This is a genomic window from Nonomuraea sp. LPB2021202275-12-8 (assembly GCF_037044575.1).
Taxonomy (GTDB): domain Bacteria; phylum Actinomycetota; class Actinomycetes; order Streptosporangiales; family Streptosporangiaceae; genus Nonomuraea.
On sequence record NZ_JBAHWD010000004.1, the window covers coordinates 391,654 to 449,324 of the forward strand.

General features: G+C 70.9%; 49 protein-coding genes, 1 tRNA gene, 1 pseudogene and 1 riboswitch (2 of these 52 only partly in view). Of the genes and pseudogenes, 34 read left to right on the plus strand and 17 right to left on the minus strand.

The window, feature by feature from the left end; genetic code table 11:
- A protein-coding gene (locus V5E28_RS10445) for an aromatic ring-hydroxylating oxygenase subunit alpha (protein WP_336206273.1) crosses the window boundary here: on the plus strand, positions 1-753 show its 3' portion. It extends 360 nt beyond the left edge of the window; 753 of the gene's 1,113 nt are visible here — the last part of the coding sequence; the start codon falls outside the window, past its left edge; it ends in the stop codon at positions 751-753.
- Here the strand turns inward: V5E28_RS10445 and V5E28_RS10450 are convergent.
- Entirely contained in the window at positions 720-1,271 is a 552-nt protein-coding gene (locus tag V5E28_RS10450; RefSeq protein WP_336206274.1) for a DUF1707 SHOCT-like domain-containing protein, read from the minus strand. The genes V5E28_RS10445 and V5E28_RS10450 overlap by 34 nt on opposite strands.
- 180 nt (positions 1,272-1,451) lie before the next feature.
- Between V5E28_RS10450 and V5E28_RS10455 the strand changes: the two genes are divergently transcribed.
- Positions 1,452-2,378 carry a sensor histidine kinase gene (locus tag V5E28_RS10455; RefSeq protein WP_336206277.1) on the plus strand — a complete coding sequence of 309 codons (927 nt, stop codon included), beginning with the start codon at positions 1,452-1,454 and terminating at the stop codon, positions 2,376-2,378.
- A gap of 11 nt (positions 2,379-2,389) precedes the next feature.
- On the opposite strand, the gene V5E28_RS10460 is transcribed toward V5E28_RS10455, so the two are convergent.
- Positions 2,390-3,364, minus strand: coding sequence for an aldo/keto reductase (locus V5E28_RS10460; protein ID WP_336206278.1), 975 nt, complete (start codon positions 3,362-3,364; stop codon positions 2,390-2,392).
- Between the two features lie 238 nt (positions 3,365-3,602).
- On the opposite strand from V5E28_RS10460, the gene V5E28_RS10465 reads away from it, so the two are divergent.
- The 8 genes from V5E28_RS10465 to V5E28_RS10500 all read left to right on the plus strand — a co-directional run bounded on the left by V5E28_RS10465 (position 3,603) and on the right by V5E28_RS10500 (position 9,902).
- A complete protein-coding gene (locus V5E28_RS10465; RefSeq protein ID WP_336206280.1) occupies positions 3,603-4,226 on the plus strand; it encodes a DUF998 domain-containing protein in 624 nt (207 codons plus the stop codon).
- Positions 4,227-4,292: 66 nt separating this feature from the next.
- Positions 4,293-4,751 carry a universal stress protein gene (locus V5E28_RS10470; protein ID WP_336206282.1) on the plus strand — a complete coding sequence of 153 codons (459 nt, stop codon included), beginning with the start codon at positions 4,293-4,295 and terminating at the stop codon, positions 4,749-4,751.
- A 205-nt stretch (positions 4,752-4,956) separates the two neighbouring features.
- Positions 4,957-5,385 (plus strand): TrmH family RNA methyltransferase, encoded by a 429-nt coding sequence (locus V5E28_RS10475; RefSeq protein WP_336206284.1) that lies wholly within the window; start codon positions 4,957-4,959, stop codon positions 5,383-5,385.
- A 137-nt stretch (positions 5,386-5,522) separates the two neighbouring features.
- Positions 5,523-6,938 (plus strand): methionine--tRNA ligase, encoded by a 1,416-nt coding sequence (locus tag V5E28_RS10480; RefSeq protein WP_336206285.1) that lies wholly within the window; start codon positions 5,523-5,525, stop codon positions 6,936-6,938.
- A gap of 58 nt (positions 6,939-6,996) precedes the next feature.
- Positions 6,997-7,971, plus strand: coding sequence for a phosphotriesterase family protein (locus tag V5E28_RS10485; RefSeq protein WP_336206287.1), 975 nt, complete (start codon positions 6,997-6,999; stop codon positions 7,969-7,971).
- A 60-nt stretch (positions 7,972-8,031) separates the two neighbouring features.
- Positions 8,032-8,400 carry an STAS domain-containing protein gene (locus tag V5E28_RS10490; RefSeq protein ID WP_336206289.1) on the plus strand — a complete coding sequence of 123 codons (369 nt, stop codon included), beginning with the start codon at positions 8,032-8,034 and terminating at the stop codon, positions 8,398-8,400.
- A gap of 9 nt (positions 8,401-8,409) precedes the next feature.
- A complete protein-coding gene (locus V5E28_RS10495) occupies positions 8,410-9,303 on the plus strand; it encodes a sigma-70 family RNA polymerase sigma factor (protein WP_336206290.1) in 894 nt (297 codons plus the stop codon).
- Positions 9,304-9,428: 125 nt separating this feature from the next.
- On the plus strand, positions 9,429-9,902 hold the full coding sequence (locus V5E28_RS10500; protein ID WP_336206292.1) for a hypothetical protein: 474 nt from the start codon (positions 9,429-9,431) through the stop codon (positions 9,900-9,902).
- 283 nt (positions 9,903-10,185) lie between these two features.
- On the opposite strand, the gene V5E28_RS10505 is transcribed toward V5E28_RS10500, so the two are convergent.
- The 7 genes from V5E28_RS10505 to V5E28_RS10535 all read right to left on the minus strand — a co-directional run bounded on the left by V5E28_RS10505 (position 10,186) and on the right by V5E28_RS10535 (position 16,387).
- A complete protein-coding gene (locus V5E28_RS10505) occupies positions 10,186-10,344 on the minus strand; it encodes a hypothetical protein (protein WP_336206293.1) in 159 nt (52 codons plus the stop codon).
- Positions 10,345-10,594: 250 nt separating this feature from the next.
- A complete protein-coding gene (locus V5E28_RS10510) occupies positions 10,595-11,641 on the minus strand; it encodes a hypothetical protein (protein ID WP_336206295.1) in 1,047 nt (348 codons plus the stop codon).
- 254 nt (positions 11,642-11,895) lie between these two features.
- Positions 11,896-14,358: a Tex family protein gene (locus tag V5E28_RS10515; RefSeq protein ID WP_336206298.1), complete on the minus strand. Its 2,463-nt coding sequence runs from the start codon at positions 14,356-14,358 to the stop codon at positions 11,896-11,898.
- 27 nt (positions 14,359-14,385) lie between these two features.
- Entirely contained in the window at positions 14,386-15,540 is a 1,155-nt protein-coding gene (locus V5E28_RS10520; protein WP_336206299.1) for an amidohydrolase, read from the minus strand.
- A 46-nt stretch (positions 15,541-15,586) separates the two neighbouring features.
- On the minus strand, positions 15,587-15,811 hold the full coding sequence (locus tag V5E28_RS10525) for a hypothetical protein (RefSeq protein WP_336206301.1): 225 nt from the start codon (positions 15,809-15,811) through the stop codon (positions 15,587-15,589).
- A 22-nt stretch (positions 15,812-15,833) separates the two neighbouring features.
- The gene (locus tag V5E28_RS10530; protein WP_336206303.1) at positions 15,834-16,268 is read right to left on the minus strand and encodes an RpiB/LacA/LacB family sugar-phosphate isomerase; all 435 of its coding nucleotides are present in this window, start codon (positions 16,266-16,268) and stop codon (positions 15,834-15,836) included.
- A gap of 46 nt (positions 16,269-16,314) precedes the next feature.
- Positions 16,315-16,387, minus strand: a tRNA-Met gene (locus tag V5E28_RS10535).
- Positions 16,388-16,595: 208 nt separating this feature from the next.
- On the opposite strand from V5E28_RS10535, the gene V5E28_RS10540 reads away from it, so the two are divergent.
- The 7 genes from V5E28_RS10540 to V5E28_RS10570 are packed head-to-tail and all read left to right on the plus strand — an operon-like array spanning position 16,596 to position 24,431.
- Positions 16,596-17,678 carry a DUF917 domain-containing protein gene (locus tag V5E28_RS10540; protein ID WP_336206305.1) on the plus strand — a complete coding sequence of 361 codons (1,083 nt, stop codon included), beginning with the start codon at positions 16,596-16,598 and terminating at the stop codon, positions 17,676-17,678.
- Entirely contained in the window at positions 17,671-19,287 is a 1,617-nt protein-coding gene (locus V5E28_RS10545) for a hydantoinase/oxoprolinase family protein (RefSeq protein WP_336206306.1), read from the plus strand. Before V5E28_RS10540 ends, V5E28_RS10545 begins: the two co-directional genes overlap by 8 nt.
- Before the next feature lie 23 nt (positions 19,288-19,310).
- Complete coding sequence (locus V5E28_RS10550) at positions 19,311-20,927, plus strand: ABC transporter substrate-binding protein (protein WP_336206308.1); 1,617 nt, start codon at positions 19,311-19,313, stop codon at positions 20,925-20,927.
- Positions 20,928-20,933: 6 nt separating this feature from the next.
- Positions 20,934-21,950 (plus strand): ABC transporter permease, encoded by a 1,017-nt coding sequence (locus tag V5E28_RS10555; RefSeq protein ID WP_336206310.1) that lies wholly within the window; start codon positions 20,934-20,936, stop codon positions 21,948-21,950.
- The gene (locus tag V5E28_RS10560; RefSeq protein WP_336206312.1) at positions 21,947-22,801 is read left to right on the plus strand and encodes an ABC transporter permease; all 855 of its coding nucleotides are present in this window, start codon (positions 21,947-21,949) and stop codon (positions 22,799-22,801) included. Before V5E28_RS10555 ends, V5E28_RS10560 begins: the two co-directional genes overlap by 4 nt.
- Complete coding sequence (locus tag V5E28_RS10565) at positions 22,798-23,562, plus strand: ABC transporter ATP-binding protein (protein WP_336206314.1); 765 nt, start codon at positions 22,798-22,800, stop codon at positions 23,560-23,562. Before V5E28_RS10560 ends, V5E28_RS10565 begins: the two co-directional genes overlap by 4 nt.
- Positions 23,559-24,431, plus strand: coding sequence for an ABC transporter ATP-binding protein (locus V5E28_RS10570; RefSeq protein WP_336206315.1), 873 nt, complete (start codon positions 23,559-23,561; stop codon positions 24,429-24,431). The genes V5E28_RS10565 and V5E28_RS10570 overlap by 4 nt, the downstream gene beginning before the upstream one ends.
- 7 nt (positions 24,432-24,438) lie before the next feature.
- Here V5E28_RS10570 and V5E28_RS10575 read toward each other — a convergent pair whose 3' ends face one another.
- Together V5E28_RS10575 and V5E28_RS10580 are read right to left on the minus strand one after the other, a co-directional pair.
- Complete coding sequence (locus V5E28_RS10575; RefSeq protein WP_336206316.1) at positions 24,439-24,795, minus strand: DUF742 domain-containing protein; 357 nt, start codon at positions 24,793-24,795, stop codon at positions 24,439-24,441.
- A complete protein-coding gene (locus V5E28_RS10580) occupies positions 24,788-26,686 on the minus strand; it encodes a sensor histidine kinase (protein ID WP_336206318.1) in 1,899 nt (632 codons plus the stop codon). Before V5E28_RS10580 ends, V5E28_RS10575 begins: the two co-directional genes overlap by 8 nt.
- A 162-nt stretch (positions 26,687-26,848) precedes the next feature.
- Between V5E28_RS10580 and V5E28_RS10585 the strand changes: the two genes are divergently transcribed.
- Complete coding sequence (locus tag V5E28_RS10585; RefSeq protein ID WP_336206319.1) at positions 26,849-28,411, plus strand: ABC transporter substrate-binding protein; 1,563 nt, start codon at positions 26,849-26,851, stop codon at positions 28,409-28,411.
- On the opposite strand, the gene V5E28_RS10590 is transcribed toward V5E28_RS10585, so the two are convergent.
- Positions 28,387-28,551 carry a hypothetical protein gene (locus V5E28_RS10590; protein ID WP_336206320.1) on the minus strand — a complete coding sequence of 55 codons (165 nt, stop codon included), beginning with the start codon at positions 28,549-28,551 and terminating at the stop codon, positions 28,387-28,389. The two genes, V5E28_RS10585 and V5E28_RS10590, sit on opposite strands and share 25 nt — an antisense overlap.
- Before the next feature lie 20 nt (positions 28,552-28,571).
- Between V5E28_RS10590 and V5E28_RS10595 the strand changes: the two genes are divergently transcribed.
- Positions 28,572-29,198, plus strand: a complete 627-nt coding sequence (locus V5E28_RS10595; RefSeq protein WP_336206414.1) for a hypothetical protein — start codon at positions 28,572-28,574, stop codon at positions 29,196-29,198.
- Here V5E28_RS10595 and V5E28_RS10600 read toward each other — a convergent pair.
- Positions 29,170-30,519 (minus strand): NAD(P)/FAD-dependent oxidoreductase, encoded by a 1,350-nt coding sequence (locus tag V5E28_RS10600; protein WP_336206321.1) that lies wholly within the window; start codon positions 30,517-30,519, stop codon positions 29,170-29,172. The genes V5E28_RS10595 and V5E28_RS10600 overlap by 29 nt on opposite strands.
- 379 nt (positions 30,520-30,898) lie before the next feature.
- Here V5E28_RS10600 and V5E28_RS10605 point away from each other — a divergent pair, with 379 nt between their 5' ends.
- The 5 genes and pseudogenes from V5E28_RS10605 to V5E28_RS49485 all read left to right on the plus strand — a co-directional run.
- Positions 30,899-32,344, plus strand: a complete 1,446-nt coding sequence (locus V5E28_RS10605; protein ID WP_336206323.1) for an MFS transporter — start codon at positions 30,899-30,901, stop codon at positions 32,342-32,344.
- 154 nt (positions 32,345-32,498) lie between these two features.
- Positions 32,499-34,010 (plus strand): alpha/beta hydrolase, encoded by a 1,512-nt coding sequence (locus V5E28_RS10610; RefSeq protein WP_336206324.1) that lies wholly within the window; start codon positions 32,499-32,501, stop codon positions 34,008-34,010.
- A 282-nt stretch (positions 34,011-34,292) separates the two neighbouring features.
- Positions 34,293-35,378 (plus strand): DUF6745 domain-containing protein, encoded by a 1,086-nt coding sequence (locus tag V5E28_RS10615; RefSeq protein WP_336206326.1) that lies wholly within the window; start codon positions 34,293-34,295, stop codon positions 35,376-35,378.
- Positions 35,379-35,388: 10 nt separating this feature from the next.
- Positions 35,389-35,826: a hypothetical protein gene (locus tag V5E28_RS10620; protein WP_336206328.1), complete on the plus strand. Its 438-nt coding sequence runs from the start codon at positions 35,389-35,391 to the stop codon at positions 35,824-35,826.
- A gap of 322 nt (positions 35,827-36,148) precedes the next feature.
- Positions 36,149-36,241 (plus strand): annotated as a pseudogene (locus V5E28_RS49485) (hypothetical protein); the annotation flags it as partial.
- A 358-nt stretch (positions 36,242-36,599) separates the two neighbouring features.
- A riboswitch (SAM riboswitch) is annotated at positions 36,600-36,688 on the minus strand.
- A gap of 49 nt (positions 36,689-36,737) precedes the next feature.
- Here V5E28_RS49485 and V5E28_RS10630 read toward each other — a convergent pair.
- Positions 36,738-39,065 (minus strand): SpoIIE family protein phosphatase, encoded by a 2,328-nt coding sequence (locus V5E28_RS10630; protein ID WP_336206331.1) that lies wholly within the window; start codon positions 39,063-39,065, stop codon positions 36,738-36,740.
- Between the two features lie 38 nt (positions 39,066-39,103).
- Positions 39,104-43,369: a HAMP domain-containing protein gene (locus V5E28_RS10635; protein WP_336206332.1), complete on the minus strand. Its 4,266-nt coding sequence runs from the start codon at positions 43,367-43,369 to the stop codon at positions 39,104-39,106.
- Between the two features lie 131 nt (positions 43,370-43,500).
- Between V5E28_RS10635 and V5E28_RS10640 the strand changes: the two genes are divergently transcribed.
- From V5E28_RS10640 to V5E28_RS10685, 10 genes are all read left to right on the plus strand, one after another.
- On the plus strand, positions 43,501-44,679 hold the full coding sequence (locus V5E28_RS10640; protein WP_336206333.1) for a PP2C family protein-serine/threonine phosphatase: 1,179 nt from the start codon (positions 43,501-43,503) through the stop codon (positions 44,677-44,679).
- Positions 44,680-44,710: 31 nt separating this feature from the next.
- Positions 44,711-45,214, plus strand: a complete 504-nt coding sequence (locus V5E28_RS10645) for a MarR family winged helix-turn-helix transcriptional regulator (RefSeq protein ID WP_336206335.1) — start codon at positions 44,711-44,713, stop codon at positions 45,212-45,214.
- Between the two features lie 153 nt (positions 45,215-45,367).
- On the plus strand, positions 45,368-46,417 hold the full coding sequence (locus V5E28_RS10650; protein WP_336206337.1) for a glucose 1-dehydrogenase: 1,050 nt from the start codon (positions 45,368-45,370) through the stop codon (positions 46,415-46,417).
- Positions 46,418-46,839: 422 nt separating this feature from the next.
- A complete protein-coding gene (locus V5E28_RS10655; RefSeq protein WP_336206339.1) occupies positions 46,840-47,760 on the plus strand; it encodes an ABC transporter ATP-binding protein in 921 nt (306 codons plus the stop codon).
- 28 nt (positions 47,761-47,788) lie between these two features.
- Entirely contained in the window at positions 47,789-48,574 is a 786-nt protein-coding gene (locus V5E28_RS10660) for an ABC transporter permease (protein ID WP_336206341.1), read from the plus strand.
- Between the two features lie 39 nt (positions 48,575-48,613).
- Positions 48,614-49,891: a sensor histidine kinase gene (locus V5E28_RS10665; protein ID WP_336206343.1), complete on the plus strand. Its 1,278-nt coding sequence runs from the start codon at positions 48,614-48,616 to the stop codon at positions 49,889-49,891.
- A complete protein-coding gene (locus V5E28_RS10670; protein ID WP_336206346.1) occupies positions 49,888-50,553 on the plus strand; it encodes a response regulator transcription factor in 666 nt (221 codons plus the stop codon). The genes V5E28_RS10665 and V5E28_RS10670 overlap by 4 nt, the downstream gene beginning before the upstream one ends.
- A gap of 174 nt (positions 50,554-50,727) precedes the next feature.
- Positions 50,728-53,616 (plus strand): ATP-binding protein, encoded by a 2,889-nt coding sequence (locus V5E28_RS10675; protein WP_336206347.1) that lies wholly within the window; start codon positions 50,728-50,730, stop codon positions 53,614-53,616.
- Positions 53,617-53,921: 305 nt separating this feature from the next.
- The gene (locus V5E28_RS10680; protein ID WP_336206349.1) at positions 53,922-54,377 is read left to right on the plus strand and encodes a MarR family winged helix-turn-helix transcriptional regulator; all 456 of its coding nucleotides are present in this window, start codon (positions 53,922-53,924) and stop codon (positions 54,375-54,377) included.
- A gap of 116 nt (positions 54,378-54,493) precedes the next feature.
- A complete protein-coding gene (locus V5E28_RS10685) occupies positions 54,494-56,248 on the plus strand; it encodes an MFS transporter (protein ID WP_336206351.1) in 1,755 nt (584 codons plus the stop codon).
- A gap of 120 nt (positions 56,249-56,368) precedes the next feature.
- On the opposite strand, the gene V5E28_RS10690 is transcribed toward V5E28_RS10685, so the two are convergent.
- Both V5E28_RS10690 and V5E28_RS10695 read right to left on the minus strand, forming a co-directional pair.
- Entirely contained in the window at positions 56,369-57,262 is an 894-nt protein-coding gene (locus V5E28_RS10690; protein ID WP_336206352.1) for a discoidin domain-containing protein, read from the minus strand.
- Positions 57,263-57,274: 12 nt separating this feature from the next.
- Positions 57,275-57,671, minus strand: partial view of an alkaline phosphatase D family protein gene (locus tag V5E28_RS10695; RefSeq protein ID WP_336206354.1) — the end only. The gene runs 1,172 nt beyond the window's last position; the window shows 397 of its 1,569 coding nt (coding positions 1,173-1,569); its start codon lies beyond the right edge, outside the window; its stop codon occupies positions 57,275-57,277.

Below are 57,671 nucleotides of genomic sequence, written 5' to 3' on the forward strand. Positions count from 1 at the left end.
GACGTCGACCGCGTCGAGTACGGCCTGATCCCGGTGCGCCTGCGCGAGTGGCTCGGCTACGCATGGGTTTGCCTGGCCGACGACCCGCCCTCGTTCGAGGAGACGGTGACCTACGCGGCCGTCGAACGGCTGGGCGATCCGGCCGCGATCGAGCACTACCACGTGGACCGCCTCGCCCTGGGCCGGCGCATCCGCTACGACGTGCGGGCCAACTGGAAGCTCATCGTCGAGAACTTCATGGAGTGCTATCACTGCGCCACCATCCACCCCGAGCTGACCGCGGTGCTGCCCGAGTTCGCCGGAGGCTACGCGGCGCAGTACTACGTCGGCCACGGGGCGGAGTTCGCCCCGCGGGCAAAGGGGTTCACCGTGGACGGCAGCCCCGGCTTCGGCAGGCTGCCCGACCTCTCGGACGAGCAGGACCGGCGCTACTACGCGATCACCGTCAAGCCGCAGGTGTTCGTCAACCTGGTGCCCGACCACGTGATCATGCACCGGATGTACCCGCTGGCCGCCGACCGCACGGTCGTGGAGTGTGACTGGCTCTACCACCCCGACGTGGTGGCCTCGGGGGCCGACCTGTCGCTTTCCGTCGAGCTGTTCCACCGGGTCAACGAGCAGGACTTCGACGCCTGCGAGCGGACCCAGCCCGGCATGTCGTCACGCGCCTACAGGGCGGGCGGTGTGCTGGTGCCCAGCGAGCACCACATCTCCGCCTTTCACGACTGGGTGAACCAGCGCTTGCGCGGATAGCGGATCGCGAGCTGGCCGTACTTGGTCTCGCCGAGCACCACCACGTGCAGGACGCCGGGGCGGGGCCGCCCCGGCACGTCGGCGGTCGAAGCGGTGCCGTACGTGGCCCGGAAGGCGTCGATGTTCGCGGTGGCGCCCGGCGGCAGCACGATCTTGGCGGAGCCGTACTTGAGAGCGAGCTCGATCTCGACGACCGGGTGGAGGATGATCGCCTCCGAGAGGTCGAGGTGGGCGCCGCCGTGCTTGGTGGCGATGCGCAGGCGGCGCGGGACCGCCCAGTCACCCGTGCGCTTGATGTGGTCGTGCACGGTCTCCAGGGCGACGGCCTCGGCCGGCGCCTCGGCGGGGAGGTCCTCGACCAGCTTGGTCAAGTCCGCGTAAATCTTGGCTGTCAGGGCCAGGCCCAGCCGATCCTCCAGTTCGAGGTGGTCGAGCCGGCCTTCGGTGAAGGCCTGTTGTAGCTGCTGAGCGATGCGCTCCCGATCCGCGTCGGAGGCGCGGATCTGCATGTCCGACATGCTTCGAGCATAGGTACACCCGGCTCAAAACGGGAGCAACTTGCCCGAGGGAGTGCGCAGATCGAGGGGGAGCGGCCGGCGGGGAGGCCGGGGGCGCTGGACGATCTGTTGTCTCTTCACAATGAATAGCTACCCAACGCAGTGCCTTGAACTCCTCAACGACGGGTAGCGTGGTGAGCGATGTTGGCAGAACCGTTCGCGCACCCGGCCCTCCTCTATAGAGGCGATCGGGAATACGTCGCTGGCACGACTGACTTCATCCGAGAGGGCCTCGACGCCGGGGAGCCGGTGGCCGTCGCGGTTCCCGGGCGCAATCTCGAGCTGATCGAGCTGGCGCTGGGCACGGAGGCGAAGCGGGTCCTGCTGCTCGACATGACCGAGGCGGGCCGCAATCCGGGCCGGATCATCCCGGCCGTGCTGAGGGAGTTCGCCGACCGCCACCCGGACGAGCACGTGCGGATCATCGGGGAGCCGATCTGGCCGGGCCGCTCCGAGACCGAATATCCCGCGTGCGCCCAGCACGAAGCACTGATCAACTTCGCGTTCAGCGGCCGCCACGTCAGCATCCTGTGCCCGTACGACCTGGAGGGGCTCGACCCCCGGGTCATCCACGAGGCCGAGATCACGCATCCCGTGCTGCGCGACGGATCGGGCGAGTGGGTCAGTGTCCACTACGCGCCGCAACTGGTCGTCGACGGGCACAACCAGCCGCTCGGCGAGCCCGTCGACTTCGTGGCGCTCCGCTTCGACAGCACCAACCTGGCCGCGGCCCGCACGCTGGCCGCGAGCAGCGCCGCCGAGCTGGGGTTCGAGCCCGCCAAGGTCGACGACGTCCGCCTGGTGGTCGCCGAGCTGGGCGCCAACAGCCTCGACCACGGCGGCGGCAGCGGCGTGATCAGGGTCTGGCGCGAGGGCGACCGGCTGGTCTGCGAGGTGCGCGACTCGGGTCACATCACCGACCCGCTGGCCGGGCGCAAGCCGGTCGACCCGCGGGTGGCGGGCTCGCGCGGGCTGCTCATCGTCAACCTGCTCAGCGATCTGGTCCGGGTGCACACCCGGGCCGGCGCCACGGTCATCCGCGCCTACTTCGACCTGCCCGCGAGCTGAGCCGGGCGAGGTCAGGTCTCGATGCTCGCCATGTCCGGGTAGCGCGAGCCGCGTACCGCGTCCGCCGGCACGGCCTTCTCAAGAGCGGCGAGCTGCTCGGCGGTCAGCGTGATCGACGCCGCCGCGACGTTCTCCTCCAGATACTTCAGCCGCTTGGTGCCCGGGATCGGCACGATGTCGTCGCCCTGTGCCAGCACCCAGGCCAGGGCGAGCTGCGCCGCGGTGATCCCGGCCCGCTCCGCGATCTCGCGCACCCCCGCCACCAGGGCGGCGTTGTGCGCGGCGTTCTCGCCCGTGATCCGCGGCAGGTGCTTGCGGAAGTCGTCGTCGGGCAGTTCCTCGACGGGCGGCACGGCGCCGGTGAGGATGCCGCGGCTGATCGGCGAGTAGGCCACCAGCGCGACGCCCAGCTCCCGGGCCGCGGGCAGGATCTCCGCCTCGAGACCTCTGGTGAACAGCGAATACTCGCTCTGCAGGGCGGCGATCGGATGCACCGAGGTGGCCCTGCGCAGGGTCTCCGCGCTCACCTCCGACAGGCCGAGGTGCCTGACCTTGCCCTGGCTCACCAGCTCGCCCATCGCACCGACCGACTCCTCGATCGGCACCTCGGGGTCGCGGCGGTGCATGTAGTAGAGGTCGATGTGGTCGACGCCGAGGCGCTGGAGCGAGGCGTCGCAGGCGGCCCTGATGTATTCGGGGCTGTTCTCGACCGTCCGGGTGTCGCCGTCGCGCTTGATGCCGAACTTGGTGGCCAGCACCACCTCGTCGCGGCGGCCCTTGACGGCGCGGCCGACGAGCCGCTCGTTCTCCCCGCTGCCGTACATGTCGGCGGTGTCGAGGAAGTCGACGCCCAGGTCGAGAGCGCGGTGGATGACCGCTGTCGACTCCTTGTCGTCACCGGGGCCGTAGAACTCGGACATGCCCATGCAGCCCAGCCCGAGAGCCGACACCTGCGGGCCTCCGGGGCCCAGAGTGCGCTTGTTCATTCCTGCTCCCCTATGCGTGCCGGTCCTGGATCGCGCCGTCCTAAGCCTCGCCCGTGGCGGGCGCTCCAGGTCGAATCCCTACCGTCCCTGAGGGGGCGTGCCCTACCGGCGAGCGTATCCGCCCAGGTCATCGTGAGGCCCTCAGGGGTAGTACGACCGAAGTATTAGGGGATTGACCAGGGCCCGCTGGGGCCCATCTCCGATACTCGAAAAGGCCGTGTTCCACGAGCTTTGAGGCATGAAGGGTTTGCTTGTCAGTGGATTCACGGCCATCGGCACCGGGACCGGCGCCATGCTCACCTTGCACGCGGCAACGGGGCTCGACCCGCTGCACTCAGTGATCAGCGAGTACGCCTTCCAGGCGGCCGGCTGGATGCTCCCCCTTTCGCTGACGCTGTTCGCCTCCGGCTCGGCGCTGATCGCCGAGGCGCTGCGCAGGACCGGGGCCGATCGCTGGGTCGTGTCGCTGCTGCTGGCCTGGGGGGCGAGCATGTTCCTGATCGGCGCCTTCCCCACCGACCCTCCCGGGCTGCCGCTGTCGCTGTCGGGCGGCATCCACCGCTACGCCGCGTTCCTAGCCTTCCTGGTGATGCCGCTGGCGGGGCTGCTGCTGGCCAGGGCGGGCATCCGCCACGCCAGGATCGTGCGGATCCTCAGCACGGTCGCCCTGGGCGCGCTGGTGCTGGTCGTGATCCCGTACGTGGTGCGCATGTTCGGCATCCCGCTGGGCAACGACGACATCCCGGCCGGCCTCATCCAGCGGACCGTGGTCGTCACCGAGCTCGGCGTGCTGGCCCTGGCAGGCGTGTCGATGCTCGCCCCCTCCGCCCAGCGCTCCCGGGTCTCGCCCGCCCTGGCCTGATCCGAGGCGTGAACGGGCCGATATCGGTAAGAGGGAAGGCCTGATCACTTCTTGGAGGTAGCCGGTATGACCCTTCTCATCGCTTATGACGGTTCGGATGACGCCAAGACCGCGATCGCGTTCGCCGGCAGCCTTTTCCAGGGGCGGCCCGCCGTGGTGCTGACCGTGTGGGAGCGGCTGGCGATGACCACGGCCAGGGCGTCGGCCGGGCTGGTGATGACGATCGACAACTCGGCCGTCGAGGACGAGGCGATCGGCAAGGCCATGACCGAGCTGGCCGAGCAGGGAGCCGAGCTCGCCAGGCAGGCCGGGCTGGACGCCACACCGCGTTGCGAGGCCGACTCGGTCGCCGTGTGGTCGACGATCGTGGACGTGGCCGACGAGATCGACGCCACCGTGATCGTGACCGGCACCCGGGGCATGGGCGGGGTCCGGTCGCTGCTTCTCGGCAGCACCTCCGACCGCGTGCTCCACCACGCTCACCGGCCGGTGCTCGTGGTGCCCGGCCCGCAGCCCAGCTCCTAGGATCTCCCTCGCCCGGCGGATGGTGCATCGGCTATCCTGAAGGCTCCCGTCGATGGCTCGGGCGTGCCGCTGAAAGCGCCCACCACATGACAACCTTCGCGGAGGAGATCCGCCCGCACGCATGAGCGGGGTCAGGGTCCGTACGAGAAAAGACCTCAGGTCCGTCCGGCGGCGTCGCCCGCCGCGATGTCTGGGCCATCTGACCGTGGCACCGCTGTGGCCCATGCACGGCGTCAATCTGGGCACGCTGCTGCGCACCTGCGACGCGGTCGGGGCCTGCATGGCCGTGCCCCGCCTGCCTTGGGTGCCCGAAGCGCTGGCCAGGGGCAACACGCTGCGGTCCGGGGCGTGCGTGCACTGGGTGCGGCCCCTGCGATGGCTGCGGGAGCGGCGCGAGTCGGGCGACCGGGTGATCGGGGTGGAGCTGGCCGAAGAGGCGATCAGGCTGGCCGACCTGCCCATGGCCAGGCGACCGACGGTCGTGGTGCTGGGCCACGAGGCGTCCGGGATCCCCGGCGAGGCACTCGACCTGCTGGACGCCGTGGTCGAGATCCCGATGATCGGCACGGGCGACAGTCTCAACGTGGCGGTCGCCGGGTCGCTCGTGCTGTACAAACTCGCTGGGTTCGTCTGACGGCGGGCGTTACGCTGGGGGGCATGACGGCGCATCAGGTGATGACGGCCCCCTAGCGGGGCTCACCGGCGACGTCACGTTGAGGCCCAGCTACCGGGGGCCTCTCGTCGTGTCCGGGGCTCCTTTGGAGGCATCCGATGTACATCACGACGACCATTCCCTACGTGAACGCCCGCCCCCATCTCGGGTTCGCGCTGGAGATCGTGCAGGGTGACGTGCTCGCCCGGCACCACAGGCGGCGCGGCGAGCCGGTGCGCTTCCAGACGGGCACCGACGACAACTCGCTGAAGAACGTGCTCGCCGCCGAGGCCGCGGGCGTGCCGGTGCGGGAGCTGGTGGATCGCAACGCCGCGGCGTTCGAGGCCCTGCGCGAGCCGCTGGACCTGTCGTTCGACGCGTTCATCCGGACGAGCGGCCACCCGGGTCACCGGGCCGGGGTGGAACGGATCTGGCAGGCGATCGGGCACGACCTCTACCGGCGGCACTACGAGGGGCTCTACTGCGTCGGCTGCGAGCAGTTCTACCAGGAAGGGCCCTGTCCCGAAGGTCACGAGGCCCCGCTGCAGCGGGTGTCGGAGGAGAACTGGTTCTTCCGCCTCTCCCGCTACCAGCAGCCGCTGCTGGAACTGATCCGGGGCGGCCGGCTTACGATCGAGCCCGCCGCCCGCCGCAACGAGGTGCTGGCGTTCGTCGAGGCGGGCCTGGACGACATCAGCGTCTCGCGCTCGGCCGCCCGCTCGCGCGGCTGGGGCATCCCGGTGCCGGGCGACCCGAGCCAGGTGATCTACGTATGGTGGGACGCGCTGGCCAACTACGTCACCGCGCTGGACGGCGACGGCTACGAGCGCTGGTGGGTCCACGAGCCGCGCAAGATCCACCTGATCGGCAAGGGCGTGATCCGCTTCCACGCGGTCTACTGGCCGGCGATGCTGCTCTCGGCCGGCCTGCCGCTGCCCACGACGATCTACGTGCACGACTACCTGACCGCGGCCGGGCGCAAGATCAGCAAGTCGTCGGGCGCCGTCGTCGACCCGGTGGCGCTCGTGCGCGCCTACGGCGTCGACGCGGTGCGGTGGTGGCTGCTGCGCGAGGTGCCCCGCGTGGGCGACGCCGACTTCACCGAGGGACGGCTGATCGCCAGGGCCGACGAGGACCTCGCCAACGGCGTCGGCAACCTGGTCAACCGGGTCGTCGCCATGGTCCACCGCTTCCACGGCGGGCAGGTGCCGGAGGCACGGCCGGAGCGGATCGACGCCTGCGAGCGCGCCCCCGGGCTCGTCCACGAGGCGCTGGAGAACTTCGACTTCCGACGGGCGGCCGGAGCCGTCCGCAGCATCGTCGAAGAGGCGAACAAGTACGTCGAGACCGCCCAGCCGTGGCGCCAGGCCGAGGCTGCCAGGGAGATCTCCCTGGCCACCCTGGTGCACGCCTGCCGGGAGCTGGCCGTACAGCTGGAGCCATTCCTTCCCACCGCGGCGGCGCGGGTGGCGGCGGTGAGCGGGCGGGCGCGGCTGCCGCGTCCCGAGCCGCTGTTCCCGCGGCTCGGCGGTTGACGGAGGTGGGGGAGCCGCTTAGGTTGGCGCGAACAGACCAGCCGGTACGGAGGTCCTCATGCCCGTCAACACCGTCCGCGGTCCCGTCGACGCCGGAGAGCTCGGCCAGACGCTGATGCACGAGCACGTCTTCGTCACGGCCACCGAGCACCTCGACAACTACGGCAAGGGCGCCTGGTGGGACGAGGAGTTCCGGGTCGCCGACGCGATCACCAAGCTCAACGGGGTGGCCGCCAAGGGCGTGCGGACCATCGTCGACCCGACCGTGTGGGGGCTCGGCCGCTACATCCCGCGCATCCAGCGGATCGCCGCCGAGGTGCCGGACCTGCACATCATCGTCGCCACCGGCATCTACAGCTTCGAGGAGCTGCCGCACCAGTACGAGCACCGTGGCCCCGGGCTGCTCATCGACGTGCCCGATCCGATGGTCGACGACTTCGTCCGCGACATCACCGACGGCATCGCCGACACCGGGGTCAAGGCCGCGTTCCTCAAGTGCGTGGTCGAGCAGAAAGGGCTGACGCCCGGCGTCGAGCGCATCTGCCGGGCCGTCGCCCAGGCGCACGTCCGCACCGGGGCGCCGATCACCGTGCACACCAACTCCTTCACCCAGAGCGGGCCGCTCGCGCTGGACCTGTTCGCCAAGGAGGGCGTCGACCTGACGAAAGTCGTCGTCGGGCACGCAGGCGACAGTAACGATTTGGACTATTTGATGCGGCTTGCCGACACCGGAGCGACGCTCGGCATGGACCGGTTCGGGCTGGACCTCTTCAACCCGACAGCGCAGAGAGTGGCCACGATCGCGGCCCTGTGCGCCCGCGGATACGCCGACCGGATCGTGCTCAGCCACGACGCCGCCTGCTTCATGGACTACTTCGCCGACGCCTGGGACGAGGCGCTCAGCGCGATGGCACCCAACTGGCGCTACGATCACATCCACGACGACGTGTTGGCCGCACTGCGCGACTCGGGTGTGACCGATGACCAGATCGAGCAGATGCTGGTGTTCAACCCCCGACGCTACTTCTCGTAAAGTGTTGGGAAGAACAGCGCAAAAGCGGGTAGGTGGAGCTGGGTGACTTCGGATCAAGCCTTGTCGATCAGTCTCGGGCTCCAGGGACCATGCGTCATCGCAAGGCTTACGGGGGACTTCGACTTCGGCTCCGCGGCCGAAGTCCGTGACCGCGTCACCAAGGCTCTCGACCTGAGCCAGCCGCCACTGCTCGTCATCGACATGCAGGCCGTCAGCGTCTGCGACTCCTCCGGGCTGTCGGTGCTCGTCTACCTGCACAAGGCGGTGACGGCCTCGGGCGGGCGCCTGCTGCTGTCCGGTCTCAACGGCAGGTGCAAGCACCTGTTCGCGATCACCGCGCTCGACAAGTTCTTCGACATCCGCACCACCGCCGAGCTCGCCATCGCCGAACTCAACGAACCCGGGAATTCGCCGCCGTTTACCGGGTAGTGCCGGTGCATGTCGGCCGAAGAGCCTGATCTGCTCGGCATGTACCTGGAGCAGATCGGCAAGACCCCCTTACTCTCCGCCGCGGACGAAGTGGACCTGGCCAAGCGGATCGAGGCAGGCCTGTACGCGGGCCACCTGATCAGCCTGGGGACGGGGACGCTCGAGCACGAAAACATCCGCCGCGACGGGCAGCGCGCCAAGGACCAGCTCATCAGGTCCAACCTCCGGCTGGTGGTGGCGGCCGCCAGACGCTACGCCCATCGCGGGCTGCCGCTCATCGACGTCATCCAGGAGGGCAACCTCGGGCTGATCAGGGCGGTGGAGAAGTTCGACTACAGGCGTGGCTACAAGTTCTCCACCTACGGGATGTGGTGGATCCGGCAGGCCATCGAACGCGGCATCCACGACAAGAGCCGGACCGTACGGCTGCCGATCCATGTGGCCGAGGAGCTGTCGCGGCTGCTGAGGGCCGAGCGGCGGCTCGCAGCGGAGCTCGGCCGCGATCCCCGCGACGAGGAGCTCGCCGAGGCCGCCGGTCGCTCGGCGGTGCAGGTGGCCGGGCTGCGGAGGTTCGCACAGGAGACCATCAGCCTGGACATCCCCGTCGGGGAGAACGGCGAGGGCAGCATCGGCGACCTGCTCGCCGACGAGGACGCCGCCGAGGTGCAGGAGCTGGCCGAGCGGCGCGCGCTCAGCGCGGAGCTGAACGAGGTCGTCACCACCCTGCCGCCGCGCGAGGCGTTCGTGATCAGGCTGAGGTACGGCCTGGCGGGGGAGGAGGTCCGCAGCTATGCCCAGATCGCCGAGCATCTCGGGCTCACCAGAGAACGCATTCGACAGCTGGAGAAGCAGGCGCTGAAACGCCTCCGCCAAGGCAGCCCGCTGCTGGCCTGGGCCTCGTAGCAGTGAGGGTTTGATGCGCTTTCGCTGTTGATAGTTGACCGTGTCGCTTTCCGGGCGGTTAATCGGGAAGCGTAAGGTCGCTTTCAACAGGGGGAAGCGGCTGGTCCACTGCTTCTGGGGGCAACATGAACAGGAGTCTCTCCGGCACGCTCTTAGCCGCGACGGCGCTCACCGTCGCACTCACGCCGCTTCCGGCCGGCGCGGCGACCGCGGCCGCGACAGCCGTCGCCCCGGCCGGCACCGGCTTGACCGGGGCGAGCGCCGGATCGGCGAAGGCCGTCGCGGCCAAGCCTCACCTGATCCGTTACAAGATCTACTTCGGCCGGTGCAAGGACACCTGCCGCATCAAGGTCCGCGTCACCAACACATCCCGCAAGAACCTCTACGCGGTGAGCCTGAACGCACGCCTCAAGGTCAACGGTCGCAAGGTCGGATCCTGCTACGACCACATCGGCACGATCCGCCCCAAGCGCGTCCGCTGGGGAGGTTGCACGGTCCGCACCCGCACGCTGTCCACCCTGTGGAACCGGTGGCTCGACGGCGAGATCCGCTTCGACAAGAAGGTCAGCACGGTCGTGCACTACGAGTACTACAGATGAGCCGGCTGCCGCGGGACCGACCGGCGCCGTGGCGTCAGGCGGTGACCATCAGGGCGAGGCCGATGAGAACCACGATCGGCACCAGCCATACGACGGCCTCGGCAGCGAACTCCTTGTACATTGCGTAGCTCTCTCTCATAACGCCCGAGCGGGGGCGGCGTAAACGACACTGCGCAGCATAGCCGCCCCGGCCCGGTGCCTTGATCCCACGGCCTGTTCACCGCCCGCCCGTCGGGCGCCGGGTCCTCGGCCGACTCGGGAGTTCAGCCTTCGAGCATGCCGGTCAGGCGGCCGCCGAGCTGGTGATCACCGAAACCCCACGACCTATCGCTGTCGATTCGGCGCGCACGGGGCGCGCCCAGTACCGGGCGCCGTACGACCAGTGCCACCCCTGGTAGTCGAGCGACCCGGCCGCTGTCATGGCCCGGATCAGCAGGGTCACCTCCTCCGACGGCGCACGGCAGCCGTGTTGCAGGTCTCGCCGTCCTGGGCGCCCATCTGGCGTGCCGGTGTCCGGCTCGGGCCCCGTCTGGAGAGCATGGCGTTAGATCGGCGGCCGTGCCACTCGTCCTGCTGTCGCCCGTGATGAGCGGGTGCAGCCGGCCGGGGTCCGAGACGGACCTTCGGGTGGCCGCACCTCTGTACGAGGCTCGCTCCGCTTTCAGCCTGGGCACCTGGATGGGCGTAGCGCGTCAGGGACGGTGATGGATGATGCGTTTGCTGAGACCGGCCAGGGACTCGTCGGCCATGAGCGCGGGGAGGCGGGGGGCCTCTGTGTCGATGCGGTGGAGGATGTCGGGGTGGTCGCCGTGGTGGCGGGTCCAGGAGCGGGCCACCTCGGGCATGGCCGCGATCGCCTCGTCCGACAGGACGGCCTCCCGCGGCAGCCATGACGTGAGGAACTGCGCGACCCTGGGCGGACTCCACCACAGTGGACGATCTCCGAGAAACTCGGCCAGCTTGCCGAACGCCTCCTGCGCGCCCGGCACGTCGGGCAGATCCTGAAAGCGGGTCACGATGTCGTCGCCCGCATGCCGTACCGGATCGGGGACGGCGCGGGCGCGTGACAGCGCGAGGGCGCGGACGGCGGGGAGGGTCTCCGCGACCTGCGCTCCCATGACCAGGTCGGTGAGCTCGAAGGCGTCCAGGACGCGGCCTGCCACCACCTCGGCGCCTGACGGCGCGAGATCGAGATCGTCGAGGAACTTGATCTCCTCGATCACGGCGTCGACCGCCAGGCCGCCGTGCACCTGGTCGATGCCGACCACGAGCAGGTGCGGCTCCTTGCCGTTGCCGTAGCGGAAGGAGAGGGCGGCGAGGGTCTGCTCGCCGTAGCGGTCGGCCTTGCCGTACCAGGCTCCTTCGCAGGTCACCCTGCCCATGCGGGCCACCCATCCGGGCAGCGAACCCGCGGCCTGGCGGCCGGACTCCAGGTAGGGCTCGATGGGATCGGCGTCGTCGTCGGGGTGAGCGGTCGCCTCGGCGCCTTCGGGCTCCTCGGCCCGGCCGGAGGTCCCCGCCTCGGGCGGAGGCGGCGCGTTGACCGCGGCCAGGGCGGCCAGGGCGAGCCGGGCCTCGGGCCTGCCGTCCTCCGCCAGCCGTCGCAGCAGCGGCTCGTCCTGGCCCGACCGCACGACGGCGGTGAGCCGGGCGGCCCACAACTCCGTGCGCAGCGGCGAGCGCCACCTCAGCAGGTCGTGCGCCTGGTCGATGGTCGTGTCGAAACCTGTCGTGCTCACCCTTCGACCGTATCGCCCCGGCCCCCGCGCCGGAGGGCGGGATCAGGACCCCCGGAATGGTCTGGGTCGGGATGCGTCGGCGTCCGGATCTCCCCTGGAAACCGGCTATGGGGGGCGTTGTCGGACAGCCGGCTCCGGCAACAGGGAGCGTGTCCGCGCTCGGCGCCCTGATGGGGGAATGGCACGACCCGCCGTCCATGGTCGGCCGGTGAAGGCCGGTGGTCCGGGGACGGCGGGTCGTTGGTGTTGATGGATCAGCGGTTGTCGCCGCTGAGACCGGCCTTGCGGAGGGCTTCGGCCATGGCGCCCGTGGGCTCGGGGCGTCGCTGGCCTCCGCCACGCTGGCCGCCGTCGCGCCGGCTCTGGCCGCCGTCGCGCTGGTTGCCGTCTCCACGGCCGCGCTGGCCGCCTTCGCGTTGAGCACCGTCGCCTCGGCCGCGCTGGCCGCCTTCGCCGCGTGGCCGCCGGCCGCCGCCCTCGCCGTCTGCTCGCCCTCGCTGGCCGCCCTCACCGCGGCCGCGCTGGCCGGTGTCGGGGCGGGTGGTCTGGCGTGGACCGCCGGCGGCGGGCTGGGTGGGGTCGTCGTCGAGGCGGAGGGTGAGGGAGATGCGCTTGCGGGGGATGTCGATGTCGAGGACCTTGACGCGCACGATGTCCCCGGACTTGGCCACGTCCAGGGGATCCTTCACGTAGTTGTGGGACATGGCGGAGACGTGCACGAGGCCGTCCTGGTGCACGCCGACGTCGACGAACGCGCCGAAGGCTACGACGTTGGTGATCACGCCCTCCAGGATCATCCCCTGCTTGAGGTCGGAGATCTTCTCGACGCCCTCCTTGAAGGTGGCGGTCTTGAAGGCGGGGCGCGGGTCGCGGCCGGGCTTTTCGAGCTCGCGCAGGATGTCGGTGACCGTCGGCAGGCCGAAGGTGTCGTCGGTGAAGTCCTGCGGCTTGATGGAGCGGAGCGCGGCCGTGTTGCCGATCAGGGACTTGAGGTCGGTGCGGGCCGAGCCGAGGATGCGGCGGACCACCGGGTAGGCCTCGGGGTGGACGCTGGAGGCGTCCAGCGGGTCGTCGCCGCCGGGGATGCGCAGGAAGCCGGCGCACTGCTCGAAGGCCTTGGGGCCCAGGCGGGAGACGTCCTTGAGCGCGGTGCGGGCCTTGAAGGGGCCGTTGGTGTCGCGGTGGCGGACGATGCTCTCGGCCAGGGTGGAGCCGATGCCCGACACGCGGGTCAGCAGCGGGGCCGAGGCGGTGTTGACGTCGACGCCCACGGCGTTGACGCAGTCTTCGACCACGGCGTCGAGGGAGCGGGAGAGCTTGGACTCGGCGAGGTCGTGCTGGTACTGGCCGACGCCGATGGACTTGGGGTCGATCTTGACCAGCTCGGCCAGGGGGTCCTGGAGCCTGCGGGCGATGGAGACCGCGCCGCGCAGCGACACGTCCAGCTCGGGAAGCTCCTGGGAGGCGTAGGGGGAGGCGGAGTAGACGGACGCGCCGGCCTCCGACACGACGATCTTGGTGATGGCCGGCATGTGCTGGACGAGCTCGCCGGCCAGCTTGTCGGTCTCGCGGGAGGCGGTGCCGTTGCCGATGGCGATCAGGTCGACGCCGTGCTTCTGCGCCAGTGCGCCCAGCACCGCCAGCGACTGGTCCCACTGCCGCTTGGGCTCGTGGGGATAGATGGTCGCGGTGTCGACGACCTTGCCGGTGGCGTCGACCACGGCGACCTTGACGCCGGTGCGCAGGCCGGGGTCGAGACCCATGGTGGTGCGGCTGCCGGCTGGGGCGGCCAGCAGCAGGTCGCGCAGGTTGGCGGCGAACACCCGCACCGCCTCGTCCTCGGCCGCCTGCCAGAGCCGCATCCGCAGGTCGATGCCGAGGTGGACGAGGATGCGGGTGCGCCAGGCCCAGCGGACGGTCTCGCTCAGCCACTTGTCGGCGGGGCGGCCCTGGTCGGAGACGCCGAAGCGGGAGGCGATGCGCAGCTCGTAGTCGGGGCTGTCGTCGGGCTCCAGCGCGACGGTGAGGATCTCCTCCTTCTCGCCTCTGAACATGGCGAGGATCCGGTGGGAGGGCAGCTTGGTGAACGGCTCGGCGAACTCGAAGTAGTCGGAGAACTTCGCCCCCGCCTCCTCCTTGCCCTCGCGGACCTTGGAGGCCAGGCGGCCCCGGGTCCACAGCTGCTCGCGCAGCCCGCCGATGAGGTCGGCGTCCTCGGCGAACCGCTCGATCAGGATGGCCCTGGCGCCCTCCAGCGCCGCCCCCGCGTCGGCGACGCCCTCGGTGACGAACGACTGCGCGACCTCGGCCGGGTCGAGAGAGGGATCGCCGAGCAGCTTGTCGGCCAGCGGCTCCAGACCCAGCTCGCGGGCGATCTGCGCCTTGGTGCGCCGCTTGGGCTTGAAGGGCAGGTAGATGTCTTCGAGGCGGGCCTTGGTCTCGGCCGCCATGACCTGGGCGCGCAGCTCGTCGTCGAGCTTGCCCTGGGAGTCGATCGACTCCAGGATCGCCGTCCTGCGCTCCTCGAGCTCGCGGAGGTAGCGCAGCCGCTCTTCGAGGGTGCGCAGCTGGGCGTCGTCGAGGGCGCCCGTGGCCTCCTTGCGGTATCGCGCGATGAACGGCACCGTGGCGCCGCCGTCGAGCAGGTCGACCGCGGCTCGCACCTGCCCCTCGCGCGCCCCGAGCTCTTCGGCGATCCGCTGGTGAATAGAGAGCACTTGCCTGCCTTTCGATGGTCCCGCCGGTCAATTGTGCAGGACGACGCCGTCTTTCATGACCAATGTGCGCGCAGGGTGAACGACTACGGCCTCGGCCGGAGCGCTCGCCGGCACCGCCGTGAGGTCGGCCCGATCGCCCGGCTCAAGGCCGTAGTCGCGCAGCCCGAGGGCGCGGGCACCGCCGTAGGTGGCCGCCTCCAGCGCCAGCTCGATGTCCTCGTCCCTGCGGAACGTGCTGCGGTAGGCGAGGTGCATGGCCCGCTCCAGCATGTCGCCGCCGCCGTAGGGGCCCCACAGGTCGCGGATGCCGTCGTGGCCGCACGCGACGGTGACGCCGGCGGCGCGCAGACGCTTGACCGGCGGGATGGGGAAGCTGTAGACGGCCGCGGTCGCCACCGCCACGCCGGCCTCGGCGAAGCCCTGGGTCAGCCGGCCGGCGTGGGCGTCGTCGATCTGGCCGAGCGCGTAGGCGTGGCTGACCGTGACCCTGCCCCTCAGGCCGAGCACCTGCGTGCGCTCGGTGATCAGCTCCAGCTCCCAGGCCCCCAGGGAGCCGCCGTCGTGCAGGTGGATGTCGAGGTGGGCGCCGTAGCGCTCGGCCAGGGCGAAGATCAGGTCGAGATGGCGCACCGGGTCGCGGTCGATCCCCGCCGGGTCGAGGCCGCCGACCGCCTCGACACCGTCCTTGAGCGCCTCTTCGAGCAGCTCGGCGGTGCCGGGGTTGGTGAGCAGGCCGTGCTGGGGGAAGGCGACCTGGGTGACGTCGACCGGCAGGCCCGAGGCGGCCTCGCGGACGGCGGCCACGCCTCGCAGCCCCACCTCCGGGTCGATGTCGGTGTGGGTGCGGACGTGGGTGGTGCCGCAGGAGATCATCCTCCGCAGCAGCGTGCCGATCCGCTCGACGCTCGGCACGCCCAGCTCGGCACGGCGGGCCAGGTCGTTGCCGATGCGGCCGCCGAGGGTGTCGTCGGCGGAGTGAGGCGTCCACGGCCCGCCGTAGAGGGTCTTGTCGAGGTGGCAGTGCGCCTCGACCAGGCCGGGCAGCACGATCTGGCCGGCGAGGTCGATGACCTGGGCGCCGGGCGCCGGGCCTGCCGGGGCGATGCGGCCGTCGCGGACGAGGATGTCGGCGGGCGCGTCGCGACCCCAGGGTCGGCCACCTCGCAGGAGCACGTCGGTCATGCCTGCACCCTAGAGCGAGGCACCGACGATTCCCAGGACGCGGCGGTCAGGAAGGGTTGCGGGTGAACAGCTCCAGATGATGGCAGTGCGGGCAGCGCCAGGCTTCGATCTCCCACTTCGGCCGGCCCATCAGCTTGGCTCCGCCGAGGATGCCCCGCTTCAGCGCGCCCTCCACCCAGCTGGCGAAGCCCGCCGAGTGCTCCCCACCGTCCTTGATGAATCCGGCCTCCAGGCCGTTCTCACCACAGTGTGTACACCTCAAGTCAGCCACCACCCGACCATAACGGGATATGTCAGATCTCGCCGAGGTGGGCGACGTTCGCCAGATCTGCGGCGTCGTTGCTCGGCAGGGCGGCCAGCCACGCGTCGAGGATCTCGTCGAGCACCACGGCGGAGGTGAGCCGGAGGCTGATCGCGAGCACGTTGGCGTCGTTCCACTTGCGGGCGCCGTCGGCGGTGTAGGCGTCGACGCAGAGCGCGGCGCGCACGCCGGGCACCTTGTTGGCCGCGATGGACGCCCCCGTGCCGGTCCAGCAGCACACCACCGCCTGGTCGGCTCGCCCCTCGCCGACGTCGCGGGCCGCCGACTCCGACGCCCACGCCCAGTCGGCGCGCTCCTCGTCGCTGAGCGCGCCGTGCGGGATGATCTCGTGGCCGCGCTCACGCAGCGCTGTCACGACCCGCTCGGCGACCCCGTCCAGGCTGTCGGCCGACACCGAGATCCGCATGGCCGTCCCTTCTCCGGAGCCCTCGACCAGATGTATCAAATCGCGGTGGCGGGTGCGGGAATCGAACCCACCTGGAGCGGCTTATGAAACCGCCGGGCACACCAGCGCCCCCACCCGCCTGGCGGAACAGGCCGGGGCGGCGGACGGGCGTCAGCCTCGGCTCTCCCCGGGCATGCCGGGATGGCGGTCCAGGCGCATTCGCCGCGTGATCATGCCCGTCCTCCCGGAAGTGGTGATGTCAGGAGCATCGCGTGCGCGTGCCGTCGGAGGCAACGGATTATCGGCCACTGGCGTAATGCGGTGGCATGTGCTTGGTTGTGTCGCCATATGAGCAACATCGCAATGAAGGACATTCCGGCGCTCGCGCGAGGGTGCGCGGTGCTGGGCACCGGGGGCGGGGGAGACGTGCGCACCGGGGCGCTGGCGGCGGTGCGGGCCATCGAGGCGCACGGCGAGGTGCCGCTCGTCCGGCTGGCCGACCTGCCCGAGGACGCGCTGATCGTGCCGCTCTCCGGGATCGGGGCGCCGACCGTCAGCCACGAGATGATCCACGGCGAGGACGAGCCCAGGCGCGTGGCCGAGGAGGTCGAACGGATCTTCGGCAGGCCGCCCGCCGCGATCATGTCGTCGGAGATCGGCGGCGCGAACGGCGTGGCCCCGGTGGCCTGGGCCGCCCAGCTCGGCCTGCCGCTGCTGGACGCCGACGGCATGGGGCGGGCCTTCCCCGAGGTCCAGATGGTCTCCATGTACGTCGCGGGACTGCCTGCCGATCTCGTCGTCATGTCCGACATCGTGGGCAACGTGGTGACGATCCGGCCCGTCGACGGGCTGTGGTCCGAGCGGCTGGCGCGGGCGGTGTGCGTGGCGGCCGGCTCGCACGCGCTGATGGCCGACTACGTGCTCACGGCCGCGCGGGCGCGCGGCGCGGTCATCGAGGGTACGGTCACCCGCGCGCTGGAGATCGGCCGGGCCACCGAGGGCGTGGCGGAGCCGCTGGCGGCCCTCCAGCGCAGGCTGGGGGCGGCCAGACTGATCACCGGCAAGCTGACCGACGTGGAACGGCGCACCACCGGCGGGTTCGTCAGGGGCACGGCCACGATCGAGGGCACCGGCGACGACCGCGGCCGGACGCTCCGGCTGGAGCTTCAGAACGAGAACCTCGTCGCGGTCGAGGACGGCGAGGTCAGGGCCATGGTCCCGGACCTCGTCACGGTGGTCGACACCGAGACGGCCGCCGCGATCCAGACCGAGGGCCTGAGGTACGGCCAGCGCGTGGCGGTGCTCGCCTGGCCGTGCGACCCGCTCTGGCGCACGCCCAAGGGCCTGGAGACGGCCGGGCCGCGCGCGTTCGGCTACGACCTGGACTACGTGCCCGTCGAGGAACTGGTCAAGGAGGAGTCGCGTGGCTGAGGGCGACCTGCGCGTCGGCATCGACGTCGGAGGCACGAACACCGACGCGGTGGTGCTGGACGCGTCGGACCGGGTGATCGCCAAGGCCAAGCGGCCGACGAGCCCGGACGTGACCCGGGGCCTGCGCGCGGCGCTGGACGCCGTCCTGGCCGAGCTCACGCCGTACGGGACGGATCCGGCCGGCTCCGGGCCGGGGGCCGCGCATGCCGTGTGGAGCCGCATCACCCGCGTCATGCTGGGCACCACGCACGCGACCAACGCCATCCTGGAGCGCAGGAATCTCGGCCGGGTGGCCGTGCTGCGGCTCGGCGCGCCCGCGACCACATCCGTGCCGCCGCTCTCCGACTGGCCCGCCGACCTGCGCGAGGTCGTCTCCGCCGGCGAAGCCGTGGTGCCCGGCGGGCACTACGTGGACGGGCGCGAGATCGGCCCGCTCGACCCGGACGCCGTCCGCCGCTTCCTCGACGGGGTGGCGGCGGACGCCGTGGCGGTCACCAGCGTGTTCAGCCCGGCGAACGACGAGCACGAGCGGGTGGTCGAGGAGCTGGTAAGGCGCGAGTACGGGCTGCCCGTCTCGGTGAGTCACGAGCTCGGCTCGCTCGGGCTGCTGGAGCGCGAGAACGCGACCGTGCTCAACGCCGCCCTGTACACGGTCGCCGGGCACGTGATCAGCGCCCTGACGACGGCGCTGGCCGAGCGCGGGCTGCCGGCCAGGCCGTACCTCGCCCAGAACGACGGAACGCTGATGACGGTGGAGCACGCGGCGCGGCTGCCGGTGTCGACCATCGGCTCCGGCCCGGCCAACTCGCTGCGCGGCGCGGCGTTCCTGTCGGGGGTCGAGGACGCGATCGTCGCGGACGTGGGCGGCACGTCCACGGACCTCGGGGTGCTCGTCGGCGGCTTCCCGCGGGAGTCCGCGGCGGCCGTGGAGATCGGCGGCGTGCTGACCAACTTCCGGATGCCGGACATCCTGGCCATCGCGCTGGGCGGCGGGAGCGTGGTCCGGGGACACGCGGTGGGACCGGACTCGGTCGGCTACCGGATCGCCGAGGAGGCGCTGGTGTTCGGCGGGGGCACGCTCACGCTCACGGACGCGGCCGTGGCTGCGGGCCGCCTGCCGCCGGGCGCCTCGGGCTGGCGCGAGCGGCTGGAGGCAGCGGTGACGGCCGCAGACATGTCGGAAGATATTCGCGACACTCTGCAAAGGGCGCTGGCGGTCGCCGACGAGCTGGCGCTCGACGCGGTGGACCGCATGGCCCTCGGCAGAGCCGACCGTCCCCTGGTGGCGGTGGGTGGCGGGGCGTTTCTGCTGCCGGCGCGGATCCCCGGCGTGAGCCGCGTCGTCCGCCCCGAGCACGCGGAGGTGGCCAATGCCGTGGGCGCCGCCATCGCCCTGGCGAGCGGCAGAGTCGATACGATCATGCCTGCAGGTGAAAGCCGATCAAAAGCGATCGAAAGGGTCAAGGAGGAGGCTGCGGCGCGTGCCGTCGCGGCGGGCGCGGATCCGTCCGGGGTCCAGATCGTCGATCTCCTCGAGGTGCCGCTGAGCTACCTGTCGGAACCCGCCGTACGGGTGCACGTCAAAGCCGCCGGACCCCTCGCCCGGTGACCGATCGAAAGGATTCCCCCCAGATGCGCTGGCACAAGCGTCTGCTCCTAGCCGGGGTCGCCGGTGCCGTGGCCCTGGCCGCATCCGCTTGCGCGGGCGGCCAGGTGCGCGGCGCCGACCGGTCTCCCCAGCCGAGCACCGGCGAGACGGCGGCGGCCCAGGCGGCCGAGAGCAACGACGCCACCTTCGTCTACGCCCCCAACCTCGACGTGGTGACCGACTGGGACCCCGCGACCTCGTACTCCAACGAGATCATCGCCATGTCCAACATCTACGAGGGCCTGACCCGCTACAACGCCCAGACCAAGAAGCCCGAGCCGCGCCTGGCCACCGAGTGGACCTCGGCCAACGAGGGCAAGGAGTGGACGTTCAAGCTGCGCCAGGGCGTGAAGTTCCACTCCGGGGCGACGCTCGACGCCGAGGCGGCCAAGAAGGCCATCGAGCGCACGCGAGAGGCGAACTCGGGCGCGGCCTACATCTGGGGGGCGGTCGACACGATCGAGACCCCGGACGCCTCGACGTTGAAGTTCACGCTCAAGTACGCCACGCCGCTCGACCTGGTGGCCTCCTCCGGCTACGCCGCCTACATCTACGACACCGAGGCCGTGGACCAGGCCAAGGACGGCAAGACGGACGCCGGCACCGGACCGTACACGATCGACAGCTGGCAGAAGGGCAAGGAGACCGAGCTCACGCTCAAGGCGTTCGAGGGGTACTGGGGCGGCTGGAAGCCCGAGCAGTACAAGAAGATCGCCTTCCGGGTCACCCCCGAGATCACCACGGCCTGGCAGTTGCTGAAGCAGGGCGAGATCAACTTCGTGCAGCGGCTCAACCCGCAGCTGTTCGAGCAGGCGAGCACCACCGAGGGCGTGCAGGCGACGCGGACGCCGTCGTTCCAGAACCTGCTGGTGCTGTTCAACACCGCCGGCGGCGTCACCAAGGACGTGCGGGTGCGGCAGGCGCTGCAGCTCGCGATCGACTACGACGGCCTGGTCTCCGCGCTGAAGGGCGCGGGCGTGAAGGCCAGCGGCCTGGTGCCCGAGGGCCTGGTCGGCCACACGGCGGGCCTGGAGGCCAAGCAGGACCTGGTCAAGGCGCAGGAGCTGCTGACGGCCGCGGGATACGGCCCCGACAACCCCGAGCTCAAGCTCACCATGACCTACGCCCAGGGCGACGAGGACCAGAAGCTGCTGGTCACGCTGCTCAGCTCGGCGCTCAAGGGGCTGAACGTGACCCTCCAGGCCAAGCCGATGGCCTGGAACGCCCAGTGGGACCTCGGCAAGAAGAAGGGGCAGGACGTCTTCGTCATGTACTGGTATCCCGACTACGCCGACGCGTACTCGTGGTTCCTCAACGTCTTCAGGAGCGCGGACAAGCCCGAGTTCAACCTCTCCTACCTGAAGAACGACGAGGTCGACACGGCCGTCGACGGGCTGCCCCAGCTCACGGCCACCGACCTGTTCGGGGCGGAGACGGCCTACACGAACCTGCAGGAGAAGATCATCCAGGAGCAGGCCGCCGTGGCGGTCCCGTACGTGCAGACCTACCAGCGCGCGCTGACGGCGGACGTGCAGGGGTACGTGGACAACCCCGCCTATCCGAACGTGGTCTTCTTCTACGATCTCAAGCCCGCAAGCTGAGGTCGTGTGCCGCGCTACCTGATCCGCCGGCTCGGCCAGGCCCTCCTGGTCGTGGCCGGCGTGATCGTGCTCACGTTCGTCGTGATGCGGCTGGTGCCGGGGGATCCGGCGGTGGCGTTCGCCGGCCCGAAGGCCACGCCCGAGCAGCTCGCCGCCGCACGCGAGAGGTTCGGGCTGGACGACCCGCTCTGGGTGCAACTCTGGAACTACGTCAGAGATCTGGTCACGGGCGACTGGGGCACCAGCCTGCACACGCGGCAGCCCGTCCGCGACGATCTGTTCCTCGCGTTCCCGGCCAGCCTGGAGCTCGTCGGGGCTGCGCTGGTCTTTGCGGTCGTGGTCGGCATTCCGGTCGGAGTGCTCGCCGCTCGCTATAAGACGAAATTTCCGGACTTCGGGGTGCGGCTGGCCAGCATGCTGGCCGTCTCCGTGCCTGTCTTCTGGCTGGCCCTGGCGCTGCAGACGGTCTTCGCCAGCAACCTCGGCTGGTTCCCGGTGGCGGGGGAGTACGACTCCTCGCTCGACACCACGAGCCCGCTGACCCTGTGGACCAACATCACGATCGTCGACGCGCTCATCACCGGCAACTGGCCCATCTTCACCAGCACCCTCCAGCACCTGGTGCTGCCCGCGCTGGTGGTGGCGGCCTACCCGACGGGCGTGATCGCCCAGATGACCCGGGCCATGCTCATCGAGGAGGCGGGCCAGGACCACGCCAGGCTGGCACGCGCGCTCGGCTTCGGTGAGACGTCCATCCTGACCAGGTTCGCCCTGCGATCGGCGCTGAGCCCCGTGCTGTCGCTGATCGCCCTGGTGTTCGCCTACTCGATCGTCAACGGCTTCCTGGTCGAGGCCGTCTTCAACTGGCCGGGCCTGGGCCGCTACGCCGCCGCCTCCATCTCCTCGCTCGACACTCCGGCCATCGCGGGCGTGACGCTGCTCGTGGCGCTGGTCTACGTGCTGGCCAATCTGGTGGTGGACCTGCTGCAGGGTCTTCTCGACCCGAGGGTGAGGGCCCGGTGACGGCGCCGCCGGAGGCGCGGCTGCGCCGCACCCTGCCCAGAGTCACCGACCGGTTCGCCGCCACCGGCGCGGTGCTCATCGTGGTGATCGCGCTGGCCGCGGTCCTGGCGCCGTGGCTCGCGCCGTACCCGGTGGACGAGGTGGACCCGGTCAACCTCCTGCTCCCGCCGAGCGCCGAGCACTGGTTCGGCACCGACCAGGTGGGTCGCGACGTGCTCACCAGAGTGCTGTACGGCGGGCGCACGTCGCTGTTCATCGCCGTGGCCGTGCTGGCCGTCTCGGCGGCGGCCGGCGTGACGCTCGGCGTGGTGGCCGGGTACGCCGGGGGCTGGGTGCGGGACGTGATCATGAGGGTGACGGACGTGTTCCTGGCCTTCCCCGCGCTGCTGCTGTCGCTCACCCTGGCCATGGTGCTGCAGCCGAGCGTCACCACGGTGATCGTGGCGATCGCGGTGACCTGGTGGCCCTGGTACGCGCGGCTGTCGGCGTCGGTCGCCGCCTCCGTCGCCACCCGGCCGTACGTGGACGCGGCGCGCTGCCTCGGCGTGCCCGCGCCGGTGATCATCGTCCGGCACGTGCTGCCGAACTCGGTCACGCCCGTCCTGGTGCAGATCTCGCTCGACGCGGGCGGCGTCATCCTCACCGCGGCCGCGCTGTCCTACCTGGGGCTGGGCGCGCAGGAGCCGACGGCGGAGTGGGGGCTGATGGTGGATCAGGGGCAGACGCTGTTCACCACGAACTGGTGGGTCGTCACCTTCCCGGGGCTGGCCATCCTGGTGACGGCGTTCGCGTTCAACGTGCTGGGCGAGGGGTTGCGCAACGCGCTGGACCCCAGGAGGGTCGTCAGGTGATCGAGGTCAGAGACCTCCAGGTGAGGTACGGCGAGCGGGTCGTCGCCCGGGTGCCCGAGCTGGACGTGGGCGAGGGCGAGTGCGTGGCCATCGTGGGGGAGAGCGGCTCGGGCAAGTCGACGACGCTGCTGTCCCTCGTCGGCCTCACCGAGGGGGCTGATATTTCGGGACATATCCGCGTATGTGGGGTGGATGTGCTGCAAGCCTCCCCGCGGCGGCTCCGGGAGATCAGGGGTGCCCGCGTGGCCCTGGTCATGCAGTCCCCGCAGGCCGCTCTCAGTCCCACCACCCGGCTCGGCGTCCTGATGCGCCGCGTGCTGAAGCTGCACGGCGTCGACGGCAGGAACGGCGGCGCTTCCCGGGGCGGGGCGGCGCGCGTCATGGCGGAGGCCGTCGAGGCGGTCATGCTCGACCCGGCGATCCTGCGGCGCTACCCGCACGAGATCTCCGGCGGCCAGGCGCAGCGGTTCGCGATCGCGCTGGCCATCGCGCTGGGCGCCGAGGTGATCCTAGCCGACGAGCCCACCAGCGCCCTGGACGTGACCGTGCAGGCCGAGGTGGTCGGAGTGCTGCGCGAGCTGCGCGAGGAGCGGGGCCTGGCCATGCTGCTCGTCTCGCACGACCTGGCCCTGGTCTCCACGATCGCCGACCGGGTGCTGGTCATGAAGGACGGCGAGGTCGTGGAGAGCGGCCCCGCCGCCGAGGTGCTGGCCCGCCCGTCCCATCCCTACACGCGCGAGCTCCTGGAGGCCCTGCCATGAGGACGCTCAGGGCGGAGCGGGTGACGCTCGGCTACGGCCGGACGCCGGTGGTGCACGACGTCACCCTGGCCATCACCGAGGGCGGCGTCGGCCTGATCGGCGAGAGCGGCTCGGGCAAGACCACGCTGGCGCGCGCCTTCCTCGGCCTGCTCACCCCCATGTCCGGAAACATCTGGTACGGCGAGCACGACCTGAGAAAAGTGGAGATGCGGAAGTTCCGCGGTGACGTGCAGCCGGTCTTCCAGGCCGAGGCGCTGGATCCCCGGATGCGCGTCGGGAGCTCCATCGCCGAGGCGCTGCCGCGCGGCGACCGGCACCGGATCCCCGAGCTCCTCGAACAGGTGGGCCTGGCCCCGGACCTGGCCCCCCGCAGGCCGCACCAGCTCTCCGGAGGCCAGCGCCAGCGCGTGGTGATCGCCAGAGCGCTCGCCGTCCGCCCCCGCCTGCTCATCCTCGACGAGCCCACCAGCGCCCTGGACGTGACGGTCCAGGCGCGGATCCTCGACCTGCTCGCCGGCCTGGACACCGAGCGCCTGCTCATCACCCACAACCTGGCGATCGTGGAGCGGCTCTGCAGAACCTCGCACGTGCTGTTCGCGGGCCGCGTGGTGGAGTCGGGCCCCACGGCCGACCTGCTGGGCCGGCCCGCCCATCCCTACACGCTCGCGCTGCGCGAGGCCGTACCGAAGCTGGGGGGAGAGCCGCCCGCGGCGAGAGGGCGGGCCGAGGCCAGGCCGGCGGGGACGGGATGCCCGTACCGGCTGCGCTGCCCGCTGGCCGTGACGGAGTGTGAGAGGACGCCCGCGTTGCGTGAGATGCGGGGACGGCAGGTGGCCTGCCACCGGGCCGAGGACGTGCTGGGCGCCTGAGCGGGCGTCACAGCGCCTTCAGCCCGGTGATCACCTCCAGCAGCACCGTGGCGTCGGGAGCCGGAGGCGGCGACTCCACCTGTACGAGCTGCTGCGCGTGCAGGTCGCCGACGAGCACCCGCACCACGCCGATGGGCAGGTTCAGCTCGGCCGCGACGTCCACCAGCCGGGTGGGCTTGGTGCACTTCTGCAGGATGATCAGATGCTCGGGGCCGAGCCCGACCGGCGGCGTCAGCCCGCCGGCGGTGATGATCACCGCGATGAGGTCGATGGCCTCGCTCGCGGGGACAGTCCGGCCCCTGGTGAGTAAGTAGGCCGGGACGATGGGACCCGCGTCCTCGTCCAGCCAGCGCTCGTCACTCACCTGGCACCACCCGCATGGGGCGTGATGGCTGCTTGCTGGGCTCCTCCGGCTCGGCCGGGGGATCTGTCACGTGTTCTGCCGGGATCAGCACGATGGCGGTGGTCCCTCCATATGGTGAACCGCGTAACGTCACGCGGATGTCATGCCTGGCGGCCAGGCGGGAAACGACGAAAAGCCCGAGTTGCTCGCTGTCGGCCAGGTCGAACTCGGGCGGGCAGGCCAGCCGCTCGTTGAAGTCGGCCAGGTCCTCGGCGCTCATGCCGAGCCCGCGGTCCTCGACGTGGATGGCGAAACCGCGGGCGGCCACCTCCCCGCGCACCACGACCGTGGTGTGCGGGGGCGAGTAGACGGTGGCGTTCTCGATGAGCTCGGCGATCAGGTGGATCATGTCGCCGACCACGGGACCGGCCAGGCGCTGGGCGGGCATCGGCTCGACGATGACCCGCTGGTAGTCCTCCACCTCGGCCGTGGCGCCGCGGGCCACGTCCAGCAGCGGCACCGGCCTGCTCCAGCCGCGGCCCGGGGTGGCGCCGGACAGGATGATCAGGCCCTCGGCGTGGCGGCGCATGCGGGTGGTCAGGTGGTCCAGGCGGAACAGGTCGTCGAGCGCATCCGGGTCGGTGGCCTTGTGCTGCATGCCCTCGAGCTGGATGCGCTGGCGGTGGAGCAGCGTCTGGCTGCGCCTGGCCAGGTTGCGGAAGACGTGGCCGACGCCGTCGCGCAGTTGCGCCTGGCCGACGGCCGCCTCCACCGCGGTCTGCTGGACCGTGGAGAAGGCCTGGCCCACGTCGCCGATCTCGACCGTCGTGCTGGCCACCGAAAGCTCCGGCACCTCCACCGACTCTCCCTTGCGCAGCTTGGCGACGACCTGCGGCAGCCGCTCCCTGGCCACCTCGAGCGCCGCTTCCCTGAGCGTGCCGAGCTCCCTGGACAGGCGGTTGCCCATCCGCAGCGAGAACGCGATGGACACGATGACCAGCAGGAAGCAGGTCCCGGCGAGCAGGAACGCGCGCGTGAGCACCGAGTCGGCCACCGGCTCCGACCGGGCGGAGAGCGTCATGCTGGCCTTGAGCTGCGCCTCCTGGAACGACTTGGCCAGCGCCTCGGTCGTGGCCAGCCAGCCGTGGGGCGTGCGGCCCGCGATGATCTGGTCCTCCATCAGCCGCATCCGCTGGTAGGCGGGCGAGGTGATGATCGCGACCTGGGTCTCGCGCAGCGCGGGGTCGAGCCCGCCGAGCGCGTGGTCGATGAGGAAGCGCCGGTTGCCCACGAGCTGGGTGAAGAGCCTGCGCTCGGCGGCCGTGGTCGGGCCGATGGCGATGGCCTGCTCCCTGGTGAGCAGCTCCTTGGCGTAGCCGAGGTCGATGACCAGGCGGGACTGCTCGTAGATCGGGATGTCGTCGATGAACCCGACCCGCCGGTGCAGGCCGAAGAGCGAGTCGACGACCGCGTTGTAGGTCTCGACCACGTGCAGACGGTCGGACAGGCCCGTGTCGATCTCGCCTCTGATCGAATCGAGCCTGCTCAACTGCGTGTAAACCGCGTCAACCTGCGTGCGGATCGCCTCCGACGTGTCCCGGGATGCCCCCGAGAGCTCCTTGAAGTCCTCCCTGGCCCTGTCACTGCGAGCACGCTGCTCGGCCATGGCCGACCTGCCGACCACGCCGCCGGCACGCAGGAGTCTGACCGAGGCGAGGCGCTCACGCTGCAGCTCGTTGCCGAGCTTGTAGGCGGGGTGGCGCAGGTTGGTCCAGAGCGTGGTGTACTGCCTGAGCTCCAGACTCTCGCTCGCCGTGACAGCGGTGATGACTCCCCACAGCACCACCATCGAGGCCAGCGGAACCAGCAGTAGGCCGATGATCTTTGTGCGGATCGTTCGGCTACGACCCATGACACCTCACTCCGGTCGGTCCCCTGCTGGCAACCCCGGACGGGACAAGCCAAGAGGATAGCAATCGGATCTCCGGAATGCCCAATTTTTCGGCCCTTTTGGACACTTGGTGATGATCATGCAGTAGGTTTCGCGGGTAGATCGGTCTTAGAGGGAGATGCGTTGCGCCGTCGACTCGCAGCGGTCGCCGCGCTGGTGCTGCTGATCGCGGCCTGCTCGGCCCCGGCAGAGGTGCGGCAGGCGCCGCCGGGAGAATCGGCGTTCGTCTACGTCAGGCACCTGGACATGATCACCGAGTGGGACCCGGGCCGGTCCTACTCCAACGAGGTCATCGCCCTCCAGAACGTCTACGAGACGCTCACCCTGTGGAATCCGGTGACGAAGAAGGCCGGCCCCCGGCTGGCCACCTCGTGGCGGGCCTCGCCCGACGGCCGGACGTGGACGTTCAACCTGCGCCAGGGAGTCACCTTCCACACCGGCCGGCCGCTCGACGCCAGCGCGGTCAAGGCGTCGATCGAGCGCACCAGGCAGACCAAGACCGGCGCCTCCTACATCTGGGACGCCGTCACCTCCATCCGGGCCGAAGACCCGTCGACAGTGACCTTCACGCTGAAATACGCCGCCCCGCTGGACCTGGTGGCCTCCTCCGCCTACGCGGCCTACATCTACGACACCCAGGCCGCCCCCGACCTGCGGTCCTGGTTCGCCTCGGGCAAGGACGCGGGCTCCGGGCCGTACACGGTCGCGTCCTGGAAGAAGGGCAGCGAGCACGAGCTCACGCTGAAGTCCTACGGCGACTACTGGGGAGGCTGGGGCCGGCCGCACTACCGCACGGTCAAGTATCGGGTCGTCCCGGACCCCGACCGGGCATGGCAGCTGCTGCTGCGCGGCGAGGCCAGCTTCGTGTACCGGCTCGACCCCAGGTTGTTCGCCAGGGCGTCGGCCACGCCGGGCATCCGCACGACCGAGCAGCCGTCGTTCCAGACGGCCATGCTGCTGTTCAACACCGCCCAGGGGCCGATGGCCGACGTGCGGGTGCGGCGCGCGGTGCAGAAGGCCGTCGACTACCGGGGCGTGGTCAGGGCGCTGCGGGGCGGGGTCACGCCCGCCAGCGGAGTCGTGCCCGAAGGGCTGCTCGGCCACGTCCGGGGCCGGGTGCCGAGGCAGGACCTCGCCGCAGCGGCCAGGCTGCTCCAGCGGGCCGGCTTCGGCCCGCAGGGCAGGCCGCTGAGGCTGACGCTCACCTACGCCGAGGGCGACCCCGATCAGCAGGTGCTCGTCAGGAGGCTGCGCCGGGACCTCAGGTCGCTGAACGTGACGTTACGGGCCAGGGCGATGCCCTGGAACGAGCAGTGGGAGCTGGGCAAGAAACGCGGCCAGGACATCTTCGTCATGTACTGGTGGCCCGACTACGCCGACGGCTACTCCTGGTTCGGCAACGTCTTCCACAGCGCGGAGCCGCCGCTGTTCAACCTGGCGTATCTGGAAGACCCCGGCACCGACGCCATGCTCGACACGCTGCCCGAGCTGATCGTGACCGACCAGGCAGCCGCCCAGCGCACCTTCGTCCAGGCCACTCAGCAGGTGCTCGACAAGCACGCGGCGGCGGCCCTGCCCTGGGTGGTCAACTCCCGGCGGGCCTACCTCGGTGGGGTCCAGGGCTACGAGGACAACCCGGCCTACCCCGACGTGGTCTTCGTCTACGACCTGCGGCCCTCGGGCTGATCCGCGATCCGCTCGCGCAGCCGCGTCCTGATCTCTTCCGGCGTGTAGGCGCGGCGACGGCGCTCGGCCCGCGCGATCGCCACCCCGGTGGCCGCGACGCCCGCGGCCCCTGCCAGCCCGATTATCTTCCACCAGCGCATGTGCCTAGGCTAGCCGTGTGCTGACTCTCGACGAGGCCGTTGAGCTGACCAGGACCGGCGATCTGTGGGTGTTCCGGGGGCGTTCGGTGCCCGACCGGGCCATCCAGACGATGACCAACAGCCCGGTCAACCACGTGGGCATGGCGATAGTCATCGAGGACATGCCCCCCATGATGTGGCACGCCGAGCTGGGCAGGTCGCTGCCCGACCTCTGGTCCGGCAGCCACCAGCGCGGCGTGCAGCTGCACGACCTGCGCGACGCGGTGACGGTCTGGGCCGACCGCTACGGCCAGCGTCCCTGGCTGCGGCAGCTCGAGCCCCAGGCGACCCCGGAGATGGAGGACGCGGCGCTGCGCACGGTGGCCCGCCTGGACGGCACGCCGTTCCCGTCCACCGCCCGGCTGGCGGCGCGCTGGGCCAGGGGGCGCGTGCCGCAGCTGCGCCGCCGGGCGCGCGAGCGGACGCTGGAGAGCGCCTACTGCGCCGAGGTCGTGGCCGTCACCTACGAGGCGATGGGCCTGCTGCCCGCGGGCCGGCGCCCCAACTGGTACGACCCGGGCAGGTTCTGGAGCGGCGACGACCTCGACCTGGTGGGCGACTACAAGCTGAGCAACGAGATCACTGTCGGTGTCCCACTGTCTGGCTGATCTGCTCGTAGCGGCCGGTCATCCGGGTCGGCATGTTCTCCAGCTCCTCCAGCGTGCTGGGGGAGTCCTTGAGGAAGTCGAGCCTCATCAGGTCGTCGCCGGCCGCCAGGTTCATCAGCCAGTCGCCGCTGATGCGGAACCTGGAGCGTCCCGAGGGCGCCGTCAGCAGGTGATAGCCCCGGGTGACGAGCTGCGCCACCGGGCCCGACAGGTCCATGCCGAAGGGCCTGGCCACCGCGTCCATGCCGCCGAGGTCCACGACCATGCCGAGGTCGCGGTGGCGGTAGTAGCGCATCCGGCCGCCGCGCAGCGCCGCGAGCGCGTTGCGCGCGGCCGTGGCGGCCTGTCGCTCGGCGTGCTGGGCGGTCTGCCCGCACACGCTGCCCGGCGGTCCCGTCAGGTCCGGGACGGCCGCCGCGTCGCCCAGTCCGAACACGCCGTCGTGCCCCGGCACCTGCAGGTCCGCGCCGACCACGAGCCGTCCCTTCAGCGTCTCGGTGCCGAGGCTCGACACGACCGGTCTGGGCGTCACCCCGGCCGTCCAGATCACCGTGTTGGTGGGCAGCGTGGCGCCGTCGGTGAGCTTCGCCGACCCGGCGGTGAGGCTCTCCAGCGTGACGCCGAGCCGCACGTCGATGCCCCGCTTGGTCAGCACCCGCATCGCGTCGGCGCCGAGCTGCTCGCCGAGCTCGGGCATCAGCCTGGGCGCGATGTCGATCAGCGTCCAGCGCAGCAGGCCGGGGTCCAGGTCGGGGAAGCGGGCCAGCGCGCTGCGGGTCACGAGCTGCAGCGTCGCCGCGGTCTCGACCCCCGAGTAGCCGCCGCCCACCACGAGGAATCCGCACCTGACGGCCTGCTCCGCGAGGTCGGAGGAGCTGGCGGCGAGCTCCAGCTGGGCGATCGAGTGGTCGCGCAGGTACACCGCCTCGGCCAGCGTCTTCATGCCGCGCGCGTGCTCCTTCAGCCCCGGGATGTCGAACGTGCGCGTGATGCTGCCGGGCGCCAGCACGATCACGTCGAACGGCACGTGCGTGACGTCGCCGTTGATCTTGAGCACCTCGCAGCTGCGGCGGTCGAGGTCCACGTCCATGGCGACGCCGGGCAGCAGCTTGGCGTCGCGCAGCCTGACGTGCAGCGGCGTGACGATCGACCGCGGCTGCAGCACCCCCGCCGCCACCTGCGGGAGCAGGGGCACGTAGAGGGTGTAGTCCTTGGGCGTGATCAGCACGATCTCCGCCTCGCCGGGTTTCAGCCATCGCTCCAGGTGCCTGGCGCAGGAGTATCCGCCGAATCCGCTGCCTACGATCGCTATACGAGCCACGTGTCACCCCTTCCGTGGAGTCGGGCAAGGGAACCCGCTGATAGGGGAAATTCCCGACATGGCGGTACGGATTAGTCGGCCCCGAGCTCCTCTTGCAGGTTGACGGCACGGCCGGTCAGCCGTTCGAGCCGTACGTGGTCGAGGACGGCCGTCTGATCACCGGTCAGAACCCGGGCAGCGCCCGGGCCGTCGCCGAGACGGTCGTCAGGCGGCTGACCGCCGTGGGGTGGGACTGGAGGGAGTCCGGAGGGCGGGCGGGCCGACTGGACCCAGGGCCCGGATTTTCGGGACCTTTTTACGGCCCAAGTAGTGGAACCGACTGTTCCGTTCTGCTAGCATGGGAATATAACGTTCCGTTCCAACAGGAAGGGCCGAGCTCATGACCGTCACCGCTCTCCCCGCCCCCGCGGCCGTGCGGGTCACCCCACAGGCGCCGTCCCGGAAATGGCTCGGACTGTTCGCGATCCTCTCGGCAGACCTGCTCAACCTGCTCGACAGCACGGTCGGCAACGTGGCCTCTCCCGCCATCCGCGCCGACCTCGGCGGCTCTATGGCCACGATGCAGTGGATCGTCGCCGGCTACACCCTGGCCATGGCGGTCGGGCTGCTGACCGGCGGGCGGCTCGGCGACATGTTCGGCCGCAAGCGCATGATGATGGTCGGCGTCGTCGGCTTCCTGGTCGCCTCGCTGGCCTGTGGCCTCGCCTACTCTCCGGAGTCCCTGATCGCGGCCCGCGTCCTTCAGGGCGGCTTCGGCGCGCTGATGGTGCCGCAGACCTTCGGCCTCATCCGCGACCTGTTCGGCGACAGCACCGGCAAGGCGTTCGCCGCGCTCGGGCCGGTGATCGGCCTGGCCACCATCCTCGGGCCGATCGTCGCCGCGTTGCTCGTCGAGGCGGACCTGTTCGGCACCGGCTGGCGCGCGATCTTCCTGATCAACCTGCCGCTCGGCGCGTTCGCGCTCGCCGTGGGCTGGAAGGTGCTCCCCGCCAAGCCGCCCGCCGCCCGCGGCACCCGCCTGGACGGGGCGGGCGCGATGCTGGCCGCGGTCGGCATGACCATGCTGGTCGTCCCGCTGGTGCAGGGCCACGAGCTGGGCTGGCCCACCTGGACTCTGGTGATGCTGGCGGCCTCGGTGCCCGTCCTGGCCGTCTTCGTCCTCCACCAGCTCCGCCGCAGCCGCACCGGCCGCACCCCGCTGGTCGAGCTCAGCGTCTTCGCCAAGCGCTCCTACGCCTCCGGCGTCGCGTTCGTCGTCGCCTTCTTCGGCGCGATCACCGGGTTCTCCCTCGTCGTGGCCCTGTTCCTGCAGATCGGCCTGAAGTACTCGCCGCTGGAGGCCGGCCTGGCCATGATCGGCTGGGCGGTGGGCGCCTTCGCCGGCTCCGCCATCGGCGGCACGCTGATGAACAGGCTCGGCCGCCACCTGCTGCACATCGGTCTGGCCATGATGACCGCCGGCCTGGTGACGCTCTACGGGGTGTTCGACACCGTCGGCGCGGCGCTGGACGGCTGGGACCTCACCCCCGCGCTCGTCGTGTACGGCATGGGCATGGGCATGATCTTCGTCCCGCTCTTCGACATCGTGGTCGGCGGCCTGCGCGATCACGAGGTCGGCTCCGCCTCCGGCATGCTGGCGGCCTTCGAGCAGCTCGGCGCCTCACTCGGCGTCGCCGCCCTCGGCACGCTGTTCTTCTCCGTGGCTGGCAGTCAGGGCTTCCTCGACGCCTGCATGCGGGTGACGCTGGTGGCGATCGCCCTGACGGCGGTCACCTTCGGGCTCGGCTTCCTCCTCCCCAAGCGGGCCCGCCAGGCCCGGCACTGACCCTCCGCCTGTACGGCCTGCCCCCCGGGGAGCAGGCCGTACAGGCGCTTTCATGCCGGTTGGCAGCCGACTTAAAGGGTTCCGCAACCGCGTCGGCCAACCATCAAGGAGCCAGTTAAGGCACAATCACCCGGCCGCCAGATGGGACAGGAACATGCGACGCCTCATAGGGGTCTTCACGACCTTGATCATGGGCCTGCTCACGGCAGGCTTAGTCACCGCCGCGCCGGCGTCCGCACAGACCGGCGGTGCTCCGCCGGGCCTGGGCGGCTTCTACGCCCAGCGGCTCGCCTGGTCCGCCTGTGGCGGCGGGTTCCAGTGCGCCAAGCTCAAGGTGCCGGTCAACTACGCCAAGCCGAAAGGGCGCCACATCGAGATCGCGGTGATCCGGTTGCGGGCACAGGGACCGAAGCGGATCGGCTCGCTCGTGCTCAACCCCGGCGGTCCCGGTGGGTCGGGGGTCGCCATGGCCAGGAACGCCAAGCTGTTCCTGTCGCCCGCGCTCCGCTCCAGCTTCGACATCGTGGGCTTCGACCCGCGCGGCGTGGGGCTCTCGGCGCCCGTCCGGTGCATGTCGCCCTCGGTGCTGGACGCCTACCACGCGCTGGACCCGACCCCCGACACGCCCACCGAGGTGCGCAAGGGCGACCTGTACCAGCAGGCGTACGCGCAGGGCTGCAAGGCGAACACGGGCGGGCTCCTGGCGCACCTCGGCACCCGCAGCGCCGCGCGGGACATCGACGTGCTGCGGGCCGCGCTGGGCGAGCAGCGGCTGACCTACCTCGGCTTCTCCTACGGGTCCCTGCTCGGCGCGACCTACGCCGACCTGTTCCCGAAGAGGGTCCGGGCGATGGTGCTGGACGGCGCGATCGACCCCACCACGCGCGGCAGCTCCGCCGGTAGCGTGGCACACAGTTTCGAGGTGGCGTTCACGGCGTTCCTGCGCGACTGCTACCGGGCGCCGGGCTGCCCGTTCAAGAAGCACAAGGTCAGCGCGTCGTTCAAGGAGCTGGCGGGGCTGTTCAAGCGGGCGGACCGGGCTCCGTTGCGCAACGACGCCGACGGCCGGCAGGTCAACGAGGCGCTCGTCTGGCGGGGCGTGATGGCCAGCATGTACTCCCGCGAGCAGTGGCCGGCGCTGCGCGCCGCCCTCGCCGACGCGTTCAAGGGCGACGGCACCGCGCTGCTGACCTTCGCCGACGGCTACAACGGCCGGCTGGGCGACGGCACCTACGACAACGGCGGCGAGGCCTTCGTCGCCATCAACTGCGTCGACTACCCGCCCACGTCGACGGCCACCCGCTCCCAGGTGACGTACGTGCCCGAGTCGCGCTACTTCGGCAAGTACTTCTCCGACGGCCTGCTCTCGCCGTGCGCGTTCTGGCCGGTCAAGGGCACCGAAGGCGTCGGCCGCCCGCTGCGCGCCAAGGGCGCGCCGCCGATCCTGGTGGTGGGCACGACCCGCGACCCGGCCACGCCGTACAAGGACGCCAAGGCACTCGCCGCCCAGCTCTCCTCCGGCGTGCTGCTCGGTTTCGACGGCGACGGGCACACCGCCTACGGCGGGCCCTCCACCTGCGTGAACGGCGCGGTCGACCGCTATCTGATCACCCGCGTCCCGCCGAAGGACGGCACCTTCTGCGCCAAGGTCACAGCCGCCCGATGACGACGCGAACCCTCCGGCCGGTGCTCTCGCCCGCCGGAGGGTTCCGGCGTGGAAAACCCGGTGAGGCAGGGCGCGGGGTCGAAGTAGCGTCCTCTTCCTGGGCGGGCCGGCCACCGGGCCCAAGTTCGACGACGGGCCCGAGGACGCCGACATGATGGTCGACACCATCCGCGAGCTCGTCGACGGCGAGACGGGCTACTACTGACCGCGGTAGACAGACATCGCGCCGATCTGTCACTATTTCGGCATGATCAATGAAAGGGGCGCTGCCGCCCTAGTCCGGTGAGCGTGCTCGTGCAGCGGGAAGCTGCCGAGATCCGGGAAGAATGGCTGGGCTGGGCGTTCTCGACGCTGCCCGCCGAACGTCCGGCCGCAGAGGCCGCAATCTCCGGGCTCTATCGCCTGCTCGGACTCGATCCACCACGTTTCCACTGGGTCTCCTCGCCGCTCATGGCTCTGGAGACCGTCCCGCCAGGCGTCCGCCTGAGCGCATCGGAATCCGTCGAGCGCATGGCCGAGTGGCCCGTGCCACGCCGTTTGGCCATGCTGGTCCAGACGCTGTCCATGGAGTTCGAAGCCCAGCTCAGGTGGATCCACCGCCCGATGGAGCTAGAGATCCGCACGGAGGTTCGCACCCCGCTGGCGCGATCCGTCGAGAGGTGTCTCCACGACTCCCTCCCGCGGACGGGAGATAGTCGTCACTTCGCCCCGGGGTACCGCTGGTACCAGACCCAGTCCGTCTCCTGGATCGCGCACTACGACGCCATGCGCCGGGCGGCCGGGATGGTCTTCACCCCGGAGCAGACCCATCTGCTCGATCTGTGGGCCGCGGCGGCCCGATCGTGCGGCTGGTGGTGGCCCCGCGAAGGCGTGTGCGTCGTGTCCGAGCGGCCCGTCGCCATGCACACCGAGCCAGGAGACGGGCCGGGGGAGGTCCGGCTGCACTGCGCGGACGGTCCCGCCTTCCGGTACGCGGACGGGTGGGACGTGCACGCCTGGCACGGAAGGCGGGTGCCCGCCTGGGTCTTCGACGATCCGACCCCCGAGCGCATCGCCCGCGAGGTCAACGTCGAGATCAGGCGGTGCGCGATCGAGCGCATCGGCTGGGCCTCCTACATCGACCGGGCCGGACTGCGCCTGGTCGCCACCGCGCCCGACCCGGGCAACCCCGGCTCGCAGCTGCGGCTCTACGACATGAGCAGGGAGACCAAGGTGCTCCTCGCGGTCAACGGATCCGTCGAGCGCGACGGACGCCGCCGCCGGTACGGCCTGACCGTGCCGGGCTTCCTCGAAGATCCGGTCGACGCCGCCGGCTGGACGTACGGCCTGTCCGCCGAGCAGTACTCCCTGCTCCTCCGCCGAACCTGAGGTGACCTCCATGACTGTGACTCTCGCATCGCTCTCCCAGCAGACCGGACTCGCCGTGCTCGACCACCTCGAGCAGTCGGTGCGCGTCCCCGTCGTCGACGGCCTCCAGGCCCAGGGCGACCTGATCGTCATCCCGCTCGCCGTCCTCGCCCCGGCCGTGCACGTCTGGCCGGACAGCCCCTGGACGGACGTGCCCCCCGAGGGGGTCGAGCTGCTTCGCGGCGGCGCCGGCGGCAACCCCCACACGCTCGTCGCCGACCCGGGCACCTGCCGCTGGACGACGCGGATGATGGACTCCACCGGGCTGGCGATCGGCATCTTCGAGGCCTCCGCCCCCGTCTACCTGCTGCATCCGGAGCACGGCGCCTCCGGTTGCACGCCGGGCGCGTACGTCATCCGGCGGCAGCGCGAGAGCGAGGGGCAGCGAGCGCGGCTCATCGCGGACTGACCCCTCTGCCCGGCGTGCCGCCGCTGGTACGTTCGCTGAAGTGAACGGAGATGCCGGTTTATACCGCTTCGCTCGCCGGTCGCCGCGGCTGCCCCTGCTGATCGGCCTCGCGGGCACGATCTGCGCCGCCGTCGCGGTGGCCGGTGCGTGGCCGGCGGTGGCGGCCGTCGCGGGACTCGCCGGCGGCGCCGGGCTCGCCGTCGCGGGCCTGCGCCGGGTGGCAGCCGCCCAGCAGACCGAGCTGGACCGGCTCGGTGAGCTGGTGGAGCGCAGGGCCGAGCAGGTGACGGCGCTCAGCCACGAGCTGCGCACCCCGCTCAGCATGATCAAGGGCGCCGTCGACCTGCTGGTGGAGCGGAGCCCGGGGCCGCTCACCGCCGCGCAGGAGCGCTTCCTCACCGTGGTGGACAGGCAGTGCGCGCAGGTGATCGGCGTGTGCGAGAGCCTCCTCACCCAGGCCAGGATCGAGGCCGGGATCTTCACGCCGCGCCTGGAACAGGTCGACGTCTCCGTCGTTCGCCACCCCGATCGCCGGCCTCTTCGGCCTGCTCATCGCCTGGCTCGCGGTGCGCCACCTCGCCCGCGCGGGCGCCTGGCTCGACTTCGCCGGCACCCTGGGCGTCGCCGTGCCGGGAACCGTGCTCGGCATCGGCTATCTGCTCGCCTACCGCCCCGACCGTTACCTCGGAGATCTGCAGGTGCTGCCCGGTCTCGTAGGGGGCAGCGCGGACCCCGTCGTCGCCGTCGACTCGGTCACCCTGCTCATCAGGCCCTCCTCATCGCTCCTGGCGTTGGCACCTTTCCCGCAGGCAGGTTGCCGGACCGTCAGTGGGCCAGGTCCCTCGGATCCTCTGGATGAAATCGAGAAGATCCTCTCCTCGACCCCGGGATCATGTCAAACGCCTTGCCGCTCAGAGCACTTCGACGCCGATGAGACAGGTGTCGTCGTCGGTGTCGGAGTTGCTGTGCGTGAGGAGCCGGTCGAGGCGGTGGTCGAGCGTCACGCTCGGGTGCTTCAGCGTGGCCAGGAGCCGCTGCTGCGAGCGCTCCAGCGTGATGTCACGGCGCTCGATGAGGCCGTCGGTGTACATGAACAGGCTGTCCTCCCGCTCCAGCTGGATGACGCCCTCCTCGTAGTCGGCCTCGGAGATCACGCCCAGCATCAGCCCGCCGATAAGCGGCATCTCCGTGGCCGTGCCGCCCCGGAGCAGCACCGGCGGCAGATGGCCTGCCCTGGCCCAGCGCAACTCCCTGGCCTCCGGGTCGTACAGGCCGCAGATCGCGGTGGCGGTGACGCGGTCGGTGAGGTGGTGGGTGACCAGGTTGAGCCAGGTCATGAGCTGCGCCGGACCGGCTCCGGTGGCGGCGAGCCCGCGCAGGGCGTTGCGCAGCACGACCATGCCGGTCGCCGCTTCGATGCCGTGCCCGGCCACGTCGCCCACCGACAGCAGCACCTTCTTGGACGGCAGGACGACCGAGTCGTACCAGTCACCCCCGACCAGATGGCCTTCCTCGGCCGGCCGGTAGCGAACGGCGATCTTGAGGCCGAAGGCCTCGATGAGTCCCTGGTTCTGCGGCATGATGGCGTGCTGCAGTTGCAGCGTCAGCCGGTTGCGCTCGGCGGACTCCTGCTCGGTGTGCGCGAGCTGGTCGCGGGTGGCGGCCAGGGCGACCTCGGTCCAGTGCTGCGCGGAGATGTCCTGGTAGGCGCCGCGTACGGCGATCATGCGGTCGTCGGGACCGAAGACGGGCTCGGCGACCACCCGGATGTGCCTGGTGCTCCCGTCGGGGCGCTGGAGGCGGAAGGTGGTGGAGGCCGACCGCCGGTGGTGGTGCACGGTGCGCAGGAACCGGCCGATGGCCGTCGCGTCGTCGGGATGAGCGTGCTCGCCCAGGGATTCCAGCGGGATCGGCCGTTCGCCGGCCCCCAGGCCGTGCAGTTCGTAGAGCTGGCCGTTCCAGATGATCTCACCGCTCTGGGTGTCCTCCTCGAACCCGCCGATCCGGCCCAGCCGCTGGGCGTGCTGCAACAGGCTGGCCAGGCGCAGGGACTCGTCCTGCACCCGCCAGATCAGCAGCACGCAGTCACCGTGACGGGTGATGCTGATCCCTGCGACGCTCGTCAGCGGCACATGGTCGATCAGCGTGGTGAGCGTCATCCGTTCGGTGCGGAACGATTCGCCGGTGGCGTGAACGTGCTCGAGCTTCTCGAACAGGCCGTGCTCCTCGGCAGCCGCCGGGTAGGCCTCCAGCAGCAGTGCGCCGGTGACCACGGTTCGGGGCCGTCCCGTGGGGTCGGCGAACCGCGCGTTCGCGTGGTAGATGCGGAAGTCGGTCACGAGCCCCTGCGTGTCCGTCTCGGGGCGGAGCACGAGTGCGGGGTCGGCGAGCGCGTCGGCCAGCTCGATCAGCTCGGCCACGTCCGAGGACGGCGCGCCGACGGCCTCGTAGTCCTCCAGCGTGTGCGCGCACAGCTCGGCCAGCGCCTCGACCTGCCGCTGGATCTGCGGCGGCTGGGGTTCGAGCGGACGTGTCCAGCTGATCTCCAGCACGCCCAGGATGCGGCCCCCGGTCCCGGCGGGCACCACGACCCGGCCGGCGTCGGGGGCGAGCCGGTGGCCGATGGACGGCAGCCCCGACGCCGCCAGGTCGGCGAACCACACGGTGCGCCGCTCGATGAGGGCCCGCCGGGCGGGTGTGGCCACCCCCGGCGGCACGTACCACCACCTCCTGGCCTCCTCGGCGCTGTGCCCGGCGAATCCCGCCAGCGTCAGCGAGGCGTCGGACCCGGCCGACCACAGCGCTACGGCCGTGGCTCCCAGCGGGGCGAGCGCGTGCTCCAGCAGGGACTCGGCCACCCGCTGGCTGTCGGTCGCGGCCAGCACCCCGCTCTCGGCCTCGCGCAACTGCACCGACACCGACGCGCCGCTCTCGGTGAGCAGCTCGCGCGCCACGCTGGTCACCCGATCCTGTGCCGCCTGGTCGATCAGGTCGGCGGCGAGCTCGAGCTGCGACAGGCCCGCCTGTTCCGCCAGTGCCGTGAGCTGCTGGGCCGCCTCGGTCGGACCGCAGTGCAGCCGCTCCACCAGGATGCCCTTGGCCAGCTCGATCAGTGCCCGTCCCTCGGCCGCGTGCTGGGCCTGCTGGATCTCCTCGCGCAGCCGCTCGATGGTGGCGGCGAGCCTGCCGATGTTCCGGGCCAGGCCACGCCCCTGCTCGTCAAGGTGGGTAGTCGGCACGCCGTGCTCAGTTCCTTCCGCTGATGACATCGAGACGGCTAACGCGTGAGCCACCGCTGGATGAGACCCAGGAGATGGTCCGCGTCGACGGGCTTGGTGACGTAGTCGCTCGCCCCCGACGCCAGGCTCTTCTCCTGGTCGCCCGGCATCGCCTTCGCCGTGACCGCGATGACGGGCAGCTCCGCGTATTCGGGCATCGCCCTGATCGCCGAGGTCGCCGCGTAGCCGTCCATCTCCGGCATCATCACGTCCATCAGCACGATGTCGACCTCTGGGTGCGCGATCAGCATGTCGATGCCCTTGCGGCCGTCCTCGGCGTGCAGGACCCGCATGCCGTGGATCTCCAGGATGCTGGTCAGCGCGAAGAGGTTGCGGGTGTCGTCGTCGACGACCAGCACCGTACGGCCCGCCAGCGTGCCGTGCTCCTCCTTCCGTGCCGGAGCGCGCTCCACCTCCGAACGCACCAGGGGCAGCACGTCGCCCGGCTGCTCGGCGGCCAGGTGCAGGGCGATCCGCTCGCGCAGCTCGTCCAGGCTCGACAGCAGCTCCAGCGGCTGGGAGTCGGCGCGGGCCTGCAGCTCCAGCTCCAGCGTCGCGTCCATCCGCCAGTTGTTGTAGGCCAGGATGGGCACGCCCCGCAGCGCGGCGTCGCCGTCGATCGCTTCGAGCAGGCCGAAGCCCGCCCTGCCCGGCATGTCGAGGTCCAAGACCAGGCAGTGGCAGGGTTCGGCGGCGAGCGTGGCCGCCGCCTCCTGCGCGCCCGCCGCCGTCACGAGTTCGATGGGGCCGTGGGCGTCGCCGACGTCGCGGCCGGCCAGGTCCGCCAGGACGCTCTCGGCCACCAGTGACAGCAGGCCGCGCTGCCGTTCCTCCACCACGAGCAGCCTGCGCTGCTGTTGCTGGGGGCGGGCCGGGGGCTGGTCGTGGTGGCTGTCGGCCCGGTGGATGACCTCGCCGTACACCACGGACGGCGCGGTCGGACCGGCCGGCTGCTCGGTGAAGTCGGGCCTGGCGACCGGCAGGAACAGCGTGAACGTGCTGCCCTGGCCCGGCGTGCTCTGCGCGCTGATCGCGCCGCCGAGCAGGTAGGCGATCTCGCGGCTGATGGACAGTCCGAGCCCCGTGCCTCCGTACTTGCGGCTGGTGGTGCCGTCGGCCTGCTGGAACGCGCCGAAGATGACCTCCAGCTGCTGCTCGGGGATGCCGATGCCGGTGTCGATGACGCGGAAGGCGACCGCCTGGCCGTGCGGCCGCACGGAGGCGGGCAGCTGCGCCGAGGGGGCGGGTTCGATGCGCAGCTCGACGCTGCCGGTCTCGGTGAACTTGACGGCGTTCGACAGCAGGTTGCGCAGCACCTGGCGCAGCCTGGAGTCGTCGGTGACGAGCCCGTCTGGCACGCCGGGCGCGGCAGTGATGCGGAACTCCAGGCTCTTGTCGGTGGTCATCGGCAAGAACGTGGCCTCGACGTATTCCAGGAGCTGGCGCAGCGACACCCGCTCGGGGCTGATGTCCATCTTGCCCGCCTCGACCTTGGACAGGTCGAGGATGTCGTTGATGAGCTGCAGCAGGTCGGAGCCGGCCGAGTGGATGACGCCGGCGTACTCCACCTGCTTGGCCGTGAGGTTGCGGGTGGGATTCTGGGCCAGGAGCTGGGCCAGGATGAGCAGCGAGTTGAGCGGGGTGCGCAGCTCGTGGCTCATGTTGGCGAGGAACTCGCTCTTGTACTTCGAGGCCAGCGAGAGCTGCTGGGCCCGGTCCTCCAGCTCCTGGCGGGCCTGCTCGATCTCCAGGTTCTTGGTCTCGATGTCCTGGTTCTGGGAGACCAGCAGCGCCGCCTTCTCCTCCAGCTCTGCGTTGGAGCGCCGCAACTCCTCCTGCTGGGTCTGCAGCTCCTCCGAGCGGGCCTGCAGCTCGGCGGTCAGCCGCTGCGACTCCACCAGCAGCTCGTCGGTGCGGGCGTTGGCGACGATGGTGTTGACGTTGACGCCGATCGTCTCCATGAGCTGGTCCAGGAAGGTCCGGTGCACGGGAGTGAACGCGTACAGCGAGGCCAGCTCGATGACACCGAGCACCTGATCCTCGACCACGATCGGCAGGATCATCAGCGAGGTGGGGACGGTCTCCCCGAGCGCGGAGGAGATCCGGACATAGCCGGGCGGGATCTCGTCCATGGCGACCGTGCGGCGGGTGAGGGCCGTCTGGCCGACCAGCGACTCGCCCAGCCGGAACCGGGTGGCGCCCTCGCCCGCCGGGTAGCCGTAGGCGCTGATGAGCCGCAGCTCGTCGTCGACGGCCAGGAAGAACGCGCCGTACTGGGCCGCGACCAGCGGCGCCAGCTCGTTCATCACCAGCTCGGCCACCACGGACAGGTCCCGGTGGCCCTGCATGAGACCCGACATCCGGGCCAGGTTGGACTTGAGCCAGTCCTGCTCCTGGTTGGCCCGGGTGGTCTCGCGCAGGGACTTCACCATCGAGTTGATGTTGTCCTTCAGCTCGGCGACCTCGCCCGAGGCGTCGACCCTGATGGAGCGGGTCAGGTCGCCGGAGGTGACGGCGCTGGTGACCTCGGCGATGGCGCGGACCTGGCGGGTGAGGTTGCCGGCCAGCTCGTTGACGTTCTCCGTCAGCCGCTTCCACGTGCCGGAGACGCCCTCGACCTCGGCCTGGCCGCCGAGCCTGCCCTCGCTGCCGACCTCGCGGGCGACCCTGGTCACCTCGGCGGCGAACGAGGACAGCTGGTCGACCATCGTGTTGATGGTGGTCTTCAGCTCCAGGATCTCGCCCCGCGCGACGACGTCGATCTTCCGGGTGAGGTCGCCCCTGGCGACGGCCGTGGTGACCTGGGCGATGCTGCGCACCTGGTTGGTCAGGTTGTCGGCCATGGAGTTGACGTTGTCGGTGAGGTCCTTCCAGGTGCCCGCGACGTTGGGCACGCGGGCCTGGCCGCCGAGCTGGCCCTCGGTGCCGACCTCGCGGGCCACGCGGGTCACCTCGTCGGCGAACGCGGACAGCGTGTCCACCATCGTGTTGATCGTCTGCGCGAGCGCCGCGACCTCGCCCTTGGCCTCCACGATGATCTTCTGCGACAGGTCGCCCGCGGCCACCGCGGTCGCCACCTGGGCGATGCTGCGCACCTGGTTGGTCAGGTTGGAGGCCATGAAGTTGACGTTGTCGGTGAGGTCCTTCCAGGTGCCGGAGACACCGCGCACCGTGGCCTGGCCGCCGAGCTGGCCCTCGGTGCCGACCTCGCGCGCCACGCGGGTCACCTCGTCGGCGAACGCGGACAGCTGGTCGACCATCGTGTTGATGGTGTCCTTCAGCTCCAGGATCTCGCCGCGGGCGTCGACCCTGATCTTCTGCGACAGGTCGCCCTTCGCGACGGCGGTGGTGACCTCGGCGATGCTGCGCACCTGCGCGGTGAGGTTGTCGGCCATGACGTTCACCGACTCCGTCAGCGCCTTCCAGGTGCCGGAGACGCCCTTGACGTCGGCCTGGCCGCCCAGCCGCCCCTCGGTGCCGACCTCGCGGGCGACCCTGGTGACCTCGTCGGCGAACGAGGACAGCTGGTCGACCATCGTGTTCAGGGTGTTCTTCAGCTCGAGGATCTCGCCCCGCGCGGAGACGGTGATCTTCTGCGACAGGTCGCCGCGGGCCACCGCGGTCGCCACCTGGGAGATGTTGCGCACCTGGGCGGTGAGGTTGCCCGCCATGTAGTTGACCGAGTCGGTCAGGTCGCGCCAGGTGCCGGCCACGCCCTTGACGTCGGCCTGGCCGCCGAGCTGGCCCTCGGTGCCGACCTCGCGGGCGACCCTGGTGACCTCGTCGGCGAACGAGGACAGCTGGTCGACCATCGTGTTGACGGTGTTCTTCAGCTCCAGGATCTCGCCGCGGGCGTCCACCGTGATCTTCTGCGACAGGTCGCCCTTCGCGACGGCGGTGGTGACCTCGGCGATGCTGCGCACCTGGTCGGTCAGGTTGCCCGCCATCGCGTTGACGGACTCGGTCAGGTCCTTCCACGTGCCCGACACGCCCGGCACGTCGGCCTGGCCGCCGAGTCGCCCCTCGGTGCCGACCTCGCGGGCGACCCTGGTGACCTCGGAGGTGAACAGCGACAGCTGGTCGACCATGCCGTTGAAGACCTGCGCGATCTCGCCCAGGAGACCGTCGGCGTCTCCGGGAAGCCGCGTGCCGAAGTCGCCGTCCCTGACGGCGGTCAGTCCGGCCAGCAACTGCCGGAGCTCGAGCTCACCCGCATCGCCCACCTGCCGTGTCCCCGACCGGCTGCCGCTCACTGTGTCGACCATCCCCTCGGTATCTTTGCCATGGGGCAAACATATGGCCTGGAAACTAGCGCAGGAGACCGCCCCCCGCCAACCTCGGCGAACCAGACGGTCCGCCAGGGTCATCCACCTCACTCTCGGGAATACTTGTGCCCATGCGAAACGGCCTGGAAGCCGTCTATCAGGCGATAAGCGAGGCCGCGCCGTACGCACTGGCGGAAGCGGCGCGTGACGCGCTCATCGCCCATACCGCCGCGCAGGACGTCGAGCTTCTGCTCGCCGACTACGCCCTGGCGGAGCTGCGCCCCGTTCTGGACCCGGCGCTGCCGGGGGCGGGACGGACCCGCGTCGACGGCGGCGAGGCGGGCCGCGCCTTCACCTCCCAGCAGCCGAGGTGGGAGCAGGTCTCCAGCGTCCTCCACCTTCCCGTGGCGGCGCACGGCGAGCGCTACGGCGTCCTCAGCGTCCACCTGCCCGACCGGCCGGGGCCCGGCGAGATCCGCGAACTCGGGGACGTGGCCGCCGCCCTGGTGCCGGGCCTGCGCGGCGCGGACAGCCTCACCGACCGGTACAAGCGGGCCCGCCGCCTGGAGCGGCTGACCATGGCCGCGGAGATGCAATGGGACCTGCTGCCGGGCTCCGGCCACCACGGCAACGGCTATCGGGTCGCCGGCCAGCTCGAACCGGCCTACGCGGTCTACGGCGACAACTTCGACTGGAGCTGCGCCCCCGAGTCGCTGACCGTCTCGATCACCAACGGCATGGGCGACGGCATGCGCGCCGCACTCCTCACCATGCTGACCGTCACCGCCCTGCGTAACGCCCGCCGCTCCGGAGCCGATCTGACGGAGCAGGCCGGACTCGCCGACGAGGCGGTCTACGCGCGTTTCGGCGGGCTGGAGTACGTCTCGACCCTGCTGCTGGACTTCGACGCCGTCACCGGCCGGCTGGCCATCGTCGAAGCCGGGTCGCCCCGCATGCTGCGCCTGCGCGGCGCCGACGTCGAGACCATCGAGCTGGACCGGCAACTGCCCCTGGGCATGTTCGGCAACACCGCCTACACCGAGCAGTCTCTGACGCTCCGGCCAGGCGATCGACTGGTCGTCGTCAGCGACGGGGTGTACGGCGCGCGCTCGTCGGCGGATGCGGGATTCGGCGACGAACTCATGGAGACGGTCGTCAGATCCACCCGGCTGCAGCCCGCCGACGAGGCCGTCCGGACGATAGTCCGTGGCATGCTGGCATTCAGGAAAGGCGTGGACGTCATCGACGACGCGGTCGTGGTGTGCCTCGATCGGACCGCCCGAGAAGAGCCCGGAACGCCTTCCGTGTGACGTGCTTCCGGCCCGAACTTGGATCTGCTGCATGAACGACCATCGTGAGCTCCGTCACCTCGAACCCGCGGTCGGCGGCGTGGAGAGCGCCGCCGCCGCCCTGATCGCGCTCTGGGCCCGGTCCAGGCACTCCGCGGCCTCCAACATCTCCACCGCCCAGCTTCAGGCGCTGCTCAGCATCGAGTCTCATGAGCAAGTCAGCCTCGGTCAGCTCGGTGAGGCGCTGGGCGCGCTGCCGTCCTCCACCAGTCGCCTGTGCGATCGGCTGGAGGCGACCGGATGGGTGCGCCGCTCGATCGCCAGCGACGACCGGCGGGAGGTGACCATCCGCCTCACCGCCTCCGGCAAGGCCCTGCTGGAGGAGCTGCGCGCGCGACGCCGCGACGACCTGGCCCAGGTCATGGCGGAGATGCCGCCCGCGGCCCGATCGGCTCTGCTGCGGGGGCTGCGCGAATTCACCGCGGCCGCCGACCGGGTGACCGAGCAGCGCTCCGACGAGAACTGGACGATCATCGCCGGCCGCCTTCTCGCCTGACCCGTGCTGAGGGGCCCCGTCGCCCGTCGAAGGTGGATGCGAAGCTTTCGCAATGAATCATCACAGTGCGTATCGAGAAGAGTGCGACGGGTAGATGTGGACTTAATGGGATTAGTCTGCATAAAGCGGGCACTGCGCGACGGGAAGACGGCGATGAAGGCGATCACGGTCATACCGGGTCGGCCCGGCCAGGTGCGGGTCAGCGACGTCGACGAGCCACGGCCGGGGCCCGACGACCTGCTGGTGGAGGGCAGGCTGCTGGGCATCTGCGGCACCGACACCGACATCGTCGAAGGGCAGGGCTACGGCTGGCCGCCTTCGGGCCGGGACCGGCTGGTGATCGGTCACGAGTCGCTCGGCACCGTGCTCCAGGCGCCGCCGAGCACCACGTTCGCCGAAGGCGACCTGGTGGCGGGCATCGTACGGCGCCCCGACCCGGTCCCGTGCGAGCCGTGCGGGCACGGCGAGTGGGACTTCTGCCGCAACGGCCGCTACACCGAGCGCGGCATCAAGGAGCGCGACGGCTACGGCTCGCAGCGCTGGGTCGTCGACACCCACTACGCGGTCAAGCTCGACCCCGCGCTGGGAGACTGCGGGGTCCTGCTGGAGCCCGCGTCGGTGCTGGCCAAGGCGTGGGAGCAGACCGAGCGCATCTTCGCCCGCGCCACCTGGCGGCCCAGGGTGGCCCTGGTGACGGGCGCCGGCCCGATCGGCCTGCTGGCCGCGATGATGGGCGTCCAGCGCGGCCTGGAGGTGCACGTGTTCGACCGCGCGGACCGGGGGCCCAAGAGGCGGCTGGTCACGGACCTGGGCGCGACCTTCCACGTCGGCGACGTCGGCGGCATCGGCATCGCCCCCGACGTGGTGATCGAGTGCACCGGCTACGGGCCGCTGGTCTTCGAACTGGCCGAGATGGTCGCGCCCGACTCGGTGATCTGCCTGACCGGGATCTCTCCCGACACGCGCCAGGTCGAGGCCGGGCTCGACGAGATCAACAAGCAGATGGTGCTGAACAACACGGTGATGTTCGGCTCGGTCAACGCCGCCCGCCGCAACTTCGAGCAGGGGGCCGACGCCCTGGCCAAGGCCGACCTCGGCTGGCTCAAGCGAATGATCACCAGACGGGTGCCGATGGACGGGTTCGTCGACGGGCTGCACAAGCAGCCTGACGACGTCAAGGTCGTCGTCGACCTCCAGGCCTAGCCGTACGGGACGAAATCCGGTTGTCGGTCTTCCGGGGCGGTCTCGACAATCGCCGGCATGGCAGCTGCGCTCACGGCGGAGCAGGTCGAGCAGTTCGTCACCGAGGGCTTCGTCCATCTTCCCGGGGGCCTGAGCGGCAACCTGCTGAGCCTGCGGGACAGGCTGGTCAGCGTCGGGGCTCCACGGGGGTCTCGGAGCACGCCTGTCGCCGCGTCCGCGGAGCGACCGGTCCCGCCGCTCTCCCCGGTCCCCTCGTCCGGACGGCGATCCACCGATCGGTGGATCGCCTCCACCGCTTGGTCGGGCCGACGTGCCCGCCGTTCGGCAGGTAGGTCCAGTCCACTGGTCGGTGTTCGCGGAGTGCCGGTTCCAGGAGGGTGAACATGGCCGATCGCCGATGGGCCAGACCCGAAAGGACGCGCATGCCACCAGTGATCGAGGTACGCAAGCTCCACAAGCGCTATGAGGACAAGGTCGCGGTCGACGATGTCTCGCTCACCGTCCAGGAGGGTGAGATCTTCGGCATCCTCGGCCCGAACGGCGCCGGCAAGACGACGACCGTGGAGTGCATCGAGGGCCTCCGCACGCCGGATCGCGGTGAGATCAGGGTGCTCGGGCTCGACCCCCTGAAGGACCGCGCCGAGCTGACCCGGCGGCTCGGCGTCCAGTTGCAGGCCGGCCACCTCCCCGAGCGGCTACAGGTCGCCGAGGCACTGGAGCTCTACAGCTCCTTCTACCCCCAGCCCGCCGACTGGCGCGCGCTGCTGGACGGCCTCGGCCTGGCGGACAAGGCGAAGACCAGGTACGCCAAGCTCTCCGGCGGCCAGAAACAACGGCTCTCGATCGCGCTGGCACTCGTCGGCAACCCCCGGGTGGCGATCCTCGACGAGCTCACCACCGGTCTCGACCCGCAGGCCCGGCGCGACACCTGGGACCTGATCGAGGGCGTGCGCTCCCGCGGGGTGACGATCGTGCTGGTCACCCACTTCATGGAGGAGGCCGAGCGGCTGTGCGACCGGCTCGCGCTGATCGACGCCGGCCGCGTCGTCATGGTGGACACCCCCACCGGTCTGACCGAGCGGGCGCACATCGAGCAGCGGATCCAGTTCCGCCCGTCCAGGCAGATGGACGACCGCCTGCTGACGAGCCTGCCCGACGTCTCCAGCGTCACCCGCCAGGGCGAGCTGGTCATCGTCAACGGCAACAGCGACGCGCTCAACGCCGTCACCACCGTGCTGGCCCGCAACCAGATCGTGGCCGAACGGCTGCGCGTCGAGCAGGCGAGCCTGGAGGACGCGTTCGTCCAGCTGACCGGCAAGCGCCTCGAACCCGGCCCCCGGTAACGCCTCACAGAGAGAGGACCCCATACCCATGTCAGCCCTGCGCACCGCCGCACCCCCCGTCACCGCCGAGCGAGGTTCCGCGACGTGGCGGCTCATCAAGACCGAGAGCACGTTGTGCGTCCGGGACAAGGTCGGCCCCCTGTGGGGTATCGGCTTCCCGCTGGTCCTGCTGATCATCCTCGGCAGCGTCCCCGATCTGCGGGAGCCGGTGGAGGCCGGCGGCGGCCTGACGTACTTCGACCTCTACGTCCCTGTCCTGATCCTGTTCAATCTGGCCATCCTGGCCACGGCCTCCCTGCCGACCACGCTCGCGGGATACCGGGAGAACGGCGTGCTGCGGCGCATGCGGACCACGCCGGTCGGCCCGGCCCGTGTGCTCGCCGCCCAGCTCGTGGCCAACTTCGCCATCGCGGTCGTCGCGATGGTCCTGTTCCTCGCGGTGGCCCGGTTCGGCTTCGGCGTCGACCTGCCGGAGCACCTTCTCGGTTTCGCCCTCGCCTGGCTGCTCGCGGCGGCCGCGCTGCTCGCGATCGGCCTGCTGATCACCGCCCTCGCGCCCGGGCGTGGCCCGGCCACGGCGATCGGCACGGTGCTGTTCTTCCCGATGATGTTCTTCGCCGGACTGTGGGTGCCGATCTCGCAGATGCCGCCGCTGCTGGCGAACATCGCCCACTACACCCCGCTCGGCGCGGGCATGGGGGCGTTCCAGGACGCGTACCTGGGTCACTTTCCGTCCGCCGTGCCGCTGTTGACCCTGGCGGGCTATGCGGTGGTGTGCGCGTTCGTCGCGGTCCGCTGGTTCCGCTGGGAATAGACGCCGGCAATAGACACTGGGAATAGAATCTCGCGGAGAGTGGGAGTTTTGAGCAGGAAGACTTCGCAACAGCCGCCGTTCCTTCTGGTCAACGTGGTGCCGTACGCGCTGCTGGCGCTCCTCGTCGCGATCCTGGTGATCGTGGAGGACTGGGCGGGCGGCACCTTGCTCATCGACCTCGGCCTGTGCGGGCTGGCGGCCGCGTGGATGCTCGGCATGTTCACCCTGCGTCCCGGCTGGTGGGAGCGGCCGCGGATCATGGGGGTGTTCGTCGCGGGGCTGCTCGTGATCACCGCGGTCCTGGTGGCCCGTCACCCCGTTTTCGGGCTCTTCACCCCGGCCGCCTACATCTACTCCTTCACGGTCCTGCGCTGGCCGTGGCGGCTGCTGGGCGTGGCCGCCGCGGCGGTCGTGGCCGGTACGGCGCAGGCGTCCGGCATCCCCAAGACGGACGCGCTCGGCCTGACGATGTACGTGATCATCGTCGCCTTCAACATCGCCATGATGTGCGGCTGCGCCTGGGTCCTGCGGATCGCCGAGAAGGAGGAGGAGCGGCGCGAGCAGACCCTCGAAGAGCTGAGCCGGACGAACCGGCTGCTGGAGGCGTCGCTCGCCGAAAACGCCGGCCTGCACGCCCAGCTGCTCGCCCAGGCCCGGGAGGCGGGGGTCCTCGACGAGCGCCAGCGGATGGCCCGCGAGATCCACGACACCCTGGCGCAGGGACTCACCGGCATCATCGCGCAACTCCAGGCGGCCGAGCAGATGCACGAGGTCCCGGAGCCGTGGCGCCGGCCCTTCGACGCCGTCAAGAACCTGGCGAGGGAGAGCCTGGCCGAGGCGCGGCGCTCGGTCGACGCGCTCCGGCCCGAGCCGCTGCAGACCGCGCGCCTGAGCGACGCGCTCGCCGACGTCGCCGACCGGTGGTCGAAGTTGCACGGGCTCGCCGTTCAGGTCACGACGACCGGTACGGCGCGGCCGATGGCGCCGGAGGCCGAGTTCGCGCTGCTGCGCACGGCGCAGGAGGCGTTGGCCAACGTGGCCAAGCACGCCCACGCGACCAGGGCCGGGGTGACGCTGTCCTACCTGGAGCACGAGGTTGCGCTGGACGTGCGTGACGACGGCAGGGGCTTCGATCCCGCGGGTCTCGAGGCCGGCACGGCCGGAAACGGCGCGTCCACCGGCGGAGGGTTCGGCCTGACCATCATGCGACAGCGGGTCGAAGGGCTGTCCGGGAGTCTGCGGATCGAGTCCGAGCCCGGCGTCGGCACCGGGATCTCGGCCTGCGTCCCCACCCTGCCGGTCGGGAGCCACGCATGACCGATCCCACGGCCGAGCCTCCGATCCGGCTGCTGATCGCCGACGACCATCCCGTCGTCAGGGATGGACTGAGCAGCATGTTCGCCTCCGCGCCCGGATTCGAGGTGCTGGGCGAGGCCGCCGACGGCGCCGCAGCCGTGCGGCTCGCCAGGGAGCTGCAGCCCGACGTGATCCTGATGGACCTGCGCATGCCCGGCATGGACGGACTGACCGCGATCACCGAGCTGACCAGGCTCGGCGTCACCGCGCGCGTGCTGGTTCTGACGACCTACGACACCGACATCCACGTGCTTCCGGCGATCGAGGCGGGGGCGACCGGCTACCTGCTCAAGGACTCTCCCCGGGAGGACCTGCTGCGAGGTGCGCGGGCCGCGGCCAGGGGCGACAGCGTGCTCTCCCCTTCGGTGGCGGCACGGCTGATGAACCGGGTCAGGACGCCCGCCCCCCAACTGCTCAGCCAGCGGGAACTCGAGGTCCTCGAACTCGTCGCGGCCGGGAACACCAACCGCGAGGCGGCCGCCCGGTTGTTCATCACCGAGGCCACGGTCAAGAGTCACCTTCTGAACATCTACGCCAAGCTCGGGGTGAAGGACCGCGCCGCCGCCGTCACCGAGGCGTTCAACCGACGGCTGCTCGTCCCGCGAACGCCTGAGGAAACCTGAGTGACAGGTGCTCGCGCTGAGCCCGGGGGTCGCCTGACCGGCCGGAACGTGCAGGTCGAGGTGTTCGTGGCGTATGAGACATTTGTTGCCAAATGCCCGCAATGAGACGGTAGTGACAACCGGCATCGATCGCGGCTTGAATGTCCTCGAACCAACGAGCAGGGGACCGGTGACGTGGATCCGCAGAGCAGCATGGCCGCCGGGCAGGTCGTCTCGCCGACCCTGGTCGGCCGGAACGACGAGCTCGCGACGTTGCTGTCCGCGGTAACCAGGTCCCCTGCCGTGGTGGTCATCGAGGGGGAGGCCGGAATCGGCAAGACCCGTCTGGTCACCGACATGGCCGCCCGCCCCGAACTCGCCGGGCATCGCATCCTCGTCGGCGGCTGCGGGCGCATCCGCGAACCGTTCCCGCTCGGGCCGATCCTCGACGCCCTGCGCGGGATGGCCGCGTACCTGGTGCCCGAGGACCTGTCGCCCCTGACGGGGGTGCTGCGCCCGCTGATGCCCGAGCTGGCGCCCCTGCTGCCGGCGGCGCCCGAGCCGCTGGACGACAGGGCCGGCGAGCGGCACCGGGTCTTCCGCGCGCTCGCCGAGGTCCTCGGTTCGCTGGGCCGCGCGGTGCTGGTGGCCGAGGACATGCACTGGGCCGACGAGCAGACCGTGGACTTCGTCGGATACCTGCTCGCCGATCCACCGCCCGAGCTGTCCGTCGTGATCACTTTCAGGGGCGAGGAGGTCGGCCTCGACGTCCGGACGCTCACGACGCGGCTCCCCGGATCGATCACCCGCGCCCACATCATCCTCAAGCCGCTCGACGTCGAGCAGACCAGTGTCATGATGGCCGCCATCCTGGCCGCCGATCGGGTCTCCGAGGAGTTCGCCGAGTACCTGTGCGAGCGGACCTCCGGCCTGCCCCTGGCGATCCAGGAACTGCTCGCGTTGCTGCGCGACCGCGGCACGCTGATCAGGCGGGGCAGCGGCTGGGCCCGCAAGACCATCGACGAGCTGAACGTGCCCGCAGGCGTGCGCGACCTGGTCCTGGAGCGGGTGAGCCGCCTGTCGCCCGGCGCGCGGGCGGTGGTCGAGGCCGCGGCTGTGATCCAGGTGGCCGTGCCCGTCTCCGTGCTGGTCGCGGCGTGCAGGGTGGGGCGGGAGGAGGCGCTGGAGGGGCTGGTCGAGGTCCTGCAGTCGGGGCTGATCGCCGAGCGGTCGGAGTCGGTGGGCTTCCGGCACATACTGGCGGCGCAGGCGGTGTACGAGAGCATCCCGCTGCCCCGGCGGCAGTCGCTGCACGGCCGGGCCGCCACGGCGGTCGAGGCGCTGCGACCGGTGCCGCTCGGCCAGGTCGCCCACCACCTCCGGCACGCCGGCCTGCTCGACGCCTGGGTGGACGCCGCGGAGAAGGCCGCCGATCAGGCCTCCGAGCTGGGCGACGACACCGAGGCCGCGCACCTGCTCGGAGAGGTGCTGGGGCACGCGAACCTCGACGACGAGCGGCGTTCCCTGCTCGCGGTGAAGCTGGGCTGGGCGGCCACCCAGCTCATGCACGCCCCGAACGTGATCGACCTGCTGGCGAACGTCCTGGCGCAGGATCCGCCGAGGGAGGTGCGCGGGCAGTTGAGATTCCTGCTCGGCCTGCTCTACGAGCGGCAGGGCGTCGAGCCGGTACGCCAACGGCGGATGATGGCCGAGGCGGTCGAGGACCTGACCGGCCATCGCCCCGACCTGGCGGCCTGGGCGATGGCCGGGCTCGGGGTCCCGGCGGTTCCGGGCATCCCGCTGGCCGAACACGTGACCTGGCTGGACCGGGCGCTGGAGAACGTCTCCGCCATCGAGGACCCGGTGCACACCGTCTTCGTGCTCGGCAAGGTCGCCATGGTGCTGACCTCGATCGGCGACCCGCGCTGGGCCGGGCTCACCGACCGGATCCTGGAGATGACCGGCCGGTCCCCGAAACGCCGCCGGGAGGTGAACGCGTACTACTCGATCGGCCAGGAGGCGTGCTTCGCCGGACGGCACGAGATCGCCGAACGCCTGCTCACCGCCGCGCTGGGGGCCGCCGACGGCTGCGACAGCACGCGCGAGACGGAGTTCGTCTGCCGCACCGGCCTCGCGCTGGTCGCCTTCTGCCGCGGGTCCTGGGACGGGCTGGACAAGGAGGCCGCCTTCCTGGTGGAGCGGCTGCACGACCGTCCGCAGGACAGCATGGTCGTGGAGGCGGTCGCCGCCTGCCTGGCCCTGGCGCGCGGCGACGCCGGCACCGCCCGCGGGGCGCTCGGCGACGTGACCCGCCGGGCGACCTCCATCGGCGCTCTCGACCTGTTGCCGCTCCCGGCCGGCGCGGGCATCCGGCTGGCCACGGCGCAGGGCGAGCCCGAGGCGGCGATCGAGGCCACGGCCGAGGCGTTCGCCGTCTGGGAGGCGAAGGAGCTGTGGCCGCTGGCCGTACGAGCGCTGCCCGCCCTGGTCGAGGCCCTGGTCGCGGCGGGAAGGCAGGCCGAGGCCGGGGAACTGGTCGAGAGGTACGAGCTGGCGCTGCGCGGGCTGGACGCGCCGCTCGCTCCCGCCGCGCTGTGCCACGCCCGGGGCTTCCTCGCCGAAGGTACGGCCGCCGCCGATCACTTCCTGTCCGCCGCGGACTCTTACGGCCGGCTGCGGTGCCGCTACGAGGCGGCACAGGCAGGGGAGGAGGCCGCCAAGCGACTGTTCGAGCTCGGCGACATCCGAGCGCGGCAGACGCTCGAGGTCGCGATGGCGGCCTACGAGGACATGGGCGCGCGCTGGGACCTCGATCGTGCCGCCCGCGTCGCCCGGCAGCAGGGGCTGTCCTCGCCCGCCAGGCATCGTGGCGGCACCCGCGGCTACGGGCCCTCCCTGTCCCCGAGGGAGCTCGAAGTGGCCAGGCTCGCCGCGACGGGGATGACGAACAAGGAGATCGCCCGCGAGCTCTTCCTGTCGGCCAAGACGGTCGACAAGCACCTGGGGGCGGCGCTGCGCAAGCTCGGGCTGCACTCGCGCGCGGCACTCGCCAACCACCTGCGTGACGAGGTCGGCTCGATCTAGCGGTGTGTCGCTTGAATAGCGATCTGTTGTAGGTGGGTGGGATGGTTGTCGTGGGCTGCGGACGGTGTTTCGAACGCCGAGATCGCTCGTCGGTGCGCGTCCACGCCGAAGTGTCTCCCAGCGGACAAGCCACCCTCCACCGGATCACCGAATCCGCGACACCACCAGGGCGTTCGCGGGCGGCCGTCGCTCGGGCGGAGGACGAAGATGCGTCGTACATATAATGTGTCATATGCACATTGCGTGTATGATGCATGTTCGCTTGGCCGGTGCGTGGGCCTGGCGCGCGGGAGGAGAGGTCGGTCATGGACAGGTCCGCACGCTCGATCGAGTACGAGACCATGCTGCTCGGGCGGCACCGTCAGCTGACCGCGCCCCGGCTCCGGCGTGACGGCGACCAGCTGGACCGCAGTGCCTACATCCTGCTCAGCCGCCTGGAGATGGACGGCCCGATGTCGATCGGGCAGCTCAGCGACGCGTTCCGGCTGGACCCCTCGACTCTCAACCGGCAGACCTCCGCCATGATGCGCGCCGGGTTGCTGGAGCGCATACCGGACCCCGAGGGCGGCATCGCCCGCAAGTTCCGCGTCACCGCGGAAGGCGGGCATCGCCTCCGGAGCCAGCGCGAGCGGAACGTCCGCGGCCTGGAGAAGGTGCTCTCGGGCTGGACGCCGGAGGACGCCGCCACCTTCGCCGCCTTCCTCAAGCGGTTCAACTCCGACATCGAGCGGCTCGAAGGGCGTTCCTGGCCCCGTCCGTGAGCTGAATCCGGGTCACCGTGGCCCAGGTGCGAGCATCGATGTGCATCATGCACAAGTTGTGCATGAAACACATCGTGTGTAGAGTGCATCCGGATAAATGGTAAATAGGGGGATATATGGTGCACTCTGCGCCCAGTGAACGCTCTGGCAGCGGGATCGTCAGCGTGCTCGCGGTGGCCGGCATCGTCGGCTCGCTCATGCAGACCCTGGTGGTGCCGCTCGTCGGCGAGCTGCCACGGCTGCTCGACGCCACCGCGGCCGACACCTCCTGGGTGATCACCGTCACGCTGCTGGTGGGTGCGGTCGCCACCCCGGTGGTCGGCAAGCTCGGCGACCTGTACGGCAAGCGGCGCATGATGCTCGCCTGCTCGGTGCCGCTCATCTTGGGCTCGGTGGTGTGCGCGCTGGGCGGCTCGCTGATCCCGATGATCGCCGGGCGCGGCCTGCAGGGGCTGGGCGTGGGCATGATCCCCCTCGGCGTGAGCGCGCTGCGCGACCTGTTGCCACCCCAGCGGGTCGGCCCGGCGATCGCGCTGATGAGCTCGTCGATGGGGATCGGCGGCGCGCTCGGGCTGCCCATCTCGGCGGCGGTCGCGGAGTACGCCGACTGGCGGATGCTGTTCTGGGGCGCGGCCGGGCTCAGCCTGGTCGTCGCGGTGTTGATCTGGTTCCTGGTGCCGGCCACGCCCGCGCGTGCCGAAGGCCGCCTGGACGTCGTCGGGGCGATCGGTCTGGGCGCCGCCCTGGTCTGCCTGCTGCTGGGCGTGTCCAAGGGCGCGGACTGGGGCTGGGGGAGCGGCACCACGCTCGGGCTGCTCGGCGCCGCCGTCGTGGTCCTGGTGCTGTGGGCCCTCTGGGAGCTGCGCGTCCGGGATCCGCTGGTGGACCTGCGGGTCACCGTCCGGCCTCAGGTGCTCTTCACCAACCTCGCCTCGGTCCTGATCGGCTTCGCCATGTACGCCCAGTCGCTGGTCGTCATGCAGATCCTGCAGCTGCCCGCGGCGACCGGTTACGGCCTGGGCCAGTCGATGCTGGCCGCCGGGCTCTGGCTGGCTCCGTCCGGGTTGATGATGATGGCCGTCTCCTCGCTCGGCGCTCGCCTGTCGGCCGCCCGCGGCCCCAAGACCAGCCTGTTCCTCGGCGGCCTGATCATCGCGCTCGGATACGGCGCGGCCTTCGGCCTGATGGGCTGGACCTGGGGTCTGATGATCGCCAGTTGCGTCGGCAACATCGGCGTCGGTCTCGCCTACGGTGCGATGCCCGCGTTGATCATGGGCGCGGTCCCCAGGACCGAGACCGCCTCCGCCAACAGCTTCAACACGCTGATGCGCTCCATCGGCACCTCCGTGTCCGCCGCCGTGGTCGGCGTCGTGCTGGCGCAGATGACCGTCACGATGGGCGGCCACCCCCTGCCCTCCGAGGCCGGCTTCCGCACCGTCCTGCTGATCGGCTGCGGCGTCGCCCTGGTGGCCGCGTTGGTGACCCTGACGATCCCCAGGCAGCAGGGCGACGCCGAGCCCGCGCACCACGTCCCCGCCGAAGCGGCCCGGCCGGCCGCCCCGGTGTCCCGGGCCGCGCGGATCGGGCACGAGGAGCTGGGCCCCTGGGAGGACGCGTTCCGCTCGTACGACGGTCCCGGCCCGGTGGGCGCTGCCCGTTCCCAGGCCCCGACGGCCCCCTTCCTCCAGCAGAACGAGAGCGGCAGGCTGTCCGCCGACGAGCGGGCCGAGCTGTTGTGGCTGCGCAGGGAGACGGAGGATCTGCGCAGGGCGAACGGTGACCTGCGCCGGCAGAACGGGGAACTGCGCCAGGAGCTCGACCTGCTCCTGCAGGGCGCGTCCGCCTGGATCAAGAACCTGACGGATCGATGAGCCCCGCGCCGACGCCGCCCGAACCGGGGAGTCCGGTTCGGGCGGCGTCGGCGACCGCGTCCCGGCCGTCGCCTCCCTCGCCCTGACCGGGCTCGGGCCGGACGTGCGTGGGCCGCTCGGTCAACGGGCCTCGACCTCGATGATGCGGGTGTAGTCGTTGGCGCCGTTCGAGGCCAGGGCGACGATGCGGACCGCGTCCGCGCTGACGGGCGCGAAGTCCGACCGGGCGTTGCCCGCGGTGTTGCCGCGCACCTGCGCGACCGTCTGCCACTGGCCGCCCACTTGGGCCTGGACGTCCCAGTCGCGCAGCCCGTGCATCGCGGCGGGATAGCGTTCGGTGTCGATCGTGTACAGGTCCACCCGCGAGATCTGCTTGGCCCCGCCCAGCGCGATGGCCACGGTGTCCGGCCAGGTCCTGCTGGTGGCGTCGTTCCAGCCGTTGCCGCCGGCCCAGCCGTTGGACGAGCGGTCGCCGTCGGCGATGCTGCAGGGCGGGTAGTTGGCGTTGAGGTGCTGGGAGGAGGCGGTGACGGGGCGCCGGAGCGCGAGGTTGCCGCCGTTGTCGAGCTGGTCCACGTCGACCACCTCGACCGGCACGGACAACGTCTTGGCCGAGGTCCGCAGGCGCAGGGAGTACACGCCCTTCTCGGTGTCCGGTGGCACCGCGACCAGCAGTTTCGCGCGGACCTCGTAGCCGGGCGGCAGGTAGCTGGACAACATCGAGCGGGAGGCGCTGAGCGGCTGGTCGAGCTCCACCGACATGGTGGCGTACTGGGCCTTCTTGGCGTCGCTCCGCATGCCGATCTGGATCTTGGCGGGGCACGCGGGGTCCACGGCGAGTGGTGCGATGAGCCGCTCGGCGCCCGCTGTCGGGGTGAGGGTGCCGGTGCCCTTGGAGGTGCCCGGCTTGACCTTGACCGACACCGATTGCGGGGGTTCGGGCGTCGGGCTCCAGGCGGCGGCGGTGAGTGTGGCGGTGGCGACGACGGCCAGCGCGGCGGTGAGGTGACGCATGATCGTTCCTTCCTAGAGCGCGTGCAGTCCGGGGTCGCCGTCGAGGGTGACCATGCTCGCCCTGGTGGAGACCGGGGCGCCGGGCCGGTCCACGTAGGGGACGACCTTGAAGTCGGCTCGCCACTGGTTGCGGGTGACCTCGCACGAGACGTAGCCGCGCTGGTAGCTGGAGAACTTCAGGTGCGGGTTGGCCGGGTCGCTGCCGCCGGGCGGCAGGCCGGTGTTCGGGTTGCCGTTGCCGCCGCTGCTGATGGACGTGCCGACCAGCTCCACGCCCACGGTGCGCGAGGCGGGGTCGTCGAAGTTCGCCTTGAGCTCGCCCGCCAGGTTGTAGTGGATGTCGCCGGTGAGCACCACGGGGTTGCTCACCTGGCGCTCGATCATGCCGTTGATCAGGCGATCCTTGGCG

Excerpts from the sequence above, each read along its gene's own strand:
- V5E28_RS10450 (WP_336206274.1), bottom strand. The coding sequence starts at position 1,271 with ATGTCGGACATGCAGATCCGCGCCTCCGACGCGGATCGGGAGCGCATC.
- V5E28_RS10455 (WP_336206277.1), top strand. The coding sequence starts at position 1,452 with ATGTTGGCAGAACCGTTCGCGCACCCGGCCCTCCTCTATAGAGGCGAT.
- V5E28_RS10460 (WP_336206278.1), bottom strand. The coding sequence starts at position 3,364 with ATGAACAAGCGCACTCTGGGCCCCGGAGGCCCGCAGGTGTCGGCTCTC.
- V5E28_RS10465 (WP_336206280.1), top strand. The coding sequence starts at position 3,603 with ATGAAGGGTTTGCTTGTCAGTGGATTCACGGCCATCGGCACCGGGACC.
- V5E28_RS10470 (WP_336206282.1), top strand. The coding sequence starts at position 4,293 with ATGACCCTTCTCATCGCTTATGACGGTTCGGATGACGCCAAGACCGCG.
- V5E28_RS10480 (WP_336206285.1), top strand. The coding sequence starts at position 5,523 with ATGTACATCACGACGACCATTCCCTACGTGAACGCCCGCCCCCATCTC.
- V5E28_RS10485 (WP_336206287.1), top strand. The coding sequence starts at position 6,997 with ATGCCCGTCAACACCGTCCGCGGTCCCGTCGACGCCGGAGAGCTCGGC.
- V5E28_RS10495 (WP_336206290.1), top strand. The coding sequence starts at position 8,410 with ATGTCGGCCGAAGAGCCTGATCTGCTCGGCATGTACCTGGAGCAGATC.
- V5E28_RS10500 (WP_336206292.1), top strand. The coding sequence starts at position 9,429 with ATGAACAGGAGTCTCTCCGGCACGCTCTTAGCCGCGACGGCGCTCACC.
- V5E28_RS10520 (WP_336206299.1), bottom strand. The coding sequence starts at position 15,540 with ATGACCGACGTGCTCCTGCGAGGTGGCCGACCCTGGGGTCGCGACGCG.
- V5E28_RS10530 (WP_336206303.1), bottom strand. The coding sequence starts at position 16,268 with ATGCGGATCTCGGTGTCGGCCGACAGCCTGGACGGGGTCGCCGAGCGG.
- V5E28_RS10540 (WP_336206305.1), top strand. The coding sequence starts at position 16,596 with ATGAGCAACATCGCAATGAAGGACATTCCGGCGCTCGCGCGAGGGTGC.
- V5E28_RS10550 (WP_336206308.1), top strand. The coding sequence starts at position 19,311 with ATGCGCTGGCACAAGCGTCTGCTCCTAGCCGGGGTCGCCGGTGCCGTG.
- V5E28_RS10570 (WP_336206315.1), top strand. The coding sequence starts at position 23,559 with ATGAGGACGCTCAGGGCGGAGCGGGTGACGCTCGGCTACGGCCGGACG.
- V5E28_RS10580 (WP_336206318.1), bottom strand. The coding sequence starts at position 26,686 with ATGGGTCGTAGCCGAACGATCCGCACAAAGATCATCGGCCTACTGCTG.
- V5E28_RS10590 (WP_336206320.1), bottom strand. The coding sequence starts at position 28,551 with ATGCGCTGGTGGAAGATAATCGGGCTGGCAGGGGCCGCGGGCGTCGCG.
- V5E28_RS10605 (WP_336206323.1), top strand. The coding sequence starts at position 30,899 with ATGACCGTCACCGCTCTCCCCGCCCCCGCGGCCGTGCGGGTCACCCCA.
- V5E28_RS10610 (WP_336206324.1), top strand. The coding sequence starts at position 32,499 with ATGCGACGCCTCATAGGGGTCTTCACGACCTTGATCATGGGCCTGCTC.
- V5E28_RS10620 (WP_336206328.1), top strand. The coding sequence starts at position 35,389 with ATGACTGTGACTCTCGCATCGCTCTCCCAGCAGACCGGACTCGCCGTG.
- V5E28_RS10635 (WP_336206332.1), bottom strand. The coding sequence starts at position 43,369 with ATGGTCGACACAGTGAGCGGCAGCCGGTCGGGGACACGGCAGGTGGGC.
- V5E28_RS10640 (WP_336206333.1), top strand. The coding sequence starts at position 43,501 with ATGCGAAACGGCCTGGAAGCCGTCTATCAGGCGATAAGCGAGGCCGCG.
- V5E28_RS10645 (WP_336206335.1), top strand. The coding sequence starts at position 44,711 with ATGAACGACCATCGTGAGCTCCGTCACCTCGAACCCGCGGTCGGCGGC.
- V5E28_RS10650 (WP_336206337.1), top strand. The coding sequence starts at position 45,368 with ATGAAGGCGATCACGGTCATACCGGGTCGGCCCGGCCAGGTGCGGGTC.
- V5E28_RS10655 (WP_336206339.1), top strand. The coding sequence starts at position 46,840 with ATGCCACCAGTGATCGAGGTACGCAAGCTCCACAAGCGCTATGAGGAC.
- V5E28_RS10660 (WP_336206341.1), top strand. The coding sequence starts at position 47,789 with ATGTCAGCCCTGCGCACCGCCGCACCCCCCGTCACCGCCGAGCGAGGT.
- V5E28_RS10670 (WP_336206346.1), top strand. The coding sequence starts at position 49,888 with ATGACCGATCCCACGGCCGAGCCTCCGATCCGGCTGCTGATCGCCGAC.
- V5E28_RS10680 (WP_336206349.1), top strand. The coding sequence starts at position 53,922 with ATGGACAGGTCCGCACGCTCGATCGAGTACGAGACCATGCTGCTCGGG.
- V5E28_RS10685 (WP_336206351.1), top strand. The coding sequence starts at position 54,494 with ATGGTGCACTCTGCGCCCAGTGAACGCTCTGGCAGCGGGATCGTCAGC.
- V5E28_RS10690 (WP_336206352.1), bottom strand. The coding sequence starts at position 57,262 with ATGCGTCACCTCACCGCCGCGCTGGCCGTCGTCGCCACCGCCACACTC.